Genomic DNA, 54,399 nt, shown 5'->3' with positions numbered 1-54,399 from the left:
TTATCCGCATCGGCCGGGTCGATCATCTGCACGCCGAGTTCGAACTCCGGATAGTCGCCGCGCTCGATCGCCGTCCACAGGTCGCGCCGGTTGAAATCCGGGTCGTGGCCGGCGATCCGCTGCGCCTCGTCCCACAGCAGCGAATACGCGCCGCTCACGGGCCGCCAGTGGAATTTCACGAAACGCTCTGCGCCGGCCGCGTTCACGAAGCGGAACGTGTGCACGCCGAAGCCGTCCATCGCGCGATAGCTCGCCGGCAGCGCGCGGTCCGACATCAGCCAGAGTACGGTGTGCGTGGTTTCGGGCACCAGCGACACGAAGTCCCAGAACGTGTCGTGCGCGGACGCGCCGGTCGGCATCTCGTTCGGCGCCTCGGGCTTCACCGCATGCACGAAGTCGGGAAACTTGATCGCGTCCTGGATGAAGAACACCGGCATGTTGTTGCCGACGAGGTCGTAGTTGCCTTCCTGCGTATAGAACTTCACCGCGAAGCCGCGTACGTCGCGCACGGTATCGGACGAGCCGCGCGGCCCCTGCACGGTCGAGAAGCGCACGTAGACCGGCGTTTCGGCGGCCGGGTCCTGCAGGAACGCGGCCTTCGTGTACTCGGCCATCGGTTCGTACACGCGGAACACGCCGTGCGCGGCCGAGCCGCGCGCATGCACCACCCGCTCCGGAATGCGCTCGTGATCGAAATGCGTGATCTTCTCGCGCATGATGAAGTCTTCGAGCAGCGACGGGCCGCGCGCGCCGCCGCGCAGCGTGTTCTGGTTGTCGGCGATCCGCACACCCTGGTTGGTCCGCAGCGCCTCGCCGTCGGGGCGCGCACGATGCTCGTCAAGCTGGCGCGACTTCGCGCTGTCGTGCGGGGGCGTCGGTTGCGTCGGGGGCGTCTTGCCGGCGGAGGGGGGAGTCGTCATCGTCAGGTGTCCTCGTGGGATTCGGTAGGAAGCCGCTGCCGCACGGCGACGCGCCGCGGCGCGCGCGTGCGGACGGCAGGAAAAGGCGGCCCGGCGCGCCGCGAACGGCCGCGGGCCGGTGGTGGCGTCAGGGCGCGCGCAGCGCCGCGTCGAATGCCACGGCCGTCACGTCGAGCGCGACGTTGCATTCGATCACCGTGTCCTCGACGCGCGGCTTGTGCTCGTCCACCGCGCGCCGCGCGCGGTCGCACAGCTGCGTGCGCACGCGCAGCCGGTCTGCCGTATCGAGCGTCGCGTAGCGTTCGATCACGTCCGCGTCGAACCGCATGTCGACCGTGCAGCGCCATTCGCGCGCGTCCTCGTCGGACGGCACGCGCACCCACGACACGTGGATCGTCAGCCGCCCGGACGCGTCGTCCGCGTGCACGACGACCGTCGACTGCGACGGAAAACCGATCGCGAGCGCATGCTCGAGTTCCGCGATGCGCTGCGACCGGTCGGGCGTGACCGTCATCGGCGCACGACCCCGAGCAGCAGCGTGACCAGGAAGATCACGACGAAGATGTAGAACAGGATCTTCGCGATCTCGGCCGCACCGGCCGCGATGCCGCCGAAGCCGAACACGGCGGCGATGATCGCGATGACGAAGAAGATGATGGCGTATCGAAGCATGGAACCCTCCTGGATGACAGCGGTCGTCACTAAACGTCGGCGCCGATCACGCATCGTGCTTGTGTTTCGGTTTGCCGTGCGTGGGCGTGGAAGCCATTTTCTCGAGCTCTTTCTCGCTCATCGACTTGGCCATCGATTTCGACGGCGGCTTCAAGTCCTTCATCTTCGTGTCGCCGCGCTTGGCCGACAGCGCGGCCCCGGCGGCACGCTGCTGGGCCTGGGATTTGGCTGGCATGGTTGCGCTCCTCTCGTTGGCGCGCGAGCCGACGCAACGCGCGGCACGCGCGGGTTGGAACAATGAGGCCGTCACGCGGCGTCGCGGCGCCGCAGGTCGGCCGGCGGAATCTTCATCGCCTGGCGATACTTGGTCACCGTCCGACGCGCAAGAAGAATGCCGCGGCCCGCGAGGTTCTCCGCGAGCGCGACGTCGGACAGCGGGTCGGTCTGCCGCTCGGCCGCGATCATGTCGCGGATCAGCACCTTCGCGGCCGACGCCGAACACACGCCCTTGCCGGCGGCCTCGAGCTTGCGCGGGAAGAAATGCTTGAACTCGAACGTGCCGTGCGGCGTGGCCATGTACTTGTTGCCGGTCGCGCGCGAGACGGTCGATTCGTGCAGGTCGAGCTCTTCCGCGATGTCGCGCAGCACGAGCGGCTTCATCGCGATCTCGCCGTAGCGGAAGAAATCGCGCTGCCGCGCGACGATGCATTCGCCCACGCGCTGGATCGTGTCGAAGCGCTTTTGCACGTTGCGGATCAGCCAGCGCGCTTCCTGCAACTGCTGGCCGAGCGGCGAATCGCGCTCGCCGCTCGACTGCGCGAACAGCGTCGCATAGCGTTCGTGCAAGCGGGCGCGCGGCAGCACCGCCGGATTGATCGTGACGATCCATTCGTCGCGCACCTGGCGCACGATCACGTCGGGCACCACGTAGTCGCCGCGCGTGCTGCCGTAGTGATTGCCGGGGCGCGGATCGAGCCCGCGCACGAGCGCGCAGGCCGCCTGCAGCGTGTGCGGGCTGCAGCCGAGGCGCCGCTGGATTTCGGCCGTCTCGCGGCGCGCGAGCCGCTCCAGATGCTCGCGTGCGATCGTCTTCGCTTCCGCGAGCGCCGGCGTGCCGGCGGGAATCGCGTCGAGTTGCAGCACCAGGCACTCGGACAACGAGCGCGCCGCGATGCCGGGGCGGTCGAGCATCTGCACGAGCCGCAGCGCGACCGCCAGATCCTGTTCCGACAGCAGCAAGGCCGGATCGGCGGCAACCAGCAGTTCGGACAGCTCCTGGCGCAGATAACCGTCGTCGTCCAGCGCATCGATCACGAGGCGCGCGGCTTCGCGGTCACGCCTGTTCAGCGGATAGAGTCGCAGCGCATCGTGCAGCTGCTGATGCAGCGACGGTTCGGCGGCCATCCATTCGCCCGGCGACAAGCCGTCGGCGTCGTCGCCCTGACGGCTCATGCCGCGCGGTGCGGGCGCGGCCGTAAACGGCACCTCGCCGTCCGGCGCACGGATGTCGTCGCGCTCAGGCGCCGCGTCGGGCGCGGCCGCTTCGCTCGGCGCCTCGGCGGGCGCCGCAGCGGTTTCCTCGTCGCCCTGGCCGTCTTCCAGAAACGGGTTCATGTCGAGCGCCTGGCGCAATTCCTGTTGAAACTCGAGCGAGGACAACTGAAGCAGTCGCAGCGACTGCTGGAGCCTCGGCGTAAGTGCCAGATGCTGTCGCATCTGCAGCGCAAGCGAGACGGGCATCGAAAGCCTCCTGACGTTGGGTTCGCGGTTCGCGGTATAGCTTCTGCCCAACGTCATGCAGCTTCCGTGCCAGTCGCGTGAGGCATGCTGCGAAGCGGTTCTCGGGGGTTCGCACCCCGTTTCGTCACGCGCGAGAGCCGCTTTTTTACAAGCCGGGGGCAAGTTAGGGGGCACGTATTTCGCTCACGAGAAGCGGCACGTTCCGCAAGCGCCCCACGGGCCGCGCGGCTACCGCTTCGCGTCGATGCGGTCCACCGCCGACCGGTCGAGAAACGCGATGGTCAACTCGGGCAGATGGCGCAGCAGCCACGCGGCCATGTCGCGCTCCTGCTGCAAAATCCCCTCGCAACACGCGCGAATTTCGTCTTCGCCGGCCGCCTGCGCAGCCGCGACGAGCGCCGTGTAGGCGGCGATCTCGAGCTGCGCGAACGCATAAGCGGCGAGCGCCGTCTTCACGATTTCGTCGTCCGCGAGCATGCCGCTCGCGATCTGCCCGTACGCGGCCACGCGCGCGGCGAGGTCCTTGGTCGCCGACGGCGACGTGCCGAGCCGCATCAGGCACGCCTCGACGAGCGCCTGCTGGCCGAGCGTGGCGTCGAGATGCAGCCGAAGCCGGTCCTGCAACGCCGGATAGTGACCGACCCGCCTCATCTGCGCGTCGATCATCGTCTCGGCCTGGCGCTCCATCGCGTACGCATCGCGCAGCCAGTCCTCCAGGTGCTCGTGCTGATTCGCCATCGCGTTCCTCCGGCCGCATCGCGGTGCGGCATGCCGTGACGCGGCGTCGCGTCGTGCCTCCGCGGCGCGTCGCCGCGGGGCGTCCTGTCAGTACTGCATCGGCGGCGGCGTGCCCGGCAGCGGCTGGTCGCCCTGCGTGCCGTTCGGGCCCGGCGGCGGCACGTCGGCCGGTTCGCCGACGGTCGTGCCGCGCGGCATCGTGTTGCCCGGCGACGGACGCGTGTCGTAGCGCGTGTTCGCGTCCGGCATCGTCGTGGTCGACTGCGCGCCGCGCCCGTCGGGCGGCGCGGGCGGCGCCGCATGCGTGCCGTACGGGCCGCTGGCCGGTTGCGTGCATGCGCCCAGCGCGCATGCCGCGGCGAATGCACAGGCGCCCGCGCGTATCGTCTGGATCGTGTTCATCGAATCCTCCCTGGAATGGACGGCTCCGGGCTGGCCGTTACGGCACGGCTCAGAGCCGGTTGAAATGGAAATCGCCCGCGTACGCGGTCGGTGCGCGGCGCGCCATCATCGTGTCGAATTCGGCCGCGACGCGCGTGAGCGTGCCGCGTTGCCGGTCGACGTCGGCCTGTTGGAGCGCGGCGAACGCGTCGGCGTCGAACGTCACGGTCAACGACGCCGGATGGCCGTCGACGCGAAAGCCGATATGCAGCGCGCCGGCCGGGTGCTCCTCGACGTGGAACGGCAGCGCGCGCCTCGAAATGGCGGCCGAGCGTTTCGGCGATGTCGCGCAGCATGCCGGGTTTCATGCGGATGCTCATTGCAGGCCCTCCTTTCGTCTCGGCGGCATCGCACCCGTCGCCCGTGCACGCACCGGCGGCTCGGGCGACGGCGGATCGCGTTCCGGCGGCGCATGCCCGGGCGGATCGCCCTCCGGCTCCCGGTACGGTTCGGGCATGTCCGGCGGCACGTCGTCGGGATCGGGCGGCGCGGGGTCCGGCTCGATGTCGGGCAACGGCGGCTCGGGCCGTTGCAGCCACTGCGCGGGTTCGGGTGTCATCGGCATTCCCTCGTTGCGAAGTTCGGGTCGGGATCGGCGCGACGGCCGCGTATCGCGGATTCGCAAGCCGCGTGCCGTCCGTTCGGGTTGGCGCACGCCGCACCCCACGGGGATCGATACGCATGCGTGCGGTCCGGCGCGGCGCGCCGTGCCTTCGCTACACCGGTCGCTGCAAATCTTGCAAGCACGCGGCTACGCGTCGTACGCGGCCATCACGAGCCACAATTCGCGGCCGTCGTCGCGCACGCGCGCGGCGAGCGCATACGGATCCGACGGCTCGCACGCACACTGCAGCGCGAAGCGCGCGGGTTCGGTCGCGCCGAACGTCTCGTCGCCGAGCCGCCGCACGTCGGCCTTGCCTTCGAACATCCGGCGCTCGGGCCGGTAGATCAGCGGTTCGTGCTTCCACGTATCGAAATGGCTTTTCACCGAATCGAATCCGCCGCCGCATACATTGATTTCGTAGCGCACGCCTGGTCGTCGTTTCGGAATCATCGTCATGCCTCCCGCTCGATGTGCGCGCAGCAGGCACCCTGTTGCGCCGGGTCGTGATGGTCGTCGTCGTGGTCGTGGTCGTCGCAGTGGCAAGTCGCGTGCCGTGCGCACGGAGCAGGCACGCCGGTTGCGCCACACAGGCTCCTCGTCACGATACGGAGCACCGCCATGAAGGATTCGACCCGGCCGGGCCACGACGCACCGGCGCACGAGCGGCAGCCCGACCCGCAACCGCCGCTGAAGGATCAGGACCGCACGCGCACGCGCCATTCGGAGCGCCATATCGACAAGCAGCTGGAGGACACGTTTCCTGCAAGCGACCCGCCCTCGACCGGCGGCGTCACGCGCATCGAAACCGACAAGCCGGCCGGCACGCACGACGGCGGCCCGCGGGACGACAAGCGCGACCGCGACGATGCGTGACGAGACGGCCCGCGCGCGGCATGCGGTTTGCTGAAGTTTGCTGAATCGCACCGGCCGCATCGGCACCTTGCTACCCCTACCGGAAGGAGAACTTCATGCATCGCGTCAACGAAATCATGTCGCAGGACGTCGTGCGGATCGCCCCGACCGACTCGATCCGTCACGCCGCCCAATTGATGGAGCGCTACGACATCGGCGCGCTGCCCGTGTGCGACAACAACCGGCTGATCGGGATGGTGACGGACCGCGACCTCGCGGTGCGCGCGATCTCGGCCGGCAAGCCGCCGGAGACGCGAATCCAGGAGGTCGCGTCCGGCCCGATCGAATGGTGCTTCGACGACGATCCGCTGGACGAGATCCAGCACTACATGGCCGATGCGCAACTGCGCCGGCTGCCCGTCGTCGATCACGACAAGCGACTGGTCGGCATGCTGTCGCTCGCCGACATCGCGACGCGCACGGCCAGCCCCGAGCGCGACGACGTCGCGAACACGCTGGAAGGCGTGTCGCAACCGAAGCAGACGTGACGGGGCGATTCCCGCTCCGCCTCGACAACCCGCGCGACCCGCAGGGCCCGCCCCCGGGCACGGTCGCGCCCCACGCAGCCAGGAGGACACCATGCAGACTCCCAATCAAGGGCAGACCCGCATCATCGGCAAGGGCGCCGCGACGGCGGCCGGCCCCGGCCCCGACGTGATGGCGGCCGATACGCTGGAAGGCGACAAGGTCTATACGACCGACGGCGACGACGTCGGCAAGATCAAGGACATCATGCTCGACGTGCGCTCGGGCCGCATCGCGTATGCGGTGCTGTCGAGCGGCGGCATCCTCGGCATCGGCGACAAGCTGCACGCCATTCCGTGGAGCGCGCTGACGCTCGACACCGAACGCAAGTGCTTCCTGCTGTCGGTGTCGTCCGAGCGGATTCGCAACGCGCCGGGGTTCGACAAGGACCATTGGCCGGCGATGGCCGATCCGCAATGGGCCGAACCGCTGCACGAGTTCTACGGCAGCACGCCGTACTGGAGCGCGGGCGACGAGCTCGGGCTGACCGATCCGACCGAAGACCTCGACGACCCGCGCACGCGCGGCCGTCACTGACCGCACCCGGACGCGGCGCCGCTTCGCCGGCGCGTGCGTTCGGCATGCGTTCGATACGCCCCGCCTGCGCGGGGCGTTTTTTTGTCCTCGGGCCGCGGCGCGAAAATGCCGCATCCGCCGCCCGCCAGCCTTTTTACAAGGGTCGTGTAACGTCCTCGTCGGCCCTCACGGCGCCGCCGCTCGCCGATTCGAGGTAGCCCAGCAGCCGGTGCGGCGTCAGCGGCTTCGCACAGTGCGCGTCGAAGCCGGCTTCCTTCGCCCGTTCGCAATCGAGTCGCGACACGAGCCCGCTGCACGCGACGAGCAGCATGTCGGCGGTTTGCGGATCGCCGCGCAGCCGCGCGGCAAGCTGCAGCCCGTCGAGGCCTGGCATCGCGATGTCGAGCACGACCGCGAACGGCTGCCACGCGCGCGCGACGTCGCACACGGCGAACGGATCGTCGGCAACCCGGCACTCGAAGCCGCGCGCCTCCAGCAGCAGGCGCAGCGCATCGGCCGCATCGCGATAGTCGTCGACGACCAGCACGCGGCGCGGGCGGCGCGGCACGCTGTCGGGTGCGCGCCACAACAGCACGTCGTCGGCGGCCGGATCGTCGCCGGGTTCGGGTTGCATCGTGCTTCTCCTGTCGTTGGACGGGGTGGCCCCGCAAGGCGCGCGCCCATGCCGACTGCATCCGGCATGCCGGTTGCTGTCTCGTTCGCATCGTCGACCCAGGAGTCCTTCATGCGCGCGATGCGGCTTCGATCCTCCGGTTTGCTTCCCTCAGCACGTGCGACAACACGGGCGCCGGCATGTTCCGCGGGCGCGCGGCACGCCGCCCGTCGGGCCTGCGCCGGAGAAGCCGCATGACACGCAAAACGCCCGATCGCGAAAAAACGACGACGACGCCGGCCGACGGCGACGCACCCGCCACGCTCGACGCGTGCCGCCGCTGCGCGCTGTGGGAACACGCGACGCAGCCGGTGCCCGGCGCCGGGCCCGTCGACGCGCCGATCATGCTGGTCGGCGAGCAGCCGGGCGACCAGGAGGACCGCGCGGGCGTGCCGTTCGTCGGCGCGGCCGGCCGCATGCTCGATCGCGCGCTCGACGAGGCCGGGATCGAACGCTCGGACGTCTACCTGACGAACGCGGTCAAGCACTTCAAGTGGGAGCCGCGCGGCAAGCGGCGGCTGCACAAGACGCCCGCGCAGCGCGAAGTGGCCGCATGCCATTACTGGCTCGAGCGCGAGCTCGACGCCGTCCAGCCGCGCGTGGTGGTCGCGCTCGGCGCGACGGCGCTGCGCGCGGTGCTGCAGGACAACGACGCGACACTGGAGCGCACGCGCGCACCGGTGCGCACCGAGGACGGCCGGCTCGTCGTCGCGACCTATCACCCGTCGTACGTGCTGCGCACACGCGGCGCCGATTCCCGCGAACGCGCGTACCGCACGCTGGTCGACGCGCTGCGCACCGCATCGCGCCTCGCACGCGAGCGGCGCCACGGCGGCGCTCGGGCGTCGCACGGGGACGCGGGATGAGCGGCCCGGACGAAGACGTCCGGCCGGCCGCCGACGCGCCGCCGGCCGCGAAACCGTGGTATCGGCGGCTCGGCCCCGGCCTGCTCGCGGGCGCGTCCGACGCCGATCCGAGCAACGTCGCCGTCTATGCGCAGGCGGGCAGCCAGTTCGGTTTCAACATGCTGTGGATGATCGTCGTCACGCTGCCGATGATGGTCGCCGTGCAGCTCGCGGCGGCGTTCATCGGGCGACGCAATCGCGAAGGGCTCGTGGCCGGCATCCGCGCCCACTTTTCCGATCGCATCGCGAAGACGCTGATCGTGATGGTCGTGATCGTCAACGTCGTGAACGTCGGCGCCGACCTCGCGGCGATGGGCGATGCGACGGCGCTCGTCGCCGGCGGCCGCAGCTACTGGTATGCGCCGGTATACGGCCTGGCGTCGCTCGGGCTGCAGGTGCTGCTGTCCTACGAGCGCTACGCGCGCTGGCTCAAATGGATGACGCTCGGCCTGCTCGCGTACGTGATCGAACTCGGCTTCGTGCACGTCGACTGGGGCAATCTGCTGCGTGCCATCGCGCTGCCGCAGATTTCGTTCACGCACGACTATGCGACGACCGCGGTCGCGGTGCTCGGCACGACGCTGAGCCCCTACCTGTTCGTATGGCAGGCCGCGCTCGAGGTCGAGGAGACCCAGGCGGAGCGCCGCAACGGCGACCAGTCATGCGCGCCGGCCGCGCGCCGCGAGACCGAACGGCGCATCACGTTCGACACGTGGACCGGCATGATCGTGACCAACGCGGTGTCGTTCTGCATCATGGTGATCGGCGCGGCCGTGTTTTTCGCGCGCGGGCGGCACGACATCGGCAGCACCGCGCAGGCCGCCGAGGCGTTGCGGCCGATCGCCGGCGAAGCCGCGTTCCTGGTGTTCGCGTTCGGTATCGTCGGCTGCGGGCTGCTCGCGATTCCCGCGTTCGCGGGCAGCGCGGCCTACGGTTGCGCGGAAGCGTGGCGGTTCCGCGAAGGGCTGAACGAGCCCGTGCGGCGCGCGCCCGCGTTCTACACGGTGCTCGCGCTGTGCGTGATCGTCGGCATCGCGATCTGCTTCAGCCCGATCGACCCGATCCGCGCGCTGTACTGGAGCGCCGTGCTCAACGGCATCGCGGCGGTGCCGATGCTCGTGTTCGTGATGCTGCTGGCGCGCCGGCGCGATGCGGCCGGCCAGCCCGGCAGCGGCCCGGTATCGAAACTGTTCGGCTGGCTGGCGGTCGCGCTAATGGCGGCGTCGGTGGCGACGATGATCGTCGATCTGCTTTCGTGAGGGATCGAACCTCACTGGGTCGCTGCGTGGACGGTTGCGTACGCAACCGGATGGAACACGGGCGGCGCCGCATGCGACGCCGCCCGCTTGCCCGCGTACTACAACCGCGTATTACATCATCTTGCCGCGCGAGCGCTCGGCACGCGCCGCATCGGCGGCGGACTCCACCTTCTTCACTTCTTCCGGCGGCGGCAGCACCGCCTTGAAGCCCATCGACTCGATCCACATCTCGCGCGCCCAGCCACGCGTGTGATACAGGTGATGATCCTCGTCGGCCTCGACCTCGTCGTGCGCGGCCTTCAACACCTTCGCCGCGTCGCTGTCGGGCAACTGGTCCGCCGCGTAGCCGATCAGCTCCCAGTTCAGGTGATCCTTGGTTTCGGCCAGCACCACGCACTCGGCCGCGACGACCTGCGCGACGGCCGGGTCGGCCTGCTGCTTCGCCTGCTCGATCACCCGCACCAGCGATTCGCCGGTCGCCGCCACCGCGGCGCGCCCCGGCGATTGCGCATCGGGATCGAGGCCAAGCGTGTCGAACACCTTGCGCAGCACCTCCTGGTGATGCAGCGTCTCGCGATGGTACTTCTCCCATTCCTTGTGCAGGTCCTCGTCGGTCGCGCACTGGAGCGCGGCCTCGTAGATCTTCGCGCCGCCAAGCTCGGTTTCGTATGCCTGGCAGAGCAGTTCGAGGATACCTTCGTGCTTCGATTGCCGTTGGGCCATGACTGCTTCTCCGAAAAAGCGGGCCGCACGTGCGGCCCTGGGGTGGAACCGGGCGCGCGTTACTGCGCGCCCACCTTGCGTGCCAGCGTTTCCGCCATGCTCAAGTGATGCTTGAGCGTCGGCAGCGTGGATCGGGCGAACGCGCGCAGCTGCGCGTCCTTGCCGTCGCGTGCTTCGTCTTCGAACAACGCAACCGCCTTCTTGTGCGCATCCGGGCCGGCCGCCGCGAGATACGCGGTGTCGAAGTCGCGCCCGCGCTTGCCGCGCAGCGCCTCGACGTCTGGATCGGAAATCTGCTCGACCTGCGGCTTCATGCCCTTTCGCGCGGCGATTTCGGTGAGCTTCGCGTTCGCCTTGCCGTGATCGGCGACCATCCGTTTCGCGAACGCGCGCACGTCCGCCGACTGCGCCTGCTTCAGCGCGAGCTGGCTCGCCTGTACCTCCGCCTTGCCGGCCATCGCGGCCTTGTCGACGAACTCCGCGTCGGTGCCCTTCGGCGCTTTCGCGATGCCGGAATCGCCTGCACCGGCCGCGCCCGACGACGGATTGATCATGCCGCCCGGCACATGCGCATTCGACGCGGGCGGCTCGCTCGGCATCTGCGCGCGGGCGAGCCCCGATACGGCGAGCACGCCGGCGGCGAGCGCGGCGATCGTCCAGTGGGGTTGTCTCATCTGCTTTCTCCTTGTGCTTGCGTGGAAACGGCCATCAGCCGCCGACGATCGAGCCGCCGTTCGGATGCAGCGTCTGCCCGGTCATGTAGCTCGCGCCTTCGGAGGCGAGCAGCACGTAGCAGCCGATCAGTTCGTCCGGCTGGCCCGGCCGCTTGAGCGGCACGTTCGAGCCGAATTTCGCGACCTGCTCGGGCGTGAACGTCGACGGGATCAGCGGCGTCCAGATCGGCCCCGGCGCGACTGCGTTCACGCGGATATCGCGCTCGGCCAGCTCGATCGACAGCGAGCGCGTGAAGGCGACGATCGCGCCCTTGGTCGCCGAGTAGTCGGGCAGTTTCGGGCTGCCGTGATACGCGGTGACCGACGCGGTATTGACGATGCGGCCGCCCTGCTTCATGTGCGGCAGCGCGGCTTGCGTGCAGAAGAACATCCCGTACACGTTCGTGCGGAACGTGCGTTCCAGCTGCTCCTCGGACACGTCCTCGATGCCCGGCTGCGGATGCTGCTCGCCCGCATTGTTGACGAGCACGTCGAGCCGGCCGAGCCGCTCGACCGTGCGCGCCACCGCGTCGTGCGCCTGCCGGCGATCGCCCACGTCGCAGGCGATCGCCTCGCAGCGCCGGCCGGCCTGCTCGATCAACTGCTTCGTATGCGCGGCGTCGTCGGATTCCTCCAGATAGACGATCGCGACGTCCGCGCCTTCCTTCGCGAAGCCGATCGCCACGGCGCGGCCGATCCCGCTGTCGCCGCCCGTCACCAGCGCGACCTTGCCGGCGAGCTTGCCGCTGCCGACGTAGTCCGCCGCTTCGTCGCGCGGCTTCGGCTGCATGCCGCGCTCGGTGCCCGGCTGCTGCGTCTGTTTCTGCGGGGGTGGAGTCTGTGCGGTGCTCATGGGTTCCTCCTTGAACGGGTGCCGCGGATGCTGCGCAAGCGGCGTGCCACGTGCGGCGCACGCCCGCCCGCACGCGGCGGCCATGCGCGCGCGGGTGGCATTGCAAGCGTTTGGAAAAAGGGCGTAGTCAGCGCGGGCCGCGGGACGCGGCTTCGTCGGGCCGGCGCACCGGGTCGAAATCGCGCCATTCGCCGTCCTGCCAGTCGCCTTCGACGCGCTCGATCGACTTCGCGCCGGTCGCGCGCAGCACGTCTTCCGCGGCCGTCGCGGTGTCGGGCGTCACGCGCGCGGCGAGGATCACGCCGGTTTCGCTGCGCGCGAGCGTGCCCTTGCCTTCGGCCTGCTCGCCGCGCATCCGGCCGAGCGCGCCGCCGAATGCGCCGAGATACGCGCCGGCCAGCGCGCCGGCGGCCGGCACGAACCAGTAGCGCAGGCCGAGCGCATATACGATCAATCCGATCACGACGCCGATCAGCAGCCCACGCATCGCGCCGACCATCGCGCCGCGCCCGCCCGGCTTCGCCGCCGTGTCGGCGTACACGTCGCCGCCGATCGGAAAGCGCGCGTGCTGGCCGCCGGGGTTCAGGAAGAAGATCGACACGTCGTCGGGCCCGAACGCGCGCTCGTAGAGGTGACGCGCCCCACCTTCCGCTTCGTCGAACGTCGTGAAACGGCCTGCGACGATCATCGCCATGGTCGTGCTCCTCGTGAGGGATTGGGATGCGCCGCGCGCACAGGCACGCGGCGCGACGGGGCGGCCCTTACATCAGCCGCCCGAGTTCCTTCGATACCGATGCCGGCGTGTCGTACTCGCGCTCCGGAATCTTGCGCAGCATGTCGAGCACCTCGCGGCTCGCATGCGAGCGTTCCGCGCACTGCACGACGTCCGACTTGCTCGCCGGATAATCCATCCCCTTCAGCGCCTTCTGCACGTCGACCGGGCTCGGCGGCTTGCCGTGGCCCGTCTGGTGCCCGCCCTTGTCGTGATCCTGCTGCGTGCGCTCGCCTTCGTGCGCGCGCGAGTGGCTGTATTCGTGGCCCGTATGTTGTCGGGATGTCATGAAAGCCTCCTTGGAAAATGATCGAAATCACGCGGACGAACGGCGCGTCCGCGCGAATGCGGCAAACACCAGCGCCGCCGCGCCGAGCGCGACCGCGCCGGCGACCTTCGGACGCTGCACCACCGTGTTGTACGCACAGCTGCGCAGCACCGTCCCTTCCATGCCTTCGCGCTCGTGCAGCGCGTGGCGCGAGTCGTACAGCGCGTTGTCGTCGCGCGGCCGCGCGGGCCGCGCCGTGCGCTGGCCGCGCGAGAACAGCGTGGCCGCGACGCGATCGAACAGCCGCGGCGCGTGATACGCGCTCGCCGACGCGAACTTCGCGGCGCCGCCGACGAACAGCGTGCGGCGCGGATGCGCGGCCGCGAACAGAACGGCGTCGGCCACCAGCTCGGGGTCGTAGATCGGCGGCGGCAGCTTCGCCTCGACGTTCATGTAGTTCTTCGCGTGCATCACGAACATCGTGTCCATCGCCGCCGGCTTGATCAGCGTGACGGACACCGGCAGATGATCGGCTTCCATCTCGAGCCGCAGCGAATCGGTGAAGCCCTTCACCGCATGCTTTGACGCGACGTACGCGCTTTGCAGCGGCAACGGCGCGTCGGACGCCTCGCTGCCCATGTTGATGATCGCGCCGCCGTGGAAGTCGTCCTTGCGCCGGAAATGGTCGGCCGCGACGAGCGAGCCGTGCACGACGCCCCAGTAGTTGGTGTCGAACAGCCGGCGTTGATCCTCGAGCGGCACCTGGGCCGCCGTGCCGAAGATCGACACGCCCGCGTTGTTCACCCAGGTGTCGAAGCCTCCGTACGTGTCGGCCGCGGTCGCGGCCGCGCGCTGCAGATCCTCGATGTTGCCCACGTCGCCGGCGACCGGCACCGCGAGCCCGCCGTGCTGGCGGATTTCCTCGCACAGCGTGTTCAGCGCGTCCTCGTTGCGCGCGAACAGCACGAGTTTCGCGCCGCGCCGTGCCGCCTTGCGCGCGGTGACGAGGCCGATGCCGCTCGTCGCCCCGCTGATCACGATCGTCTGTTCGCCGACCGGTTTGAGCATGCAATTCATCAGTGGACTCCTGTTACGGTCGCATCGCGGTTATTTGGGCCGGATGGTCAACTGGTCGCGCACGCTCTGCACGCCGTCGATCTGCTTCACGACGCCGACGGCCTGCGTGCGCTGCTGCTCGTCGGGCACGCTGCCGGTGAGCGTCACGGTGCCGTGCCGCGTCTTCACGTGGATGTCGCCGGCCGACAGGCCGCTCGTGCCGGTCAGCTCGGCCTTCGCCTTGGTCGTGATCGTCGCGTCGCGGATCTTCGTGCGGGTGCTCGAGTGCGACGACGACGTCGACGACGCCCCGTCGTCGCCGGCGGCGAGCGCGTTCGGCGCGACCACCATGCATGCGGTGGCCGCGGCGATCGCGACCGCCATGCCGGTGCGCAGCGCGCGCTGACGGCGGATGCGCGGGGAGCGGGCTTGCAGCGGGGATACCTTCATCGTGACCTCCTTTTCATCGGGCCGGGCGAACCGGCGGGTGAGCAGAAGTCGCGCAAATCGCGTGCCGCGCCGCGCGCGCCGCATGCCTGCGCGCCCTCGCGATCGGACGCCCTTTCATCCAACGCGTTGTAATTTTTGCGGCACAGGGGGAAGCGGTTTTCCCCGCCATGCGGCAGGCATGCCGATTGCCGAGGGGCGATAACGGCGGCCCGTGTGCGCGGCCCCGATATCGGGAGCACTACCATGCAGAGAATTGCGTTGATCAGTGAACATGCATCGCCGCTGGGCGTGATCGGCGGCGTCGATGCCGGCGGCCAGAACATCTATGTCGCCAACGTCGCGAAGCAGCTCGCGGAGCGTGGCCTCGACGTGGACGTCTACACGCGCTGCGACAATCCCCACTTGCCGGAGGTGGTGCCGATCGGCCCGCGCATGCGCGTGATCCACGTGCCGGCCGGGCCGCCGACCGACGTGCCGAAGGAGCAATTGCTGCCGTACATGGGCGCATTCGCGCAATACATGATCGCGCGCATGCGGCGCGAGCCCGACCCGGTCGACGTGATGCACGCGAACTTCTTCATGTCCGGCGATGCCGCGCTGCGCGTGAAAAAAACGCTCGGCATCCCGCTCGTCACGACCTTCCATGCGCTCGGTCGCGTGCGTCGGCTGCATCAGGGCACGGCCGACGGCTTCCCCGACGCGCGCTTCGCGATCGAGGACACGCTCGCGCGCCGCTCGGACCGCCTGATCGCCGAATGCCCGCAGGATGCGCTGGATCTGACGACACACTATCGCGCCGATACCGCGCGGATCGAGATCGTGCCGTGCGGCTTCGACGCACAGGAATTCCGGCCGGTACCGCGCGTCGATGCACGCGCGCGGCTGGGCTGGCCGCAGGACGCATTCGTCATACTTCAACTGGGCCGCCTCGTGCCGCGCAAGGGCATCGACACCGTGATCGACGCGCTCGCGCGCATGCCGCGCGATCCGCAACGGCCGACGCACCTGTACGTCGTCGGCGGCAGCCAGGCGACGCCCGACCCCGCGCGCGACCCCGAACTCGCGCGGCTCGCCGCCTTCGCGCATGAACTCGGCATCGCGAACCGCGTGACGTTCGTGGGCCGACGCGATCGCGACGCGCTGCACCTGTACTACAGCGCGGCCGACGTGTTCGTGACGACGCCGTGGTACGAGCCGTTCGGCATCACGCCGGTCGAGGCGATGGCGTGCGCGGCGCCGGTGATCGGCAGCGACGTCGGCGGCATTCGCACGACGGTCGACCACGGCGCCACCGGTTATCTCGTGCCGCCGCGCGACCCGGCCGCGCTCGCCACGCGCCTCGTGCAACTGCGGGCGCAACCCGACCTGTGCGCGGCGCTCGGCCGCGCCGGCTACCTGCGCGCGCATCGCTTCTACACGTGGCAAGGCGTAGCCGGCCGGCTCGTCGACATCTACCGCGACGTCGCCCACGCGCAGCGCGCCGGCACGTCGGCCGGCACCGGCCGGCGCACGCCGGTCGCCACCACGCGAGGCGTGCTCGCAAACCGCAAGGAGAATACGTAATGAAGGGCTACGATCGAAAACGCGTGCTCGTCACCGGCGGCGCCGGCTTTCTCGGGTCGCATCTGTGCGAACGCCTGGTGACGGCCGGGCACGACGTGCTGTGCGTCGACAATTTCTACACGGGCGCGAAGGACAACATCGCGCACCTGCTCGATGCACCGAACTTCGAGCTGATGCGGCACGACGTGACGTTTCCGCTCTACGTCGAAGTCGACGAAATCTACAACCTCGCGTGTCCGGCGTCGCCCGTCCACTACCAGCGCGACCCCGTGCAGACGACGAAGACCAGCGTGCACGGCGCGATCAACCTGCTCGGCCTCGCGAAACGCGTGAAGGCGCGCATCCTGCAGGCGTCGACGAGCGAAGTGTACGGCGACCCCGACGTCCACCCGCAGGACGAGCACTATTGCGGCCGCGTCAATCCGACCGGCATCCGCGCGTGCTACGACGAAGGCAAGCGCTGCGCGGAAACGCTGTTCGCCGACTACCATCGCCAGTACGGCGTCGACGTACGGATCGCACGGATCTTCAATACCTACGGGCCGCGCATGCATCCGGCCGACGGGCGCGTGGTGTCGAACTTCGTCACGCAGGCGCTCGCCGAACAGCCGCTGACCGTCTACGGCGACGGCAAGCAGACGCGCTCGTTCTGCTACGTGGACGACATGATCGACGCGCTGATCCGGCTGATGGAGGAACCGGGCGACGCGAGCGAGCCGGTCAATCTCGGCAGCGACGTCGAGATCGCGATGATCGACGTCGCGCGCGAAGTGGTGCGGGTCGTCGGCGCGAACGTGCCGATTGAGTTCCGGCCGCTGCCGTCCGACGATCCGCGTCAGCGGCGGCCGAATCTGGCCGCCGCGCAGAAGCGGCTCGGCTGGCGCGCGACGACGACGTTCGCGAACGGGCTCGCGCATACCGCGCGCTACTTCATTCAACGTCAGGTCACGCACCACGCGCCCGGCGACCTCGTGCGCAGCACGCGCATCGCGTCGCATCTACTCGCGCAAGTCCACACGCAGAACCGGCCGGCGCCCACCACCTGACGCGGCGGACGCGCCCCGTTCGCCCGATACGCGACCCGCGTCAGCCGTCGCCCTTCGTCACGTGCGCGATCTTGTGCGCCAGTTCGCGCACGTCGACGGGCTTGCACAGGTAGCCGTCGAAGCCGGCCTCCAGCGCACGGCGTTCGTCGGCGAGGCCCGCATGCGCGGTGACGGCCAGCACGCGCACGTCGAACGGGCCGCCGTCGCCGTTCGTCGCGCCGCGCCGCAATGCGTCCAGCAGCCAGAAGCCGTCGCCGTCGGGCATCGCGAGATCGGACAGCACGACCGTCGGGCGGATGTCGGCCACCATCGCGAGCGCCTCGCGGCCGGACGACGCGATCGCGACGGCCGCGCCGAACGTGGTGAGCGCCGCCGTGAGGCTCGCACGCGTGGTCGCGTCGTCGTCGACGATCAGGATGCGGTGCATGTCGAGCACGAGCGCGTCGCGGCGGCTGCCCTGCACGATGCTCCACGCCATCGCGCCGGCCGGCTGCCAGCCGGCCGGCAGCGTCACCGTGAACGTCGTGCCGAGATCGCGGCCCGCGCTCGCGACGCTCACGCGGCCGCCGTGCAGCTCCGCGATGTGCCGCACGATCGACAGGCCGAGCCCGAGCCCGCGCCGCGGCGACGCGGGCGAATCGTCCGCGCGGCGGAACATGTCGAACACGTACGGCGCGAACTCCGTCGCGATGCCCTGCCCGGTATCGACCACGGTCAACACCGCCTGCTTGTCGTCGCGCACGAGGCCGACCGTCACGCTGCCGCCGGTCGGCGTGAATTTCAGTGCGTTCGAGATCAGGTTCGACAGCATCTGGCGCAACCGCTCGGCGTCGCCGGACACGATGCACGCGGGCGCGGCGCAGTCGAATTCGAGCAGGATGCCGGCCGACGACGCGGCGGTCTGGAACGTGCCGACCTGGTCGGAGAACAGCCGCACGACGTCGACCGGCGTCGCATCGAGCCGCAGCTTGCCGGTCGCGAGCGACGACGCGTCGAGGATGTCGCCGACCATCCGCGTGAGCGAGCGCGCGCTGCGGTCGATCGCGTCGACCGCCTGATGCTGCAACGCGGGGTCGCTCGTATTGCGCAGGACCTCGATCCATCCGTAGATCACGTTCAGCGGCGTGCGCAATTCGTGCGATACCGTGGCCAGCAGCTCGTCCTTCAGCCGGTTCGACGTGTCGGCCTGATCGAGCGCATCGCGCGCACCCTGCAGCGAGCGCTGCGCCCGCAGGTCGCGGCGGCGCTGCGCGCCGGTTTCGCGCAACGTCAGCGACAGCGCGACCCACGCTCGTGCCTCGCCGAGCACCGGGCATGCCGATACCCTCGCCCGAAAACGCCGGCCGTCGCGTCGCACGCACAACAGTTCGAGCGGCCCGATGGGTTCCTGCATCGTGTCGAACGATTCGGCGAGCGGGTTGAGCCGCAGCCAGCGCCGCGCGATCAACGTGTCGAACCGGCGGCCGCGCGCATCGGCCTCGTCGTATCCGAAGATCCGTTGCGCCGCGGCGTTCCAGCTCGCGATGCGGCCGCTCGCGTCGATTCCGACGATTGCGTCCGGCGACGCATCGACGACCGCATGCTGAAGCCGCGACGCGTCGACGCGCGCCCGCTCCGCCCCGGCATCGCGCAGTAGCAGCACCGCGCCGTCGAGGTTGCCGTGGCCGTCGCCGATCGGCGACGCGACCGCGACGATCGGCACCGGCTCGCCGCTGCCGGCCTGCAGCCAGTGGCGGTCGGACGTCGCCTCGGCGCCGCCGAGCGCGTGGTCGAGCGGCGTGGTCGGCACGCGATGGCCTTCGCGATCGACGAGCCGCAGCACGTCGCGCACGGGCCGGCCGATCGCATCGTCCGGCCGGCAGCCGACGAGTTCGGCCGCGGCCGCGTTGAGATAGGTGAGCCGCCCGTTCGGATCGGTCGCGACCACGCCGTGCGGCAGCGCGCGCAGCACGGCTTCGAGTTGCCGGCGCGCGGCCGCCTCGCGCCGGCGCGCGCGATCGTTCGTGAGCCGCGTGTGATGCAGCAGCGACGCGACCGCGCATACCAGCGCACCGATCAGCATGAACGCGCCGAGCTGCACGAGCCGCTCGGGCAGCGGCGCCGTATAGGCGGCGGGGTCGGACAGGAACAGCGTCCAGACCAGGAGCCCGCTGACGACCGTCGACACGATGCCGAACAGGAACGACGTCGCCCACGCGGCGCCGGCGAGCAGCGGGTAATACAGCACGAACGGCAGATTCACGCCGCCGAACCGGATCGCGAGTGTCTGCAGCACGGTCGCGATCGCGACCAGCATCACGGCCGTTGCGTAATTTCCGGCCTGCGGCCGTGCAATTTCGCTCATTGGACACGCTCCTGCGGGGACAGTCGACGGCGGCCGGCGGCGGGCACGACACGTGCTGGCCCGCATGCTGGCCGATTCGCACCGGCGGCCCGGCCGCTCACGATGGAGATCTTTACGCCATGCCCGACCCGACACGCTGGCTCGTCGTCTCGCCGCATCTCGACGATGCCGTCTTCAGTTGCGGGCAACTGCTCGCGCAGGCGCCCGGCTCGATCGTCGTCACCGTCTTCGCGGGGATTCCGCCGCGCGGCACGCCCGCGCCGCCGTGGGATCGCCGCGCGGGGTTCCGCCACGCCGACGAAGCGGTGCGCGCGCGCCGCGACGAAGACCGCCGCGCGCTCGCGCTGCTGGACGCACGCCCCCTGTGGCTCGATTTCCTCGACGATCAGTACGGTGTGCCGGCCACGTCGACCGCAATCGCGGCGTGCGTGGCCGACGTGATCGACGCGCACCCCGGCTTCGGCGTGCTCGCGCCGGCCGGCCTGTTCCACCACGATCATCTGCAGGTGCAAGAGGCCATGCTCCGGCTGCTGCGTGACGACGATCCGCCGGACGACGCGTCGCGCCTCTGGCGCTTCTACGAGGACGTGCCCTATCGTCGCATCGACGGATTGATGGCCAAGCGCGTGATCGGCTGGCGCGAACGCGGCTGGATCGCGCATCCGGTCGCCGCGCCGGCCGGCAGCGAGACGGACGGCGTCGCCGCGAAAGCCGCCGCCGTCGACGCGTATGCCAGCCAGGTGACGCTGCTCGAGCCTCATATGCGCGCCGCTCTCCGCGAACCCGAAACGATCTGGCGACTCGAATGCGACGTCACGTCCGTGTAACGCCCCCGCGCGCCGCGCTGCCGCCGGCCGAACCGCGCGTGACGGCCGTCGTGCTGACCTGCCGGCGCCCGGCCGAACTCGCTCGCACGCTCGAACACCTGTGCGCGCTGCCCGACCGGCCGGCGATCGTCGTCGTCGACAACGGCGCCGACGCCGAGACGGCCGCGTTGATCCACGCGCGCTTTGCGCACGTCGCGCTCGTGCATGCGCCGGGCAACCTCGGCGCGGCCGGCCGCAATCTCGGTGTCGACGTCGCGCGCACGCGCTACGTCGCGTTCTGCGACGACGACACGTGGTGGGCGCCCGGCTCGATCGCCGAAGCCGCGAACCTGCTCGATGCGTATCCGCACGTCGCGGCCGTCACCGCGCGCGTGCTGGTCGGCCCCGACGAGCGCGAGGACCCGACCTGCCGGCTGATGGCCGACAGCCCGCTCGACGCGCCCGTCGCGCTGCCGGGCAGGCCGATCCTCGGGCTGCTGGCCGGCGCGACCGCGTTCCGGCGCGACGCGTTCGTGCACGCGGGCGGCTATCATCCGCGCTACTTTCTGGGCGGCGAGGAAGCGCTGCTCGCGCTCGACCTGACTCGCGCGGGGCATTGGCTCGTGTATGCGCCGGGTCTCACCGTCCATCACCATCCGTCGACGCGGCGCGACCGGCCGACGCGCGAGCGCACCGCCGCCCGCAACGCCGTGTGGACCGCGTGGCTCAGATGGCCGGCCGCCGCCGCGTGGCTGCATACGGTGCGCATGCTGCCGCTGCTGCGCCGCGAACGCGCGATCGTGCGCACGTTCGCCGGGCTGCCGTGGATCGTGCGCGAACGACGCGCGATCCCGCCGCACGTCGAACGCATGCGCCGACGCCTCGCGCGCGATACGCGCCGCGAGGCCGGAACCGAAACATGAACGCGATCGTAGCGGCATCAGGAATCGGGCTTCTCCGCTTCGTCTTCCAGTTGTGCGAGCCGGTTGTAGATCGTCTTCAGGCTGACGTCGAGCACCTCGGCCGCCTGCGCCTTCACGCCGCCGCATTGGGCGATCGTGCCGAGGATCAGCTTGCGGTCGACTTCCTCGAGCGGCGTACCGAACGGCACCGTCACGCGATCCTCATGCGAATCGACCATGCTGGATAGTTCGTCCATGATCGGCGGCGGCAGCGTGTCGATCACGTCGGCATCGGTGAAGATGCTCGCGCGCTGCACGAAGTTGCGCAGCTCGCGCACGTTGCCGGGCCATTCGTAGGTTTTCAGCGCTTCGCGCGCGGCCGGCGAGAAGCGCAGGTTGCGGCCGCTCTCCTCGTTGTAGCGCTGCAGGAACGCATCGGCGAGCATCGGGATGTCGTCGCCGCGTTCGCGCAGCGACGGCAGCGGGATCGGGAACACGTTGATCCGCTGGAACAGGTCGGGCCGCAGCTTGCCGTCGGCCATCGCGGCTTCGGGGTCGCGGTTCGTCGCGGCGACGATGCGCACGTCGACGTCGATCTCGCGTGTCGAGCCGAGCCGCGTGACGCGCCCGGTTTCCAGCACGCGCAGCAGCTTGACCTGCGATTCGACCGGCATTTCGGTGATTTCGTCGAGAAACAGCGTGCCGCCGTCCGCGCGTTCGAAGAAGCCCTTGTGCTGGCGTTCCGCGCCGGTGAAGCTGCCGCGGTCGTGGCCGAACATCTCGCTCTCGACGAGATTCGCGGCGATCGCGCCGCAATTCACCGCGAGGAACGGCCCGCGGCGGCGCAGGCTCAGGTCGTGCACGGTTTGCGCGGCGAGCTCCTTGCCGGTCCCCGACTCGCCGGTGAGCAGCACGGACGCTTCGGTGCGCGCGACGCGGCCGATCGCATCGTAGACGGCCTGCATCGCGGGCGAACTGCCGAGCATGCGGCCGAAGCGGCCGAGGCGCTGCAGTTCCGAGCGCAGCTCCGCGATTTCCTCGTGCAGCGCGGTCGTGCGCGGCACGCGCGCGAAGATGCTGTTCAGCCGCTGCATGTTGAGCGGCTTCACGAGATAGTCGGTCGCGCCGCGCCGCAATGCATCGATCGCGGTTTCGAGGCTCGCGTGGCCGGTGGTCAGCACTATTTCGCAATGCGCGCGCTTGGGCAACGCATCGAACAGATCCATCCCGTTGCCGTCGGGCAGCACGAGATCGCACAGCACGAGATCGGGGGTATGCGTCGAGACGAGCGTGCGCGCTTCTTCAAGCGTCGCGGCGGTATCGCACGTGAGTTGCTGCGTGCGTGCGAGCGTGGCGAGCATCGTTCGCGTATCGGCATCGTCTTCGACGATCAGGACGTAAGGCATCGAGGCTCCTGGTAATGCGGCCCGACGCACACATCGGCCGGTACCGCGACACGTGCGGCGCCATGCACGTCGTCATGGCCTGTTCACGACGGCATCTTCAACGCCGCACACACGAATGGGCGGGACAAGCCGTCCTGCACTGAAAACGCGTGCTTAGCAGTATAGAAGAATGGTGTCTCGCATTCGTCGTTCATCGAATAAATCTATCTGTTCGCGCACACCGCATTGTCAGATTCAATGTCGTCGCACCGGTATAAAAGGTATTCTGAAGATACGTAAAAAACGGCGAATGCCACGCCATTTTTTACCGGTCATGACACATTCGGTCAAAACTTCCCAACCCGGTCATACTCCATGTCGAAATCCGACGATGACGGCACGCGACTGTTCGGCCGTTCGCGAACCATTCAGGATCTGCTGCTGAAAGTGTCGCGCGTCGCCGCCACCCGCGTGAGTGTGCTGGTGGTCGGCGAAAGCGGGGCGGGCAAGGATATCGTCGCCCGCCTCATTCACGACATGAGCCCGCGCCGGCGCGGTCCGTTCGTGCCCGTCAACTGCGGCGCGATTCCGAAAGACATCGCGGAATCGCACTTGTTCGGTCACGAAAAAGGCAGCTTCACGGGCGCCGTTGCACAACATGTGGGCATGTTCGAAGCCGCGCGAGGCGGCACGCTGTTTCTCGACGAAATCGCCGAAATGCCGCTCGAATTGCAGGTCAAGCTGCTGCGCACGCTCGAAACCAACACGATCGTGCGCGTGGGCGGCCACGAGGCGATCCCGCTCGACGTGCGGATCGTCGCGGCCACCCATCACGATCCCGTCGAGGCCTTGCGCAACGGCACGCTGCGCGAAGACCTGTTCTACCGGATCGCGCCGATCGCGCTGCACGTGCCCGCGCTCAGGCAGCGCGAGGACGACGTCGGCGACATCGCGCTGGAGATCGTCGAACGGCTGAACGCGCGGCACCGCACGAGAAAGCGCCTGTCGACGCAGGCGATGAAGGCGCTGCGCACGTACACGTGGCCCGGCAACGTGCGCGAGCTGCGCAATGCGCTGGAGCGCGCGTTCATCCTCGCCGACGAGCAGATCGAACTGCAATTGCCGCGCCGGCCGCCGCCGCGCGAGGAAGTGCGCCACAACGCGATGACGCTGCATATCGGCACGACGCTCGCGCATACGCAGCAGCGCTTCATCGTCGCGTCGCTGCGGCACTTCAACGGCGACAAGCCACGCACCGCGAAGGCGCTCGGCATCAGCCTGAAAACCCTGTACAACCGCCTCGCGCTGCTGCCCGAAAGCGAACGCAATGCGGTGAGCGGCAACACGCCGGCGGCGCCGAATGCCGCGAACACCGCGAATGCCGGCGCCGCATCCGCTTCGCCGCCCGCGACGCCGTAGTGAGCGCGGCGGCTCGCGCCGCGCTCACACCGCCCTACACCGTCACGCCGTCGCGTCCCGCAATGCAGCGTCCCAGTCGCGCGCGAAGCGCTCGATGCCGAATCGCTCGCAGGCGTCGCGTTTGGCCGCCGCGCCCCACTCGCGCGCGAGTTCCTGATCGCGGATCAGCATCCGCATCGCATCGATCAGCACGGCCGGCCGCGTGTCGGCCACGCCGTTGCTGCCCGTCTTCACGAGTTGCGCCATCTCGGTCGTCGCGAGCGCGACGATCGGCAGCCCGATCATCATCGCCTCGATCACCGCGAGCCCGAGGCTCGTGTAGCGGATCGGATTGAAGAAGAACCGGTAGTGCGACAGGAATTGCGGCAACGCCGGATTCGGCACCTCGCCGATCCCGCCGAGTTCGCACGAGCCCATCCCCACCAGGTCGATCGGCACGCTGTGCCGCACGACTTCGAACACATCCGCACCGAGGCGCCGGCCGCGGCGCGCGAGGTTGTTCACGACGGCCACACCCTTCGGCAGCGTGCCGCGATACTCGACGTCCTTCGGCACCAGCACGCCGTGCTCGATCACGCGCGTCGGCGTCACGCCGTTGTCCCACATCAGCGCATTGAACGGCGTCACGTGCACCAGCAATACGTTCGGATCCTGCACCGGATGCAGCGTGTCGGTCGGATGCTCGCGCGGCGGATCGTGCTCGACGAACAGCGTCGGCAGCGCGCGCTGCGCTTCGCTCAGCAGCCGCAGGCGGTCGTGCTCGTAGTGCTTCGCGTGCTGATACAGCACGCAGTCGAATGCGGTGTCGCGCACGCATTCGGCCGGCACCTCGTGCACGTTGTCGCCCCACGGCAGGTGCCCCACGCGGCCCGCATAGCCGGGCGGATGCTGCGGCTTCGTCACGATGTAGAAATCGTGCGGCGCCTGCGACAAGTAATACAGATAGTTGCCATGCACGTGCCAGGTGAGCACGCGCAACCGCTTACGTGACATGACGTCTCTCCTCCGCGAGCAGTTCGCCCGCCCGGTCCATCACATCGCCGACGCCGATCGCGGTCGCGCACTCGTGCCCGTACGGGCAGGTATCGAACATGCACGGCCGGCACGCCGGGTAGTTCGCGAGCACACGATGACGTTCGGCGTCGAGCGGCGCCCAGCGGGCCGTATCGCTGCCGCACGCGACGACGATGCTCGGCGTGCCGAGCGCCGCCGCCACGTGCGATACGCCCGTGTCGTTGCACAACAGCAGCCGCGCACGGGCGATCAGCGCGGCCAGCGCGCCGAGCGGCGTGCGGCCGCACAGGTTCACGCACGGCCGCCCGAGATGCTCGGCGAACGCGCTCGCCAGCCCCAGTTCCCCGCGCGTGCCGGTCAGCACGATCTGCCAGCCGTCGTCCGCGAGCTGCCGCGCGGCGAGCGCGAAGCGTTCGACCGGCCAGCGTCGCGACGCCATCCGCGCGCCGGGATGGACGATCACGTAGCGGCCGGGATCGAGCGCATGTTCGTCGCAGAGCACGTGCCACAGCGCAGAGTCGAGGCCGCCGAGCGGGAATTCGAGATAGTCGCCCCAGTCGGCGTAGCCGAGCTTGCGCGTGAGCGCCAGATAGCGCGCCACTTCCGGTTCGTCGTCGCGCCATGCGAGCGCGCAGTCGAGCGCGGTCGTGCCGCCGTCGGCCGGCACGAAACCGGCCGTGCGCGTCGCGCCGAGCGACGCGACGATCGCGTTCGTGTGCACGCCGCTGCCGTGCAGCTGGATCGCGAGATCGAAGTCGCGTGCGCGGCATTCGGCGATGAACGCCTCGCGCGCGGCCGCGTCGGGCTCGGGCTGCTCGGCGAGGCCGGGCGCGCCGGGGAACGCGATGAAGCTGTCGATGTAGTCGGAAAAACGCGATGCGAACTCGCGCGCCCACGGCAGGCCGATCAGCGTGATGCGCGCGTCCGGTTCGCCGCGCCGCAGCGCGCGCAGCGCGGGCACCGCGCACAGCATGTCGCCGAGCTGCAACGCACGGAACACCGCGATCCGCTTCGGGCCGCGCGGGCCGTCGGAATCGACGCTGGGATCGAGCTTCATCAGTTGCTCCGAAAAACCCTGTCCTTCAGGACCGGGAGAAAAGGAGCGCCGCTGTTCGACAGCGGCATTCCACCGTTTAAATGGCCGGCATGATCCTTGTCTATCGCTACCGGGTGAAATCGCTCGACGGACTGCTCAACAAGCAGAGCCGCGCGGTGAACTCCGTCTGGCACTTCTGCAACGACACGCGGAAACACGCGCTCAACCTTCAGGGAGAAGAGGACGTCAAAGGAAAATCACCCGGAAGTGAAGCGCGCCGCGCATGCGCCAGTACAACGACACGGGCGGAATCGCGATGGACGTGACGATCATCTCGGCCACGTGCGACGCCGTGAGCTGCGTGCCGCGCAATCGTTTCGCGCAGAACCCTGCAGTAATCGCGGCCCACACCGCCGCGCACACGATGGCCGGCGCCGGCCAGCCGGCGGCGAAACAGCCGATCGCGCCGAGCGCGGCGAGCACGGCCGCGTAGTAATGCCACGGCGGCACGGGCCGGATGTGACGCCGGTAGGTCGCGCGGTGCTTCTTGTACAGCAGCGCATCGAAATACACCTTCGACTGCGCGCCGATGCTCGATCCCCAGCGCGCGGGACGCACCGGATGCACGATGCGCGCGGCGTCGGCCTCGACGATCGGCCCCGCATGCTCGCGCAGCGCGAACATCAGGTCGGCGTCCTCGCGCCACGCGCGCGTGAAGCGTTCGTCGAAGCCGCCGATGCGTTCGAGCGCCGCGCGCCGCACGAAGCAGTTCGCGGTCGCGAATTCCGCATGCGCGAGCCCCGCCGCGTCGCGTTCGTAGTCGGTCGGGCACGGCCGCAACGGCACGTCGATCCGGCCGGCCGCGGCCGCCGCCGACGGCTCGGCCAGCAGCGCGGCCGCGCCGTGGCGCAGCCAGGTCGGATCGGGAATCGTGTCGTCGTCGGTAAATGCGATCAACGCGCCGCCCGCGCTGCGCCAGCCGACGTTGCGCGCGCCGGCCGGCCCTTGCGTGTCGGGCGCGGTCATGTAGCGGATCGCCGGCACGTCGGTCACGCGCGCGCGGCACGCATCGACGACGGCGCGCGCACTGCCGGCCGGATCGTCGTCCACGACGACGATCTCGTAGGTCGTCGGATCGAACACCTGCGCGCACAGCGCGTCGAGGCAGCGTTCGAGCAGATCGGGCCGCCGGTAGGTCGGCACGACGACCGATACGACCGGCGGCAGGTGCGTGTCGCGCATGTTCATCTCGGTTTCTCCAGCAGGAACGGGCCGATCACGAGCCCGTCGAGCGGCGATGTCCAGAAGCATTCGACCGCGTCGCGCGGCGAGCACACGATCGGCTCGCCGCGCGTGTTGAACGACGTGTTGACGAGCACCGGCACGCCGGTGAGCGCGTCGAACTCGGTCAACAGCGCATGCAGCAGCGGATGCTGCGTCTCGTCGACGGTCTGCACACGCGCGGTGCCGTCGATGTGGCGCACGGCCGGAACCCGGTCGGCGCGCTCGGGCACGACGTCGTAGACGAACAGCATGAACGGCGCGCGCAGCGGCGTGCGCCGGCCGCCGCTGAACCAGTGATGCGCGCGATCCTCGAGCACGACCGGCGCGACCGGCCGGAAATCCTCGCGATCCTTGATCCGGTTCAGCTTGTGCTGCATGTCCGGGTCGATCGGCGACGCGAGGATCGACCGCGCGCCGAGCGCGCGCGGGCCGAACTCCATGCGCCCCTGGAACCAGCCGATCACGCGGTTCGCGGCGAGCAGCGCGGCCGTCTGCGCGGCGACGTCGTCGAGCCGCCGGTACGGCAGCTGCGCTTCCTTCAGGAACGCCTCGATCGCGCCGTCGTCGTAGGCCGGCCCGAGGTACGCATGATCCATCCGCCAGCCGCCGCGCACGCCGCGCATCCGGAAGTCGGTCCACAGCGCGGCGCCGAGCGCGGTGCCCGCGTCGCCGGCGGCCGGCTGCACCCACACGTCGTCGAACGGGCCGCGATCGCGGATCTTCGCGTTCATCACGCAGTTCAGCGCGACGCCGCCCGCCATCGCGAGCTGCCGCTCGCCGGTCTCGCCGGCCAGCCAGTCGACCGCCTGCAGCGTCGTCTCCTCGAGCACGAGCTGCAACGCATGCGCGATGTCGTAATGATGCGGCTCGATCGGGCCGCCGCGTTCGCGCGGCGGGCCGAACCGTGCCGCGAGATCCTCGTCGCGCACGTCGTAGCGCCCTTCGCCGCGATACTGCACCAGCTTGCGCATCTCGTCGGCGAACACCGGCTTGCCGTACGACGCAAGCGCCATCACCTTGTATTCGTCCGACGAGTGCAGGAAGCCGAGATAGCGCGTCACGCGCTCGTACAGCAGCCCGAGCGAGTGCGGCAGGTTCACCTGCCCGAGCCGCCGGTACGAGCGGCCGTCGAACACGCCGTAGCTCGTCGTCGCGCGCTCGCCGCGCCCGTCCATCGTCATCACCGCGCAGCGCTCGAACGGCGCCGCGAGAAACGCGCTCGCCTCGTGCGCGAGGTGGTGCTCGACGAAATGCCAGCGGAACGGCCCGTCGTGCGTGACGCCGCGAAAGCGCCGCTGCAGATGATGCGGCACGCCGCCCGCGAGCTGGCGCGGCGCGTTGACGATCGACGACAGGAACAGCGGATGCCACGGCGACGCGCCGTCCTCGCGCGGCGCATGCGCGGACGGCGACAGCGGCAAGGTCAGCGCCGGCGCCGCGCCTTCGCGGTCGAGTTCGAACGAAGGGTCGTACGAATACGCGACGTGGTCCACGTCGGCGAGCGTGATGCCCGCTTCCGCGAGGCAATAGTCGATCGCGTGGAAAGGCAGCTCCCAGGTCGAGAACGGCACCGGGCGCTTCGCGTGCTTCACGTGCGTGAAGCGTTCGTCCTCGGCCGCCGCGATCACGACGCCGTCGCGCATGACGCAGGCGGCGCTGTCGTGGAAGGCGGCGTTGATGCCGAGCGTATGGATCGGATCAGGCATGCGTCAGTTCCTCGTGATGACGTGCGCGAACGGAATCACGTTCGATGCGTGCGCCGCGACCGGCTCGCGGACGTCCGCGGCAGCCCGCGCGGCCGTGCGTTGCGCATGGCGCGCGCTGCCACGCAGCAACGCTTGCACGGCGTCGACGACGTCGTCGACGCTCACGCCGCTCAAGCACGGATGGCCGGGCTGGTTGCACACGCTGCGGTAGCAGTTGCGGCACGGCACGTCGACGTTCAGCACACGGTGCGGCACACGCCACGGCGTGTGCTGCGGATTGGTCAATGCATACAGGTCGACCACCGGCGTGCCGAGCGCGGCCGCGAGATGCACGGGGCCGCTGTTGTTCGACAGCACCAGGTCGGCCGTCTCGATCAGCGCGCCGAGTTCGCCGAGCGGCAACACGCCCGCCAGCGGCACCGCGCGCGGCCCCGCCCGTTCGCACACCGCGTCGACCAGCGCGCGCTCGTCCGCGCCGCCCGTCACCGCGATGCCGTCGAACAGCGGCGCGACCGCGGCGGCCGCTTCGCCGAAACGCTCGGCCGGCCAGCGCCGCGACGCGGCGGTCGCGCCCGGATGGACCACGAGCCACCGCGGGCGCGCCGCCGCCGGCAGGCGCGCACCGCCGAAGCGCTGCAACGCGGCCTGCAGGCGCGCATGCACCGCATGCCGCGCCGCGTCGCCCGGCTCGAACGCCATCCGCCAGTCCGCCGTCTTCGCGCCGACGGCACGCACCAGCGCGAGCTGGCGCGCGACCTCGTGGCGCACGTGCGATTCCGGTTCCGTTTCCGGCACGCGATCGGTCAGCAGTTCATACGGGTTCTCGCGGCAATGCGCGAGCCGCAGCGGGATGCCGGCGAGCCAGCACATCATCGCGGCGGGCAGCGGATTCTGGCTGTAGACGGTGAAGATCACGGCCGCGTCGAAACGGCCGGCCAGCAGCCGGTCGATCATGTCGAGATCGGCCACCGGATCGCCGCGCACGTCGGAGTGCTTGACCCATGGCGCGTCGTAACTCCACACGTCGTCGACCATCGGCAGATGCTTCGCGAGCGCGGCGCCCGTGCGCGACGTCAGCAGCGTCAGGTGACGATCGGCGCCGCTCTCCTTCAGCGCGCGCAGCGCGGGCGTGGTCATCAGCACGTCGCCGATGCTGTCGAGCCGCACGCACAGGATGCGGCGCGCGCGGCTCCAGGCCGTGCTCATGGCCGCACCCACGAGCCGTGCCGAAGCGCGGCTTCGCGTACGACGATGTCGGCGGCCAGGTCGACGCGATCGACGACGTGATGCGGCGTGCGCGCGGCGTTGAGCCGCCACTCGGTCTCGTTGCCGCAGTCGACCAGGATCGTGCCGCAGCGCGCGGTGCGGCCGGCCTCGACGTCGTCGAGGATGTCGCCGATCATCCAGCTCCATTCGGGCGCGGCGCCGAGCGCGGCCAGCGCGCGGCGCAGCATGCCGGGGCGCGGCTTGCGGCAGAGGCAGTCGCAGGTGTAGCGCGGCACGCTGCCCCGCGGGTGATGCGGGCAGTAAAAAAAATCCGCCAGCGTCGCGCCGTTCGCTTCGAACAATTCGGCGAGACGCTGGCGGACCGCGCCAAGCTCCTGTTCGGTAAAGCGGCCGAGCGCGACGCCCGGCTGGTTCGACACGACCGCCAGCGGCATCCCGGTCGCGCCGAGCGTGCGCAGTGCGCGCGCCGCGCCCGGCGCGAGGCGCATGCGCGCGGGATCGACGTTGTACGGCACGTCGTCGAGCAGCGTGCCGTCCTTGTCGAGCAGCACCGCGCCGGGCAGCCGCCGTTCGCGCTTCAGGGCCATGACGTCTCCTTCATCGGCAGCACCATCAGCTCCGGCACCACGGTGCCCGGCGGCTGCATCAGCACGAAGCGCACGGCGGCCGCCACGTGCTCCGGCGGCTGCAGCGTGTCCTCGTCGATGTCCGGAAAACGGTCGAGCAGGAACGGCGTGCGCATCCCGCCCGCGACGATCGCCGACACGCGCACGCCGCTCGGCCGCAGCTCGGCATGCAGCGCGTGCGACAGGCCGAGCAGCCCCCACTTCGTCGCGTGATACGCGGACGCATTCGGCCACGCGCGCTTGGACGCGGTCGACGCGATGTTCACGATATGGCCGTTGCCGCGCGCCTTCATCATCGGCACGGCCGCGTGACACATCAGGTACGGGCCGAACAGGTTCGTCATCAGCACCTGCTGCCATGCGTCGACGCTCACGTCGTCGATCGGGGCGGTCACGTCGATCGCCGCGTTGTTGACGATCACGTCGAGGTCGCCGAGCGATTCGCGCGCGTCGTGCACGACCTGCAGCACCGATGCTTCGTCGCGCACGTCGAGCGGCCGGCCCACCGCCTGCCCGCCGTGGCGTTCGAGCCGCTGCGCGACGGCGGCCGCGCGGTCGCCGTCGAGATCGGCGACGACGACGTGCGCGCCGTGCCGCGCAAGCTCTTCGCAAATGGCTTCGCCGAGACCGCGGCCACCCCCGGTCACGAGTGCGGTCCGGCCGGCGAGCGGCGGTTTGGCTGGATCGTGAGTCACGTTCACCTGCACCTCCTGTCGATGTCGGAAAGCAAATCCGGATGACGGCGACGCTTGTCGCGACAACCGTCCGTGCAGGAGGTACAGCGAAAACCGTGCCGGCCTGCGCGCGCCCGCGCCGCATCGGGCCGGGGCTCGCGCTCGCTGGCTTTTTTATAACCGGCTGTAAAAACCGGCCCGGGCGGCCGCGCCCAGGCGGCCCCTCAGATCGCGAGCGCGTCGGGCGTGGCCTGCGCGCGGTGCTTCGCGAGCGCGCGCAGGCAGTGCGCGATGCAGCCCGCGAACGCCTCGTCGAACCACGGCTGCGCGCCCGACACGCCGACCACGATGCCGCCGAGCGCGACGCCGCCCCACAGGTTCGTGTCGCCCGCGCGCAGCCGGTACGGCTCCAGCGCCTGCACGACGTGGCCGTCGCGGCCCGTTTCCCACGACAGCCGCGCCTTGGCCCGCGCATAGGCGCGATAGTCGGCGTCCCAGTCCTTCGGGTCGGGCAGCGAAAACTCATACAGGATCGCGTCCTCGAACGCCGCGTCGCGCGGCCCGAGCGCCGGGTCCATGATCACGACGTGCAGGCAGCCGCTGTCGCCGACGAAATCGCTCTGCAGCGCGGCGGACAGCGTCGGCAACAGCAGCTCGACGGCCGCCACCGCGGCCTGGCGGTCCGCGAACGCGCTACCGCCGCGATGCGCGTTCAGGGCTTCGGGTGTCGTCGGATTCAGAAGGTTCGGCATGGATTTCTCCGGAGGAAAACGCGAGCGCACGCAACGCCGCGATCAGGTCGGCCGCTACCGCGGGCTTGGTCAGGTACGCATGGAAACCGGCTTCGACCGCGCGCGTGCGGTCGCGATCGCGCGCATGGCCGGACAACGCCAGCGCCTCGAGCGGCGCACGGCCGTCGCGATCGCGCGCGGCGTCGAGCTGACGCACGCGCGCCATCACCGTGTAACCGTCCTCCTCGTCGTCGCCGAGGTCGATGTCGCAGACGAGCAGCGCCGGCCAGTCGGCCCGGCGCGCACGCCATAGGTCGTCCAGCAACGCCTGGCCCGACGCATACGCATGCACGTCGGCGCCGGCCGTCTTCAAGAGCGCGGTGAGGGCCTCGCGCGCCTCGTCGTGGTCGTCCACGCACGCGATGCGCAGCCCGTCGAGCGGCTTCGCGGCGGCCGCCGCACCGGCATCCGGAGGCGGCACGGCGTCACCGGACGGCATCGACGCCGGCGCCACCGCGTACATCGGCAGCGACAGGTGCAGCGTCACGCCGATATCGTCGCGTTCGCGCACGACGTAGCCGCCGGCTTCCTCGATCGCGTCCTGCAGGCGCTCGAGATCGATCAGCGACAGCTCCGTGGCGTCGACACCCGTGCACGCGATCGTGATGCGTGCTTCCGGGTCGTGGCGCACCGTGCGCACCTCGAGCTGCCCGCCACTGCTCGCTTCGATCGCGCCGCGACACAGCTCCCACACGAAGCGCCGCAGCGCGGCCGGATCGGCGTTGACGACGAGATCCTCGTCCGACACATGGCGGAACACCGGCACGCCGCGCCGCGCGGCCGCCTCCGCCAGCGAATCGAGCACCTGCGACACGAGCGGGTTGATCCGTACCGGCTGCCGCGCGAACTTCGCCTCCGTGCGTTCCAGCTCGCGCTGCTTCGCCTGCAGCGACCACATCTGCGCATACACGCCGCCGCTTTCGAGCAACTCGTCGTGGGTGCCCTGCTCGACGAGCCGGCCGTACTCCATCACGAGGATGCGGTCGGCATCGACGATCGTCGACAGCCGGTGCGCGATGATGAGGCTCGTGCGATGCCGCGCGACGCGCATCAGTTCCTGCTGGATCGCGCGCTCCGAGCGCGTGTCGAGCGCCGACGTCGCCTCGTCGAACACGACGATCGGGGGCGCCTTCAGCAACGCGCGCGCGATCGCGACGCGCTGGCGCTCGCCGCCCGACAGCCGCACGCCGCGCTCGCCGACGCGCGTGTCGTACGCATCGGGCAGCCGCTCGATGAACGTGTCGAGCTGCGCGCCGCGCGCGGCCGCGATCACGTCGCCGCGGGTCGCGTCGCGCTTGCCGTAGGCGATGTTGTACGCGAGCGTGTCGTTGAACAGGATGGTGTCCTGCGGGACGATGCCGAGCGCGTCGCGCAGGCTGCGCTCGGTGACGAGCCGCAAGTCCTGGCCGTCGATCCGGATGGTGCCCGCATCGGGCTGGTACAGCCGGAACAGCAGTCGCGCGAGCGTCGACTTGCCCGAGCCGCTGCCGCCGACCACGGCGATCGTCTGCCCGGGCTCGATGCGGAACGACACGTCGAACAGGATCTGCCGGCTCGGCTCGTAGCCGAAGTCGACGTGCTCGAACTCGATCGCGCCGCCGCGCACGACGAGCGGCTGCGCGCCGGGCGCGTCGCCGTCCTCGCCCGGCTTGCCGCGCGCGTCGAGCAGCCCGAACAGCCGCTCGATGTTCGTCATCGCGTCGTTCGCCTCGCGGAACACGAAGCCGAGCGCATTCAGCGGCAGGCTGATCTGGATGACGTAGGCGTTGATCAGCACGAGATCGCCGATCGTCATCGCGCCGCGCGCGACCTGCTGCCCGGCGAGCAGCATCACCGCCGCGATCCCCGCGCCGATGCACGCGCTCTGCCCGATATGCAGCGTCGACAGCGCGTACTGGTTGTCGACGCCGGCCTCGCGCCATTCGTCGAGCACGCGCTCGAGCCGATCGCGCTCGACGTCCTCGCGCGCGAAATACTTGACCGTATCGACGTTCAGCAGGCTGTCGACCACGCGCGAATTCGACTCGGCCTCCAGTGCATTCACGCGGCGCTGGTAGCGCATGCGCCGGCGCGTGAACACCACCGTATACGCCGCGTAGACGGCGAACGTGACGAAAATGATCGCGGTGAACCCGCCGCCGTACTTGCTGATCACGATCACGAGCACCGAGCCGATCTCGATGGCCGTAGGCACGATCGTGAACACCGCGACGCCGAGCAGGTAGCCGATGCCGGCGGTGCCTTTCTCGAGGTCGCGCACAACCGCACCCGTCTCGCGCTGCGCATGAAAACGCGCGCCGAGGCGGTGCAGATGGCCGAACGTGCGCACGGTAAACGACGCGACCGTATGCTGCGTCACCTGCACGAAGGTCATGTCGCGTACTTCGTTCAGCGCGTTCGACGCGAAGCGCACGACCGCGTACGCGAACAGCAGCAGCACCGGCCACGCCATCGGCTGGCCGGCCGCGCGGCCGAAGCCGTCGACGATATCCTTGAGCAGCAGCGGCACCGATACGGCCGCCGCTTTCGCGAGCACCAGCAGCGCGATCGCCGCGAGCACGCGTGCGCGGTAATGCCAGATCGCGCGCCACAGTTCGACCGCGATCCGGGCTCGCAGGCCGCGCTTGTCGCGGCGATGGCGGAGGTCGCGGCCTACGGCCGCATCACGGTCCTTCGCGGGCGTTTCGTCGATTCCGGTCGTCATGCACGCATTACTCGCGGTCGGGGGCGCGACGTCTCACGCACGGGGTCAGTGGCGCGGTTCGCGCTCGCGGCCGCTCACCACGACGCCCGGTTCCGGGTCGCGCGCGGCAGGCTGGGTCGGTGTGACGGTCCGCTGGTCCGGATGCAGCACCATGCCCGCGTCGGGTTCGTCGGCGCGGCGCACGCGCACGCGGTTCTCGACGTCGCGCACACCCAGGCAACCGTCGGCCAGATCCTCGATGTCGTGCTTCATCCAGCGCGCCGGCACCGTGCCGTCCAGTTCGACGCGCCCCGCGTTCACCTGCACGCTGACGTCGCTCACGTCTATCTCGAGCGCATGCGCGAGCCGCTCGCATACGTCCTCGCGAATCCGCTCGTCCGAGCGCGTATAGCCTTTCGGCCCGCGGCGATGGCGCAGCGCGTCGCGTTCGGTATCCCGGCCGAAGCGCGACAGGTCGGGGGCACCGCCGTAGCGCGGATCGCCTACGTCGCGCTCGCCGCCGTACGAACCCATCCGGTGCGGGCTGCGGAATTCCGGCCGCTCGCCGCCGTACCGGCCTTCGTGGCCCGCCGCCGTGCGGCGGCCCGGTTCGCCGGAGCCGCGCTCGGGGCCGCGCGCCGGCTGGCGCGCGCCGCCCGGCCAGTCCGGGTCGGCCGCGCCGCGCCGCTGGTCGACCGGCCGCGCGGCGCGCTCGGTCCATTCGCTGCCCCAGTCTTCCGGGCCCACGTCCTCGCTCGCGAAGCGCCGGTCAGCCGATTCGTCGTCTTCTTCCGGCCAACGGGCCGGGTCGTCCGGGATGCCGCGCTCGCCGGCGCCCCGGTACGCGCGTTCGTTGCGCTCGTACCAGTCGGGCGGGCCGCCGCGCTCGCCGGACCGTCCGGGATATCGTCGTTGCATCGTGTCTCTCCTTGATCGCCCGCGCCGCGCACGACACCCTGCCGGGTCGCGGCGCGCGTCGGTCGGGTGAATGCAAATCGCGTGCCGGCGCCGTTGCCGTGCCGCGACGGTCGCGCGTCGCCGCGCCGGGAAGCCGTCAGGCGCCCCAATCTGCAACGCGATTGCAGTTTTTGCGTGTCGGGCGTCACGGGGCACCGCCGGGTTCGTCCGGGTCGTCGGTGCGACCGGGTTCGCTCAGCCGCTCCGTGCGGTCCGGCTCGATGTCGGCGCCGTCCTCCAGCGTCGAATCGCCGTCCGCCGACGCGCGCTCGCCCGTCCCCGCGCGATCCGTATCGGTGTCGAGTGCCGCATCGCCGCGCTCCAGCGCGTGGTCGTCCAGCGGCGAATCGACATCGAACGGATGGCGCCGCGCCCCCGCCGTATCGCTGCCGCTGTCGGACGAGTCGCTCGGGCCGAGCGCCCGGCCGTCGCGACCGCGGCTGGCGTTGTCGTCGTCCGGGCCGGCCGGTTCATTGTCGGGATTCAGCGTGCTGTTCATGTCGGCCTCCTTGCCTGGCTTGCCGCCGCGCGATCGGCCGGATGGCCGCCGCACCGCAGGCGGACCATCCTGGCGTGCAATCGGCATGCCGCGCCCGGCGCGGACGGCCGGCCCGACAGACGGCACGCCCCGTGCGCACCCATTGATAAGCTGAATCGAGTTCCTTTATGCTTTCGAACGTGCCAATTCGCTCCGTATGGCCGTCGCCGGCGCGTCCGGCGGCGGGCCGGCGACCTGCGGCCGCCCGCATTTTCAACTTGCCGCTCCGATGAAGAAAGACGACGCCGATCTCCAACCGCATCCGCCGCCGCCCGGCTCGTCCGACGCGCGCGACCTGCAGCACCGCTTCGCCGAATTCCGGTTCCAGACCGTGGTGGAGTCGATCACCGACTATGCGGTATTCATGCTCGACCCTTATGGCAACGTCGCGACGTGGAACGCCGGCGCCCAGCGCATCAAGGGTTACTCCGCCGCCGAGATCGTCGGCCACCATTTCTCGCTGTTCTATCCGATCGATGCGATCACGGCCGGCCGGCCGTCGCAAGGGCTCGCGCTGGCCGCCGCGCACGGCCACTTCCTGGACGAGGGCTGGCGCGTCCGCAAGGACGGCACGCAGTTCTGGGCAAACGTGACGATCACGCCGGTGTACGACGCGGCGCACGAGCTGTGCGGCTTCATCAAGATCACGCGCGACATGACCGAGCGCAAGCGGCTCGAGGAGCTCGAGGCGTCGACGCAGCGGCTCAGCGTGTTCATCGCGACGCTTGCGCACGAGCTGCGCAATCATCTCGCGCCGCTGCGCAATTCGGTCGGCGTGCTGCAGACCCTGCCCGATCCGCCGCCTGCGCTCGCGCAATGCCGCGACGCGGTGAACCGCCAGGTCGGTCAACTGACACGGCTGGTCGACGATCTGCTCGACGTCGGGCGCATCACCGCCGGCAAGGTCGAACTCGACGCACGCCCCGTCACCGTGCGCGACCTCGTGTGTCGCGGGGTCGAAAGCATCCAGCCGAAGCTGGCCGCGCGCGAGCAGTGGATCCGCGTCGACCTCCCGGCCGACGCGGTGGTGCTGCACGGCGACGACGCACGGCTCGTCCAGGTCCTGCATAACCTGCTCGACAACGCGTCGAAATTCTCGCCGCACGGCGGCCGGATCGACGTCGGCGCGCGGATCGAGGGGCAGTCGGTGGCGATCCACGTCGTCGACCGCGGCGTGGGTATCGCGCCCCGCGCGCTCGAGACGATTTTCGACCTGTTCGAACAGGAAGGGGGATCGGGCCAAGCCCCGTCCGGCGGTTTCGGGCTCGGTCTGGCCATCTGCCGGTCGTTCGTCGAACTGCACGGCGGGCGAATCGCCGCGGAAAGCGACGGGCCCGGCCACGGTGCGACGTTCACGGTATGGCTGCCAATCGCGCACGTGGCACGCGACGAGCCCGCCGCACCGCCTGCACCCGCCGCCTTCGCACAGCCGGCCGTCGAGCCGCTGCGCATCGTCGTCGTGGACGACAACCACGACTCGGCCGACACGCTCGCGGTGTTGCTGCAGATGAAGGGGCACGCGCCGCGCGTCGCGTACGACGCGGACGAAGCGCTCGCGCTCGCCCGCGACTACACGCCGCATCTGATGATCCTCGACCTGACGATGCCGGACGTCGACGGCTTCACGCTGCTGCAAGAATTGCGCACGATCGACGCGCTGCGCGACACGACCTGCGTCGCGCTGTCCGGTCATGCCCGCGCATCCGACCTCGCGCGCACCGAAAGCGCCGGCTTCGACGACCATCTCGTGAAACCCGTCGAGATGGCCGTCCTCGACGCGCTGCTGGAGCGCGTCGCGCGTCGGGTTCGGGATACGCCGTAAGCGCCCGTGCTCACGCCATCGCGCGGCACATCGCGGCACACGCCTCGCACGCGAGCGCGCAGCGGCGGCAATGCTCGTGCGCATGCCGCGAACACTCGGCCGCACACAAATCGCACGCATGTGCGCACAGCGCGCAAATGCGCGGTGCGAGCCCGCTGCGGCGCGCCATCGCGCCCGACGCGAAGCGGCACAGCTGCGCGCATTCGATGTCGAGCGCGATGCAGGTGGCCAATGCGTGCACGTCGCGCTCCGCGAGGCAGGCGGCCGCACAGGTGTCGCATGCGTGCGCGCAGGCGTCGCACGCGGCCATGCAGCTGTCGTATTGATCGCTCATCGTAGTGCTCCCGGTTTCGGTTGATCGTTTCGGTTCGCATCGTTTCGGTTCGTGTCGTCACGGCGTCAGCTTCACCTTCATCCAGCCCGGCTCGCGCACGTCGAACGCGCGATACGCATCGATCGCGTTCGTCAGCGGCTCGCTGCGCGTGAGCACCGACAGCGGGTCGAACGCGCCGCTGCGCACCAGTTCGACGAGCGGCGGCGTCACCGTCCGGTGATTGCAGTTGCCCATCTTGATCGTCAGGTTCCGGTTCATCGCCTCGCCGATCGGAAACACGCGCGCCGCCTGCGGATACACGCCGATCACCGAGATCGTGCCGGCCTTCGCGACCACGCGCACCGCCCATTGCAGCACCTGCGACGGCCCGTCGCCCGGCACCCAGTTGCGGCCGTCCGGCTTGCGGTGCGGCGCGACCGCCTCGACTTCCGCATCGAACGCACGCGCGGCGTCGCGATCGGCCGCGGCCGGCCCGTGCGTCGCGCGCATCGCGTCGACACCCACCGCGTCGATCACGCGGTCGACGCCGATTCCGCCCGTCAGCCGCAATATCGTGTCGACCGGGTCGTCCTCGGAAAAATCGACAATCTCGGCGCCCTGCGCGCACGCCATCTCGAGCCGCGACGCGATGCGGTCGACCGCGATCACGCGCCCGGCGCCCATCAGCTTCGCACTCGCGATCGCGAACTGGCCGACCGGCCCCGCGCCGAACACGGCGACCGTATCGCCCGGCTTCACTTCCGCAAGCTGCGCGCCGAAATAGCCGGTCGGGAAGATGTCCGACATCAGGATCGCGCGATCGTCGTCGATCTCGTCGGGCAGCCGGATCAGGCTCGCATGCGCAAGCGGCGTGCGTGCGTATTCGGCCTGCAGCCCATCGAACGGGCCCGTTTCCGCCGGCCCGCCGAAGAACGACGTGCCCGCGCGCGGCCCGCCGGGGTTCGCGACGTCGCATTGCGCGGTGTAGCCGGCGCGGCAGTAAGCGCAGCTACCGCATGCGATCGTCGACGGAATCAGCACGCGATCGCCGCGCCGCAGATTGCGTACGTCGCGCCCGACCGCCTCGACGATGCCGACGCCCTCGTGGCCGAGAATCGTGCCGGGCTTCATCCCGCCGAGCGTGCCGCGCACCATGTGCAGATCGGTGCCGCAGATCGCGCTGGCGGTCAGGCGCACGACCGCGTCGGTCGGCGCGGAGACTTCCGGATCGGGCACCGTGTCGATGCGAATATCGCCGATACCGTGAAATACGACTGCTTTCATGTCAGGCCCTCCTTGTCGAAAACGGAAACGGTGAATGTGACCGTCGAGCCGATCGAGCAAGGGGTGCGCCTGTGCAACGCACACTGCGCGTGGTGACACGCGGGCGGGAAGCGCTGCGATTTCGGGGAAAGACCGGGCCGGGGAATCAGTGGGTCGGCGCGACGTTGCCGCGGGTGCCGCCGTTGTCATTGCACGCGTTCGGCCACGGAGATCGCTTCGACGCGCTTCAGTTCGTCGTCGATCGACAGCGTCGTGCGGCCACCCGATACAGTCGAACGGACGCGCTCAGTGCGGCAGCCCGAACGCGGCCTTCAGGCTCGCGACGATCATCTGCATCGCGATCGCCGCGAGAATCATCCCCATCAGGCGCTGCGTGACGGCCGTCACGCGCGGCGACAGGAAATGGCCGATCAGCGGCGCCGACAGCAGCGACACGGCGAGCAGCACGAGAAACGCGCCAAGCCCGAGCGCGAACGCGAGCTCCTGCCCGCTCGCGACGGCGCCGTGTCCGAGCACGATCATCGTCGCGATCGTGCCGGGGCCAACGAGCAACGGGATCGTCAGCGGATAGATCGCGACGCTTTCGGCGGCCGTCGGATCGGCGCTTTCATCGCTGCCCGGCGCATGCTGGCGGCTCGGCGAACCATGCAGCATCGACAGCGCGATCAGCAGCACCAGCAGCCCGCCCGCGAGGCGGAAATCGTCGATCGTCAAGCCGAACACGCGCAGGATCGCGCCGCCCGCGACGGCCGACACGATGCAGCCGACCGTCACGCCGATCGCGGCCGTCAGCGCGACCTTGCGGCGCACGCCGTCCGCCGCGCCTTCGGTCAGCGACAGGAACACCGGGATGTTCGCGATCGGGTTCATGATCGCGAACAGCGCCGCGAACACCTTGATCGAAAAGGTCAGGTCGAAGGTCACCGGGTCGCTCCCGTCTCGCACGGCAAGTGACAGGCCGCCGCCGGTTCGTTTTCGATGCGCGGCGCACGCCAGGCTGATACGATCCACGCACCACGTTCATTCACGACGGAGGGCCCCGATCGATGCAAGCCACCGACACTTTCATGGGTCACGAGATTCGCGTCGACGCGACGCGCAACGCGAACGGCGCGTGGGTCGCGCAGGTGCGGATCTTCCGCGACGGCGCGCCGGTCGATCTGCCCGCGCCCGAACTCGTCACGCCCGAATGGCTGACGTGCGACGAAGCGCTGCGCGGCGGCATCGACCAGGGCCGCGTGATGATCCGGACGCGCGACCGGTAACGACGCCCGCATCGTCCGCGCACCGTCGGCCTGCCCTGCCCGTCGTGCGGCACGACGTCGACCTTCACCTCGCCGGGCTGATACAGGTCGCGCAGGCGCGTTGCGATACGCGGCGCGAACCCGGTTTCGAAACGTGCACGGACGTCGGGGTTCATCTCGTCTCCCTTCAAGGTTCGGCGGGTGTCGTCATGCTGCGTTCAGGCGGGCGCGATCTGCCGCTCGAGCGCCGCTTCGGCCTTCAGGCTGTCGAGATCGCGAGCGATCGTCACGACCGCGAGCCGCGTGTTGCCGCGCCAGTACGCGATCGAGCAGTCGTGCGCGCCGAGGTCGCCGTCGATCTCGACGCGATCCCATTGCTCCGCATGCCCGACATAGCGGAGCGTCAGGTCGTAATGCTGACTCCAGAAAAACGGCACCGCGTCGAACGGCCGCTGCTGGCCGAGCAGGTTGCGCGCGGCGACGATGCCCTGCCGCTCGGCGACGACCCAGTGCTCGACGCGAATCCGCTCGCCCGTCAGCGGATCGGGCCAGCGCGCGATGTCGCCGGCCGCGTAGATGCCGGGCGCGCTCGTCTGCAGGAAGCGGTCGACCGTCACGCCGCGTTCGACCGCGAGCCCGGCCTCCTGCGCGAGTTCGACGTTCGGATGCACGCCGATGCCGACCAGCACGACGTCGGCCGGCAACACGTCGCCGTTCGACAGCGTCACGCTGTCCGGCCCGATCCGCGCGGGCGTCGCGCCGAGATGGAACACGACGCCGTGCGCTTCGTGCAGCGCCTTGATCGTGTCGCCGAGCGCATCGCCGAGCACGCGGCCCATCGGATGCGGATCCGGTGCGACCACCTGCACGTCGAGCCCGCGCGTGCGCAACGCGGCGGCCGCTTCGAGCCCGATGAAGCTCGCGCCGACCACCACGCAGCGGCGCGCGGTTTTCAGCTTCGCGATCAGCGCATCGCAATCGGCGCGCGAGCGCAACGTACAAACGTGCGGTAAATCGGCACCGGGCACGTTCAAACGGTTCGGCTCGGCGCCCGTGGCGAGCAGCAGCGCGCCGTATTCGATACGGCTGCCGTCGGCGAGCTCGACCGCCCGCTGCGCGGGATCGATGCGCGCGACTCGCGTGTTGCAGCGCACGTCGATCCGCTGCCCGCTATAGAACGACGGTGCGCGCAGCGGCAGCCAGTCGGCCTGAGCCGTGCCCGCGAGGTAATCCTTCGACAGGTTCGGCCGGTCGTACGGCGGATCGGCATCGGCGCTCAGCAGCGTGATCGCGTGCGGGTAGCCTTCCTGCCGCAGTGTCACGGCCGCCGCGATCGCAGCGGCCCCGCCGCCGACGATCACGACCGATGCGGGCAGCCCGGCCGCCTTCGGCGCGGGCGGTGCGGCGGCCGGCCGCGCATCGATCACGACCGCGCGGCCGTCGCGCCGCTCGACGCGCCAGCACGGCAACCCGTCGAGCGCCGGTGCACGCTCCATCTCGCCGGTGCGCAGGCAGAACGCCGCGTGATGCCACGGGCAGCGAATCGTGTCGCCGACCAGCAGGCCCTTCGCCAGCGGGCCGCCGTAGTGCGGGCATTGCGCGCCCACCGCGAACAGTTCGTCGCCGCGGCGCACGAGCAGCACCGCCGCATCGCCGACATGGCCTTCGATCATCGCGCCGTCGGCGAGATCGTCGAGCGCGATCCCTTGCGTGAGATCGGGTGAGGACGCATCGCTTCCAGTCATGACGTGGCTCCCGAAAAGTCAGGTAACGATCCCATTATCGACATCCTCCTGAAAAGAACAGGTACAGACGCCTCGCAGCGCACGCAAACGCGGACGGTAGCTCGTACACGATCCGCGACCGGCGTAGAACCTGATCGACGTTGCGGCGCAACACGCCGGCCGCGCGGCGAGGGGCCGCGCGAGCCGCGCAATCCGCGTGCCGCCTTCACCTGCCAAAGGAGCACTACCCGATGGCCACCGTCCTGTGCGTGCTCTACCCCGATCCTGCCGATGGCTATCCGCCACGCTATGTGCGGGATTGATCGACGCGCATGCAATGCTCCCGAATCGGTTCGAAAGGGGCGCTCAGTCGAGCGCGTGGCGAAAGACCTTGCCGCCAAATCCCGTCACGACGTTGTCGACCGAGAACGGCGTGTCCTCCTCGGCTTCGAGAATGACCGCGACGCTGCCGGGCACGAGCCGTGCCGCGACCGTCTCGACGAACGTGCCGTCGAGCAGCGCATTGCCGGCCGCTTGCGCGAGAATGCCGGCGCCCGCGCCGGCCGCCATGCCGGTCACCATGCCGATCGGCCCGGCGAGCAGGCCGAGCAAGCCGCCCGCGATCGCGCCGATCACGCCACCCTTGAACGGCCGCGATTCGGCGTCGAGCACCGCGAGCTTGCCGTTCGCGTCCTTCTCGACGACGACGCCATTCTCGATGTGGAATCCTTCGTTCTTCTCCGACAACGCCTCGAAATCGTTCGCGGCCTGGCGGGCCGTCTCGACGCTGCCGAACACGGCGACGATCAATTGTCTGGTCATGCGACACCTCGCTTGATGGAATGATGGGGGGCCGCCGCACCGCGCACGGCGCACCGGGGTTCGCTTCGCATGCCGCCCGGGCCACGTTACCTGCGGGCATGCACGTCGTCCTCGACATCGTCGACATCCGCCGGAAAGCGATGCTGGCCGAAGCTCAGGATCAGCACGCCGACAGCGAGCAGCACGATCCCGAAAGTCGTCATCAGCATCCGCTCGGGGCTGTCCGTCGCGCAGCGCAGGATCAGGTCGCGCGCGAGCGACGTCATCGCAATGAACAGCGGAAACCGCACCGGCAGCCGGCCGAGCCGCAGGTAGCGCAGGTTCATCGCGAGCACTTCCAGATACAGGAACATCAGCAGCAAGTCGGTCAGCGACACTTCGCCCGCGAGCACGACCTTCCACGCCTCCTGCGTCATCGCGAACGCGGTCGCCAGCCCGATCACGACCAGCCCGGCCAGCTCGGCCGCGTGAAGGAAATGGCCGAAGCGGCGACGAATGCGCTCGGCGGCCGTATCGGCGGAGGCAGTGGAGATATTCAACGCGTCGTCCGGTGCAGTGTCGTCGGTGCCGCGATCGATGCGCCATCGCCGCGGCGGCGGGTGTCGGGAAACGGAAAGCCTGAGACGGGCGGGCGGAAAACCGTTGCGCACGCACCGGTTCCGACCGCGCCGGTCGCCTGCGCGACCGCGGACAGCGTGCGCCGGCAACACGCATGAAACGCGACGCCGGCCTCGGTGCACACGACGTCGCCCGAGCGGTCCAGCAGCAGCCGGCAGCCGAGATAGCGTTCGAGCCCATCGAGCCGCGCGCCGACCTGCGCGACGTCGAGCTTCAGTTCGGACGCCGCGCCGGACAGCCCGCCATGCTCGACGATTGCACCGAAAATACGCATCACTTCCAAAAGGTTCATCATGATGACCGTCGCCGGGCGGAGCGGAACCTAATCTACTGCACGCGACACGCACGCTCAAGAGCACAGCGCCGCGCGCGCCAGGAGTACAGCTGCGCGGGCGCCGCACAAAACCGAGCCCTGTTTGACCCATTCGAATGACAGATCATCGATACGTGTTCCAAAGCCCCGTCGAAGCTGCTAGATTGCAGGCTCGACGACGTTACGCGGTGCGGACAGTTCACGCGCCGGGCGAACGCGCGGCCGATACGTCCGCCCCCCCCATCGCGCCGGGAGCCGGCCGCCGCCGCTGCGGCCCGTTGCGCGATGCCCGCGCAACGTCCTTCATCCGCATGTCACAAAGCACAGAGAACAGTCGCATGACACAGCTCAACCGTTCGCCTTCGCGCGCCGCGGCTGCCGCGGCCCGTCCGTCCCGACATGACTGACCGGCAAGCCGCGATGCAGACTCCCCCTCCCCCGCTCTCCCAGGCCGTCCACAGCACGATCACGCGCAGCGCGATCTTTCTCGTGGCGACGATCAATCCCGGCGCCGATCACGCCGACACGATCCGTTCGTGGTGCGGCGACATCGCCGCACTGGTGCGCTCGGTCGGCAAGCGCGTGCCGGGCGGCAACCTCACGTGCGTGTGCGGCTTCGGCTCCGACGCGTGGGATACGCTGTTCGGCGAGCCGCGCCCCGCGTCGCTGCATCCGTTCCGCGAATTCGGCGCCGGCCAGCGCGTCGCGGTCGCGACGCCCGGCGACATCCTGCTGCACATCCGAGCCGAAGCGATGGACCTGTGCTTCGAACTGGCGACGCAATTGCTCAATGCGCTCGGCGACGCAGTCACGGTCGTCGACGAGGTCCACGGCTTCCGCAATTTCGACCAGCGCGCGATGATCGGCTTCGTCGACGGCACCGAGAACCCGGAAGGCCGCGAAGCGGTCGACTTCACGGTGATCGGCGACGAAGACGCCGAATTCGCGGGCGGCAGCTACGTGCTCGTGCAGAAGTACCTGCACGACATGGCCGGCTGGAACGCGCTCGCGGTCGAAACGCAGGAGCGCATCATCGGCCGCACCAAGCTGTCCGACATCGAGCTCGCGCCGGACGTGAAGCCGTCGTGCTCGCACAGCTCGCTGACCACGCTCGACGAGGGCGGCCAGGAAGTGAAGATCCTGCGCGACAACATGCCGTTCGGGCGCCCGGGCGCCGGCGAATTCGGCACCTATTTCATCGGCTACGCGCGCTCGCCGGCCCCGATCGAGCAGATGCTCGAGAACATGTTCGTCGGCCGTCCACCGGGCAACTACGACCGCCTGCTCGACTACAGCCGCGCGGTCACCGGCTCGCTGTTCTTCGTGCCGTCGGCCGACCTGCTCGAGGCGCTCGCCGACCGCCCGGCGCCGCCCGCCGAAGCCACCCAACCGGAATCCACACCGTCCGCGCCTGCCGCACCGCATCGCGACGGCTCGCTGAACATTGGCTCGCTGAAAGGAACCCCGACCTATGAATAACCTGCATCGCGAACTCGCGCCGATCTCGTCGGCCGCCTGGGAACAAATCGAGGAGGAAGTGGCGCGCACCTTCAAGCGATCGGTGGCTGGCCGCCGCGTCGTCGACGTCGACGGCCCTGCCGGCCCCGAGCTGTCGGCCGTCGGCACCGGGCACCTGCTCGACGTCGACGCGCCGCGCGAGCTCGTGAACGCGCGGCTGCGCGAAGCGCGCACGATCGTCGAGCTGACGGTGCCGTTCGAGCTGAGCCGCGACGCGATCGACAGCGTCGAGCGCGGTGCGCGCGACGCCGACTGGCAGCCGGCGAAGGAAGCCGCGCAACGGCTCGCGTTCGCCGAAGACGGCGCGATCTTCGACGGCTACCGCGCGGCCGGCATCGTCGGCATTCGCGAAGGCACGTCGAACCGCCGGCTCACGCTGCCGGCGGACGTCGGCGCGTACCCGGACGCGATCAGCGACGCGCTGGAAGCGCTGCGCCTGGCCGGCGTCGACGGCCCGTACTCGGTCGTGCTCGGTTCGGACGCATACACCGCGCTCAGCGAAGCTCGCGACCAGGGCTATCCGGTCCTCGGCCATATCAAACGGATCGTCAGCGGCGAGATCATCTGGGCGCCGGCGATCAGCGGCGGCTGCGTGCTGTCCACGCGCGGCGGCGATTACGAGCTGCACCTCGGGGAAGACGTGTCGGTCGGCTACACGAGCCACACCGACAAGGGCGTTCGCCTGTACCTGCGCGAAACGTTCACGTTCCTGAGGCTGACGAGCGAGGCATCGGTGGCCGTGGCGCCGCAGGGCAACGCGGCCGCCTGAGCGCGGTTGCCGGCGCGCGCTGCCCGCCCGGGCGTCGCGCGCGACGGCCGCACCGCCGGCCGCGGGTTCGTCGCCGATCCAGCCCATCTTGCATGGAGGATGTCATGAGCGAATCGAATGACGCATTACAGGCGCTGCAGGCGTCCGTCGCTGCCCTGAAGCAGACGGTGGACGCGCACGCGAGCAGCCAGGCCGGCGACACCGCCGTGCTGTTTACCGTCGTGTCGCTGATGCTGGCCGAGCTGCCGCCCGACACGCGCAACCTGGTCGAGGATTCGTTCTCCGTGTGGGCCAATGGTCTGCAGAATGCGGCGCTGTCGGCCGACGTCAAACAGATCGCGCGGCAACGGCTCGCGATGACACTCTCCGACTGATCGTGGTGCACCGCGGTTGCGCGATGTCCGGCGCGTGCGGTGTCGCCCGCCTTCGCCTTCTCCGGCCGTACGGCGCATCGCGCCTGCGGTGCGCGCATGGCCAAACGCCACCGGTTCGCGCCCGCGCGTCGCGCGCCGTCTCGCGTGTCACCTCGCGTCCCGTTCGGCCGCTGCCGGCGCACGGCGCGCCGATGTCGCACCGCGCGCCGTTCGGGCGTCGCCCTGTGCCGCTTCCTGCGCCGCAAGCCGTACGCGCCGCACACGCCCGCGCCTCCGCCCGCTTGCGCGTCTGTACTCCTTGCCGCCCCGTCCCGCGTCGATGCGAGGGTGCAATTCACGACCAGTCCGGCATGGAACTGTGTCTTGGACGGACCGCGTCGATTCGTTATTTTGAACGCAGTCGAAGCGATGCCGTGGGCTCCTTGCCGCACTCGCGCGTCCCGCCGCGACCGCGATCGTGCGCCACGCCGGCGCGCACCGCGCGATCGCGCGGGTGCGACACGCGCCGCCGCGGTGTGCGTCGTGCGGACGCGCTCGGGACGTGCGAGCGCCGCACCGCATCGGGCGTCACGCTTCGACCCACCTTCACCGACAGGAGCCTGACCACCATGCCCGCACTTTGCGATATCTGCCACGCGCGGCCGGCCGTTGCGCGCGCCACCGTGATGCAGGACGGCGAGCGCAAGACGATCTCGATCTGCGATTACCACTTCCGTCAATTGATGCGGCATCAGAGCATGCTGAATCCGTTCGATTCGCTGCTCGGCGGTGGCGGACCGTCGTCGCTGTTCGGCGGACTCGGCGACGAATCGCCGCTCGCCGCCGAGATTCCGCGCGAATCGGTCGACCCGACCGACGCGTTCAGCGAGCAGACGCTCGAACTGCTGCAGCGCGCGGCCGAGAAGGCGCACGCGCTGCGCCGCAGCGAGCTCGATTCCGAACACCTGCTGTACGCGCTCGCGGACACCGACGTGTGCGCCGCGCTGCTGAAGGAACTGAAGCTGTCGCCGGAGGACATCAAGTCGTACATCGACGCGCATGCGCACACCGGCACGGCCGCCCCCGATGCGCCGCTCGACAAGCTGTCGATCTCGCCGCGCGTGAAGAAGGCGGTGCAGTACGCGTTCCAGGCGTCGCGCGATCTCGGCCACTCGTACATCGGCCCCGAGCATCTGCTGATCGGGCTCGCATCGGTGCCGGACAGTGTCGCCGGCACGCTGCTGAAGAAATACGGCGTGACGCCCGAGGCGCTGCGCCAGAAGGTCGTGAAGGTGGTCGGCAAGGGCGCGGAGGACGGCCGCGTCGATGCGCCGACCGGCACGCCGAATCTCGACAAGTTCGGCCGCGACCTCACCGCGATCGCGCGCCAGGGCAAGCTCGATCCGGTGCTCGGCCGCGCGCAGGAAATCGAGAGCACGATCGAGGTGCTCGCGCGCCGCAAGAAGAACAACCCGGTGCTGATCGGCGAGCCGGGCGTCGGCAAGACGGCGATCGTCGAGGGGCTCGCGCAGCGGATCGTGAACGGCGACGTGCCCGAAGTGCTGCGCGACAAGCGGCTCGTCGAAGTCAACATCAACTCGATGGTGGCCGGCGCGAAGTATCGCGGCGAATTCGAGGAACGCGCCAAGCAGCTGATCGACGAAGTGACCGCGAAGCAGGACGAACTGATCCTGTTCATCGACGAGCTGCATACGATCGTCGGCGCGGGCCAGGGCGGCGGCGAAGGCGGCCTCGACATCGCGAACGTGCTGAAGCCCGCGCTCGCGCGCGGCGAGCTGAGCCTGATCGGCGCGACGACGCTCAATGAATATCAGAAGTACATCGAGAAGGACGCCGCGCTCGAACGCCGCTTCCAGCCCGTGTTCGTGCCGGAGCCGAGCGTCGAGCAGACGATCGTGATCCTGCGCGGGCTGCGCGACAGCCTCGAGGCGCACCATCAGGTGACGTTCGCCGACGACGCGTTCGTCGCGGCCGCCGAGTTCGCCGACCGCTACATCACGTCGCGCTTCCTGCCCGACAAGGCGATCGACCTGATCGACCAGGCCGCCGCGCGCGTGCGGATCGGCGCGACCTCGCGCCCCGTCGACATTCAGGAAGGCGAAGCGCAGATCGCGCAATTGAAGCGCGAGCAGGATTACGCGACGTCGCGCAAGCGCTTCGACGAAGCGAAGCAGTTCGAAGAGCAGATCAACGCGAAGCAGAAGGCCGTCGACGAGATGATGGAGGCGTGGCAGCGCAAGACCGGCTCGGAGACGCTCGAAGTGACCGTCGAATCGGTGGCCGAGGTCGTGTCGCGGCTCACCGGCATTCCCGTGTCCGAACTCACGCAGGAAGAACGCCAGAAGCTGCTGAAGATGGAAGAGCAACTGCGCGAGCGCGTGGTCGGCCAGAGCGATGCGGTGGTCGCCGTCAGCGATGCGGTGCGGCTGTCGCGCGCCGGGCTCGGCCAGACGCACCGGCCGATCGCGACGTTCCTGTTCCTCGGGCCGACGGGCGTCGGCAAGACCGAGCTCGCGAAGGCGCTGGCCGAGACCGTGTTCGGCGACGAGCAGGCGATCATCCGCATCGACATGTCCGAATACATGGAGCGCCACGCGGTCGCGCGGCTGATCGGCGCGCCGCCCGGCTACGTCGGCTACGACGAAGGCGGCCAGCTCACCGAGCGCGTGCGGCGCCGCCCGTACAGCGTGATCCTGCTCGACGAGATCGAGAAGGCGCATCCGGACGTCTATAACGTGCTGCTGCAGGTGTTCGACGACGGGCGTCTCACCGACGGCAAGGGCCGCGTGGTCGATTTCAGCAACACGATCATCATCGCGACCAGCAATCTCGGCGCGGCGATCATCATGGACAACCTCACGCAGCCGGAGGCCGCGCGCAAGACCGACAAGGCGATCCGCGAGGAACTGATGCAGGTGTTGAAGGGGCATTTCCGGCCCGAGTTCCTGAACCGGATCGACGAGGTGATCGTCTTCCACGCGCTGTCGAAGGACAACATCCGCGCGATCGTGCAGATCCAGCTCGACCGCGTGGTGCGCACGGCCGCCGCGCAGGACATCACGCTCGTGATGGGCGACTCGCTCGTCGCGCACCTGACCGAAGCAGGCTACCAGCCGGAGTTCGGCGCGCGCGAGCTGAAGCGCCAGATCCGCCAGACCATCGAGACGCGGCTCGCGAAGGAGATCCTCGCCGATCGGCTGAAGTCGGGCGACACGTGCGAGCTCGACTACGACAAGGACAGCGACGAAGTGAAGTTCAACAAGCTCGCCGCGCCTGAAGCGAAGGACGCGAAGGACGCCGACGGCAAGACCAAACCGAACGGCAAGGCAGCCGCAGACGCGAAGGCGGACGACACGCCTGCCGACGCCCCGCCGCGCGCCGCGAAGCCGTCGGGCAAGAAGTCGTCCGGCGCGAAGAAGGACGCGCACTAAAACAACGCATGCCCCGCACACCGGGGCGCGCATGATCGGCTCCGTCCGCGGACGGAGCCGCCCCACGCCGCGACACGGCGCAACCGAGCCACCCGCATCGGGCCCGGCTATTGGAGATTCACATGACAAATCGACGCGAAGTGCCTGGCATCAGGAAATACGACGGGCCCGCCGGCGGTTGGGGCGCGCTTCGCGCGACCGCCGATGCGGTGCGCTCGCAGATGGAAACCATCGAGGCGCCGATCGTGCTGATGCGGACCAACCAGCCCGACGGCTTCGACTGCCCCGGCTGCGCGTGGCCGGACAAGGAACACAAGTCGACGTTCCAGTTCTGCGAGAACGGCGCAAAGGCCGTCACGTGGGAAGCGACGACCAAGCGCGTGACACCCGAGTTCTTCGCGGCGAACACCGTGTCGTCGCTGCTGCGCATGTCGGACTACGAGCTGGAGAACATGGGCCGGCTCACGCATCCGCTCGTCTACGACCGCACGACCGACACGTTCCGCGCGATCGAATGGGACGACGCGTTCGCGCGCATCGGCGAAGTGCTGCGCGCGCTGCCGCCCGAGCAGGTCGAGTTCTACACGTCGGGCCGCGCGTCGAACGAAGCCGCGTACCTGTATCAGCTGTTCGCGCGCGAGCTCGGCACCAACAACTTCCCCGACTGCTCGAACATGTGCCACGAGCCGACCAGCGTCGGCCTGCCGCAATCGATCGGCATCGGCAAGGGCACCGTGTCGCTCGAGGATTTCGACCACTGCGAGCTGATCATCTCGATCGGCCACAACCCCGGCACGAACCATCCGCGGATGATGGGCACGCTGCACGAGTGTTCGCGCCGCAACGTGCCGATCATCGTGTTCAACCCGCTGCGCGAACGCGCGCTCGAACGCTTCGCCGATCCGCAAGACATGATCGAGATGGCGTCGTTCGGCTCGACGCGCATTGCGTCGACGTACTACCAGGTCGACGCGGGCGGCGACGCGGCCGCGCTGAAGGGCATCATGAAGGCGCTGCTCAAGCTCGAAGCCGAGCGCGGCGACGTGCTCGACCGCGATTTCATCGCGCAGCACACCGACGGCTTCGACGCGTTCTCGGCCGATCTCGAAGCCACCTCGTGGGACGACATCGAGCGCGCGAGCGGCCTCAGCCAGGCGCAGCTCGAAGAGGTCGCGCTCGCGTACGCGAAGTCGAACGCGACGATCGTCACGTACGGGATGGGCGTCACGCAGCACAACAAGGGCACGGCCACCGTGCGGCTGATCGCCGACCTGCTGCTGATGCGCGGCAACATCGGCAAGCCCGGCGCCGGCGTATGCCCGCTGCGCGGCCATTCGAACGTGCAGGGCAACCGCACGGTCGGCATCACCGAGAAGCCGTCGGCCGAATTCCTGAAGAAGATCGAGGACGTGTGCGGCTTCACGCCGCCTTCGAAGCATGGGCACGACGCGGTGCAGGCGATGCAGGCGATGATCGACGGCACCGCGAAGGCGCTGCTGTGCCTCGGCGGCAACTTCGCGGTCGCGCTGCCCGATCCCGAGCTGTCGTTCCCGGCGATGGCCAAGCTCGACCTGAGCGTGCATCTCGGCACGAAGCTGAACCGTTCGCACCTGCTGGTCGGCAAGGAAACCTTCATCCTGCCGGTGCTCGGCCGCACCGAGCTCGACATGCAGGCCACCGGCCGGCAATCGATCACCGTCGAGGATTCGATGTCGATGGTCCATGCGTCGGCCGGCAAGCTCAAGCCGGCGTCGGACCAGTTGCGTTCGGAGCCCGCGATCGTCGCCGGCATCGCGCATGCGACGCTGCCGCACAGCAAGGTCGCGTGGCTCGATCTGATTGCGGACTACGACCGCATCCGCGACCTGATCGACAAGACGGTGGCCGGCTTCGACGCGTTCAACGAGCGGATTCGCACGCCGGGCGGCTTCCGCCTGCCGCTGCCGCCCACCGAGCGCGTATGGCCGACGCCGACCGGCAAGGCGATGTTCTCGGTCTACAAGGGTGTGAAGGAGGACGCGGACGTGCTCGGCGCGGAACAGGTGCTGCGGCTGATCACGCTGCGCAGCCACGATCAGTACAACACGACGATCTACGGGCTCGACGATCGCTATCGCGGCGTGTTCGGCCGGCGCGACGTGCTGTTCATGAACGCGGCCGATCTCGAGAAGTACGGGCTCGAACACGGCGACCTCGTCGACATCGAGACGGTCACCGCGTCGGGCCGCACGCTGCGCCTCGAGAAGATCACCGCGATCGAGTACGACATCGCGCCGGGCTCGGTCGGTGCGTACTATCCGGAAGCAAACGTGCTCGTGCCGCTCGACTACATCGACAAGGAAAGCGGCACGCCGTCGTACAAGTCGGTGCCGGTGCGCGTCGCCCGCTCGGCGGTCGTCTGATGCCGCGGCACGCGCAGCCTCTGCCCGGCGGCTCGCTCATCGTCACGCCGGCCTGCCCGGCGCCGACGGCGAGCGGATCGATCGAGGGCGTTGCGACTGCCGCGGCTGTCTCCTTCTGAAATGCCGCTCACGCAGCGTTCGTGTCGTCGCGTGAGCGGCAAGGGAGACAGTCGGCTGACAGGCTGAGCGGCGCGAAATGCGGTTGTTGGCTGGTGTTGACGCGCCAAAGCCGGGACGGCGCCGTCACCGGCGCCCGCGCGCATCGCGGGCACCGGTTTCGACGAATCGTGCCGGCTACACGTCGGCCCACGCGTCGGTGCCCTTCTGATACTGCATCACGCCGCCGTGGAGCCGCACCCGCAGGTTGCCGTCCGGCACCTGCACCCAGTTGGTCATGTCGAGGCTCATCATCAGCGCGGCGAAGAAATCCTGCACCTCTTGCGACACGTTGGCCTGCCAGACGTCGATGCGCCCGAGGCACGCACGCATGTCGCCGCTTTGCTGCATGATCGTCTCGACCTGCCCGGCGACATCCGCCGCCGTATCGTAGACCTTCGTGCCGCCGTCGCCGACGATCGACAGATGGATGCCGCGCACCAACGTCGGCTGGCCCGGCGTCTGCTCGACGAGCGCGATGCAGCTCGTCATCGCGCCGAAATCGATTTCCGTCGCATCGCCCCATTTGCGCTCGCCAACCCCCAGCGGCGCGACACCGTGTACGTTCTGAATGATGTAGGACATGGGTTCCTCACATGATTGGACAGCACTGCCGGTAGCAGGCCGCGACACGTTCAACCCGGAACGTGCGTCGCGCCCGCCGCTCACATCCCGCATCGGGCCTGCCGGCCCGGCGGGTCGTGTCGATTGAGACTGCTTCGCCTGCCGCACGCGTGGCACGCGCATGCCCCGCTGGTTCTCGAGGCCTGATTGCCCGCGACGTTCGTATCGACGCCGCGCGCCGCGTGCGCTACGTGCCCTACGTACCCTTCTTGTCCAGCAGCGCCTGATACTTCTGCAGGCTCTC

Annotated in this window: 56 protein-coding genes and 2 pseudogenes (2 of these 58 running past the window's edge); 18 read left to right on the top strand and 40 right to left on the bottom strand. The window is 69.5% G+C overall.

The genetic code is table 11. The features are described 5' to 3' along the window. The 10 genes and pseudogenes from katE to CFB89_RS30525 form a co-directional block, all read right to left on the bottom strand. A protein-coding gene (katE, locus tag CFB89_RS30570) for a catalase HPII (RefSeq protein WP_089471215.1) crosses the window boundary here: on the bottom strand, positions 1-920 show its 5' end (the start). The gene continues 1,195 nt to the left of window position 1, outside the view; the window shows 920 of its 2,115 coding nt (coding positions 1-920); the start codon lies at positions 918-920; its stop codon lies beyond the left edge, outside the window. Positions 921-1,047: 127 nt separating this feature from the next. Continuing rightward, positions 1,048-1,434, bottom strand: a complete 387-nt coding sequence (locus CFB89_RS30565) for a DUF3022 domain-containing protein (RefSeq protein ID WP_089471214.1) — start codon at positions 1,432-1,434, stop codon at positions 1,048-1,050. Next, positions 1,431-1,592: a DUF1328 family protein gene (locus CFB89_RS30560; protein WP_006498332.1), complete on the bottom strand. Its 162-nt coding sequence runs from the start codon at positions 1,590-1,592 to the stop codon at positions 1,431-1,433. The genes CFB89_RS30565 and CFB89_RS30560 overlap by 4 nt, the downstream gene beginning before the upstream one ends. A gap of 46 nt (positions 1,593-1,638) precedes the next feature. Continuing rightward, positions 1,639-1,827, bottom strand: coding sequence for a DUF3008 family protein (locus CFB89_RS30555; RefSeq protein ID WP_006498333.1), 189 nt, complete (start codon positions 1,825-1,827; stop codon positions 1,639-1,641). Between the two features lie 71 nt (positions 1,828-1,898). Next, complete coding sequence (locus tag CFB89_RS30550) at positions 1,899-3,332, bottom strand: RNA polymerase factor sigma-54 (protein WP_089471213.1); 1,434 nt, start codon at positions 3,330-3,332, stop codon at positions 1,899-1,901. 228 nt (positions 3,333-3,560) lie between these two features. After that, the gene (locus CFB89_RS30545) at positions 3,561-4,070 is read right to left on the bottom strand and encodes a DUF892 family protein (protein ID WP_089471212.1); all 510 of its coding nucleotides are present in this window, start codon (positions 4,068-4,070) and stop codon (positions 3,561-3,563) included. Positions 4,071-4,157: 87 nt separating this feature from the next. Continuing rightward, positions 4,158-4,472 (bottom strand): hypothetical protein, encoded by a 315-nt coding sequence (locus CFB89_RS30540; RefSeq protein WP_089471211.1) that lies wholly within the window; start codon positions 4,470-4,472, stop codon positions 4,158-4,160. Between the two features lie 49 nt (positions 4,473-4,521). Continuing rightward, positions 4,522-4,831: pseudogene (locus CFB89_RS30535) on the bottom strand (hypothetical protein). Next, positions 4,828-5,070: a hypothetical protein gene (locus CFB89_RS30530; RefSeq protein WP_373559882.1), complete on the bottom strand. Its 243-nt coding sequence runs from the start codon at positions 5,068-5,070 to the stop codon at positions 4,828-4,830. The pseudogene CFB89_RS30535 and the gene CFB89_RS30530 overlap by 4 nt, the downstream one beginning before the upstream one ends. A gap of 192 nt (positions 5,071-5,262) precedes the next feature. Next, a complete protein-coding gene (locus CFB89_RS30525) occupies positions 5,263-5,565 on the bottom strand; it encodes a hypothetical protein (protein WP_027786009.1) in 303 nt (100 codons plus the stop codon). Positions 5,566-5,733: 168 nt separating this feature from the next. On the opposite strand from CFB89_RS30525, the gene CFB89_RS30520 reads away from it, so the two are divergent. The 3 genes from CFB89_RS30520 (at position 5,734) to CFB89_RS30510 (ending at position 7,089) form a co-directional block, all read left to right on the top strand. Beyond that, positions 5,734-5,988: a hypothetical protein gene (locus CFB89_RS30520; protein WP_089471208.1), complete on the top strand. Its 255-nt coding sequence runs from the start codon at positions 5,734-5,736 to the stop codon at positions 5,986-5,988. 95 nt (positions 5,989-6,083) lie between these two features. Next, positions 6,084-6,515 (top strand): CBS domain-containing protein, encoded by a 432-nt coding sequence (locus tag CFB89_RS30515; RefSeq protein ID WP_089471207.1) that lies wholly within the window; start codon positions 6,084-6,086, stop codon positions 6,513-6,515. 91 nt (positions 6,516-6,606) lie between these two features. Beyond that, positions 6,607-7,089 (top strand): PRC-barrel domain-containing protein, encoded by a 483-nt coding sequence (locus tag CFB89_RS30510; protein WP_089471206.1) that lies wholly within the window; start codon positions 6,607-6,609, stop codon positions 7,087-7,089. A 133-nt stretch (positions 7,090-7,222) separates the two neighbouring features. Here CFB89_RS30510 and CFB89_RS30505 read toward each other — a convergent pair whose 3' ends face one another. Further along, entirely contained in the window at positions 7,223-7,702 is a 480-nt protein-coding gene (locus CFB89_RS30505) for a response regulator (RefSeq protein WP_089471205.1), read from the bottom strand. 233 nt (positions 7,703-7,935) lie between these two features. Here CFB89_RS30505 and CFB89_RS30500 point away from each other — a divergent pair, with 233 nt between their 5' ends. Both CFB89_RS30500 and CFB89_RS30495 read left to right on the top strand, forming a co-directional pair. After that, positions 7,936-8,607 carry a UdgX family uracil-DNA binding protein gene (locus tag CFB89_RS30500; RefSeq protein ID WP_089471693.1) on the top strand — a complete coding sequence of 224 codons (672 nt, stop codon included), beginning with the start codon at positions 7,936-7,938 and terminating at the stop codon, positions 8,605-8,607. Continuing rightward, a complete protein-coding gene (locus CFB89_RS30495; protein WP_089471204.1) occupies positions 8,604-9,905 on the top strand; it encodes an NRAMP family divalent metal transporter in 1,302 nt (433 codons plus the stop codon). The genes CFB89_RS30500 and CFB89_RS30495 overlap by 4 nt, the downstream gene beginning before the upstream one ends. Before the next feature lie 111 nt (positions 9,906-10,016). On the opposite strand, the gene CFB89_RS30490 is transcribed toward CFB89_RS30495, so the two are convergent. The 7 genes from CFB89_RS30490 to CFB89_RS30460 all read right to left on the bottom strand — a co-directional run bounded on the left by CFB89_RS30490 (position 10,017) and on the right by CFB89_RS30460 (position 14,740). Further along, on the bottom strand, positions 10,017-10,628 hold the full coding sequence (locus tag CFB89_RS30490; protein ID WP_089471203.1) for a DUF892 family protein: 612 nt from the start codon (positions 10,626-10,628) through the stop codon (positions 10,017-10,019). A 59-nt stretch (positions 10,629-10,687) separates the two neighbouring features. Continuing rightward, positions 10,688-11,302: a DUF4142 domain-containing protein gene (locus CFB89_RS30485; protein ID WP_089471202.1), complete on the bottom strand. Its 615-nt coding sequence runs from the start codon at positions 11,300-11,302 to the stop codon at positions 10,688-10,690. A 34-nt stretch (positions 11,303-11,336) separates the two neighbouring features. Beyond that, entirely contained in the window at positions 11,337-12,194 is an 858-nt protein-coding gene (locus CFB89_RS30480) for an SDR family oxidoreductase (protein ID WP_089471692.1), read from the bottom strand. A gap of 127 nt (positions 12,195-12,321) precedes the next feature. Continuing rightward, a complete protein-coding gene (locus tag CFB89_RS30475) occupies positions 12,322-12,888 on the bottom strand; it encodes a hypothetical protein (RefSeq protein WP_089471201.1) in 567 nt (188 codons plus the stop codon). A 67-nt stretch (positions 12,889-12,955) separates the two neighbouring features. After that, positions 12,956-13,255, bottom strand: coding sequence for a DUF2795 domain-containing protein (locus CFB89_RS30470; RefSeq protein WP_089471200.1), 300 nt, complete (start codon positions 13,253-13,255; stop codon positions 12,956-12,958). 27 nt (positions 13,256-13,282) lie between these two features. Continuing rightward, positions 13,283-14,311: an SDR family oxidoreductase gene (locus tag CFB89_RS30465; RefSeq protein ID WP_089471199.1), complete on the bottom strand. Its 1,029-nt coding sequence runs from the start codon at positions 14,309-14,311 to the stop codon at positions 13,283-13,285. 30 nt (positions 14,312-14,341) lie between these two features. Continuing rightward, positions 14,342-14,740 carry a BON domain-containing protein gene (locus CFB89_RS30460; RefSeq protein ID WP_089471691.1) on the bottom strand — a complete coding sequence of 133 codons (399 nt, stop codon included), beginning with the start codon at positions 14,738-14,740 and terminating at the stop codon, positions 14,342-14,344. Between the two features lie 243 nt (positions 14,741-14,983). Between CFB89_RS30460 and CFB89_RS30450 the strand changes: the two genes are divergently transcribed. Next, positions 14,984-16,303: a glycosyltransferase family 1 protein gene (locus CFB89_RS30450; RefSeq protein WP_089471198.1), complete on the top strand. Its 1,320-nt coding sequence runs from the start codon at positions 14,984-14,986 to the stop codon at positions 16,301-16,303. Beyond that, on the top strand, positions 16,303-17,349 hold the full coding sequence (locus tag CFB89_RS30445; protein WP_089471197.1) for a UDP-glucuronic acid decarboxylase family protein: 1,047 nt from the start codon (positions 16,303-16,305) through the stop codon (positions 17,347-17,349). The genes CFB89_RS30450 and CFB89_RS30445 overlap by 1 nt, the downstream gene beginning before the upstream one ends. Before the next feature lie 40 nt (positions 17,350-17,389). Here the strand turns inward: CFB89_RS30445 and CFB89_RS30440 are convergent, their stop codons facing one another. Next, positions 17,390-19,693: a PAS domain-containing protein gene (locus tag CFB89_RS30440; RefSeq protein ID WP_089471196.1), complete on the bottom strand. Its 2,304-nt coding sequence runs from the start codon at positions 19,691-19,693 to the stop codon at positions 17,390-17,392. A gap of 119 nt (positions 19,694-19,812) precedes the next feature. Between CFB89_RS30440 and CFB89_RS30435 the strand changes: the two genes are divergently transcribed. Continuing rightward, a complete protein-coding gene (locus CFB89_RS30435) occupies positions 19,813-20,520 on the top strand; it encodes a PIG-L family deacetylase (protein ID WP_089471690.1) in 708 nt (235 codons plus the stop codon). Next, entirely contained in the window at positions 20,499-21,422 is a 924-nt protein-coding gene (locus CFB89_RS30430) for a glycosyltransferase family 2 protein (protein WP_089471195.1), read from the top strand. The genes CFB89_RS30435 and CFB89_RS30430 overlap by 22 nt, the downstream gene beginning before the upstream one ends. Before the next feature lie 17 nt (positions 21,423-21,439). Here the strand turns inward: CFB89_RS30430 and CFB89_RS30425 are convergent, their stop codons facing one another. Next, a complete protein-coding gene (locus tag CFB89_RS30425) occupies positions 21,440-22,807 on the bottom strand; it encodes a sigma-54 dependent transcriptional regulator (protein ID WP_089471194.1) in 1,368 nt (455 codons plus the stop codon). A 354-nt stretch (positions 22,808-23,161) separates the two neighbouring features. Between CFB89_RS30425 and CFB89_RS30420 the strand changes: the two genes are divergently transcribed. Continuing rightward, a complete protein-coding gene (locus CFB89_RS30420) occupies positions 23,162-24,205 on the top strand; it encodes a sigma-54-dependent Fis family transcriptional regulator (protein ID WP_089471193.1) in 1,044 nt (347 codons plus the stop codon). Positions 24,206-24,247: 42 nt separating this feature from the next. Here CFB89_RS30420 and CFB89_RS30415 read toward each other — a convergent pair whose 3' ends face one another. Together CFB89_RS30415 and CFB89_RS30410 are read right to left on the bottom strand one after the other, a co-directional pair. Further along, positions 24,248-25,198 carry a glycosyltransferase family 4 protein gene (locus CFB89_RS30415; RefSeq protein WP_089471192.1) on the bottom strand — a complete coding sequence of 317 codons (951 nt, stop codon included), beginning with the start codon at positions 25,196-25,198 and terminating at the stop codon, positions 24,248-24,250. Beyond that, positions 25,188-26,276, bottom strand: coding sequence for a glycosyltransferase family 9 protein (locus CFB89_RS30410; protein ID WP_089471191.1), 1,089 nt, complete (start codon positions 26,274-26,276; stop codon positions 25,188-25,190). Before CFB89_RS30410 ends, CFB89_RS30415 begins: the two co-directional genes overlap by 11 nt. Positions 26,277-26,365: 89 nt before the next feature. Here CFB89_RS30410 and CFB89_RS30405 point away from each other — a divergent pair. Continuing rightward, positions 26,366-26,479: pseudogene (locus CFB89_RS30405) on the top strand (RNA-guided endonuclease TnpB family protein); the annotation flags it as partial. Positions 26,480-26,501: 22 nt separating this feature from the next. Here CFB89_RS30405 and CFB89_RS30400 read toward each other — a convergent pair. The 9 genes from CFB89_RS30400 to CFB89_RS30360 form a co-directional block, all read right to left on the bottom strand. Continuing rightward, positions 26,502-27,503, bottom strand: a complete 1,002-nt coding sequence (locus tag CFB89_RS30400; protein WP_089471190.1) for a glycosyltransferase family 2 protein — start codon at positions 27,501-27,503, stop codon at positions 26,502-26,504. Beyond that, positions 27,500-29,245 (bottom strand): carbamoyltransferase C-terminal domain-containing protein, encoded by a 1,746-nt coding sequence (locus tag CFB89_RS30395; RefSeq protein ID WP_089471189.1) that lies wholly within the window; start codon positions 29,243-29,245, stop codon positions 27,500-27,502. Before CFB89_RS30395 ends, CFB89_RS30400 begins: the two co-directional genes overlap by 4 nt. Positions 29,246-29,248: 3 nt before the next feature. Next, complete coding sequence (locus tag CFB89_RS30390) at positions 29,249-30,451, bottom strand: glycosyltransferase family 9 protein (RefSeq protein ID WP_089471188.1); 1,203 nt, start codon at positions 30,449-30,451, stop codon at positions 29,249-29,251. Then, positions 30,448-31,059: an HAD-IIIA family hydrolase gene (locus tag CFB89_RS30385; RefSeq protein WP_089471187.1), complete on the bottom strand. Its 612-nt coding sequence runs from the start codon at positions 31,057-31,059 to the stop codon at positions 30,448-30,450. Before CFB89_RS30385 ends, CFB89_RS30390 begins: the two co-directional genes overlap by 4 nt. Beyond that, positions 31,050-31,799 carry an SDR family oxidoreductase gene (locus CFB89_RS30380; protein WP_089471689.1) on the bottom strand — a complete coding sequence of 250 codons (750 nt, stop codon included), beginning with the start codon at positions 31,797-31,799 and terminating at the stop codon, positions 31,050-31,052. The genes CFB89_RS30385 and CFB89_RS30380 overlap by 10 nt, the downstream gene beginning before the upstream one ends. 197 nt (positions 31,800-31,996) lie before the next feature. Then, complete coding sequence (locus tag CFB89_RS30375) at positions 31,997-32,524, bottom strand: hypothetical protein (protein WP_089471186.1); 528 nt, start codon at positions 32,522-32,524, stop codon at positions 31,997-31,999. Next, positions 32,466-35,267 (bottom strand): ABC transporter transmembrane domain-containing protein, encoded by a 2,802-nt coding sequence (locus CFB89_RS30370; protein WP_256979808.1) that lies wholly within the window; start codon positions 35,265-35,267, stop codon positions 32,466-32,468. The genes CFB89_RS30375 and CFB89_RS30370 overlap by 59 nt, the downstream gene beginning before the upstream one ends. A gap of 45 nt (positions 35,268-35,312) precedes the next feature. Next, on the bottom strand, positions 35,313-36,164 hold the full coding sequence (locus tag CFB89_RS30365; RefSeq protein WP_089471185.1) for a BON domain-containing protein: 852 nt from the start codon (positions 36,162-36,164) through the stop codon (positions 35,313-35,315). 184 nt (positions 36,165-36,348) lie between these two features. Next, positions 36,349-36,702: a chemotaxis protein gene (locus tag CFB89_RS30360; protein ID WP_089471184.1), complete on the bottom strand. Its 354-nt coding sequence runs from the start codon at positions 36,700-36,702 to the stop codon at positions 36,349-36,351. Positions 36,703-36,970: 268 nt separating this feature from the next. Between CFB89_RS30360 and CFB89_RS30355 the strand changes: the two genes are divergently transcribed. Further along, positions 36,971-38,563 (top strand): ATP-binding protein, encoded by a 1,593-nt coding sequence (locus tag CFB89_RS30355; RefSeq protein WP_089471688.1) that lies wholly within the window; start codon positions 36,971-36,973, stop codon positions 38,561-38,563. Between the two features lie 10 nt (positions 38,564-38,573). On the opposite strand, the gene CFB89_RS30350 is transcribed toward CFB89_RS30355, so the two are convergent. From CFB89_RS30350 to CFB89_RS30340, 3 genes are all read right to left on the bottom strand, one after another. After that, positions 38,574-38,897, bottom strand: coding sequence for a four-helix bundle copper-binding protein (locus CFB89_RS30350; protein ID WP_089471183.1), 324 nt, complete (start codon positions 38,895-38,897; stop codon positions 38,574-38,576). Positions 38,898-38,954: 57 nt separating this feature from the next. Continuing rightward, complete coding sequence (locus CFB89_RS30345; protein ID WP_089471182.1) at positions 38,955-40,160, bottom strand: zinc-dependent alcohol dehydrogenase; 1,206 nt, start codon at positions 40,158-40,160, stop codon at positions 38,955-38,957. 285 nt (positions 40,161-40,445) lie between these two features. Next, positions 40,446-41,084 (bottom strand): MarC family protein, encoded by a 639-nt coding sequence (locus tag CFB89_RS30340; RefSeq protein WP_089471687.1) that lies wholly within the window; start codon positions 41,082-41,084, stop codon positions 40,446-40,448. A gap of 122 nt (positions 41,085-41,206) precedes the next feature. Here CFB89_RS30340 and CFB89_RS30335 point away from each other — a divergent pair, with 122 nt between their 5' ends. Then, positions 41,207-41,425 carry a DUF6566 family protein gene (locus tag CFB89_RS30335; RefSeq protein ID WP_059574987.1) on the top strand — a complete coding sequence of 73 codons (219 nt, stop codon included), beginning with the start codon at positions 41,207-41,209 and terminating at the stop codon, positions 41,423-41,425. 197 nt (positions 41,426-41,622) lie between these two features. Here the strand turns inward: CFB89_RS30335 and CFB89_RS30330 are convergent, their stop codons facing one another. The 4 genes from CFB89_RS30330 to CFB89_RS30315 form a co-directional block, all read right to left on the bottom strand. Beyond that, positions 41,623-43,149, bottom strand: a complete 1,527-nt coding sequence (locus CFB89_RS30330; protein ID WP_089471181.1) for an FAD-dependent oxidoreductase — start codon at positions 43,147-43,149, stop codon at positions 41,623-41,625. A 345-nt stretch (positions 43,150-43,494) separates the two neighbouring features. Next, positions 43,495-43,950: a DUF1269 domain-containing protein gene (locus CFB89_RS30325; protein WP_089471180.1), complete on the bottom strand. Its 456-nt coding sequence runs from the start codon at positions 43,948-43,950 to the stop codon at positions 43,495-43,497. A gap of 86 nt (positions 43,951-44,036) precedes the next feature. Further along, positions 44,037-44,489, bottom strand: a complete 453-nt coding sequence (locus CFB89_RS30320) for a phosphate-starvation-inducible protein PsiE (protein ID WP_089471179.1) — start codon at positions 44,487-44,489, stop codon at positions 44,037-44,039. Next, complete coding sequence (locus CFB89_RS30315; RefSeq protein WP_089471178.1) at positions 44,486-44,860, bottom strand: LysR family transcriptional regulator; 375 nt, start codon at positions 44,858-44,860, stop codon at positions 44,486-44,488. Before CFB89_RS30315 ends, CFB89_RS30320 begins: the two co-directional genes overlap by 4 nt. 420 nt (positions 44,861-45,280) lie before the next feature. Between CFB89_RS30315 and CFB89_RS30310 the strand changes: the two genes are divergently transcribed. The 5 genes from CFB89_RS30310 to CFB89_RS30285 all read left to right on the top strand — a co-directional run bounded on the left by CFB89_RS30310 (position 45,281) and on the right by CFB89_RS30285 (position 53,375). Then, entirely contained in the window at positions 45,281-46,360 is a 1,080-nt protein-coding gene (locus CFB89_RS30310; RefSeq protein ID WP_089471177.1) for a Dyp-type peroxidase, read from the top strand. Beyond that, positions 46,353-47,168, top strand: coding sequence for a family 1 encapsulin nanocompartment shell protein (locus CFB89_RS30305; RefSeq protein WP_089471176.1), 816 nt, complete (start codon positions 46,353-46,355; stop codon positions 47,166-47,168). The genes CFB89_RS30310 and CFB89_RS30305 overlap by 8 nt, the downstream gene beginning before the upstream one ends. A gap of 104 nt (positions 47,169-47,272) precedes the next feature. Next, a complete protein-coding gene (locus tag CFB89_RS30300) occupies positions 47,273-47,542 on the top strand; it encodes a hypothetical protein (RefSeq protein ID WP_089471686.1) in 270 nt (89 codons plus the stop codon). A gap of 608 nt (positions 47,543-48,150) precedes the next feature. Then, positions 48,151-50,973, top strand: a complete 2,823-nt coding sequence (locus CFB89_RS30290; RefSeq protein WP_089471174.1) for an ATP-dependent Clp protease ATP-binding subunit — start codon at positions 48,151-48,153, stop codon at positions 50,971-50,973. 122 nt (positions 50,974-51,095) lie between these two features. Next, entirely contained in the window at positions 51,096-53,375 is a 2,280-nt protein-coding gene (locus CFB89_RS30285) for an FdhF/YdeP family oxidoreductase (RefSeq protein ID WP_089471173.1), read from the top strand. A gap of 294 nt (positions 53,376-53,669) precedes the next feature. Here CFB89_RS30285 and CFB89_RS30280 read toward each other — a convergent pair whose 3' ends face one another. Further along, positions 53,670-54,116 carry a hypothetical protein gene (locus CFB89_RS30280; protein WP_089471172.1) on the bottom strand — a complete coding sequence of 149 codons (447 nt, stop codon included), beginning with the start codon at positions 54,114-54,116 and terminating at the stop codon, positions 53,670-53,672. A 235-nt stretch (positions 54,117-54,351) separates the two neighbouring features. Continuing rightward, positions 54,352-54,399 carry the final stretch of a hypothetical protein gene (locus CFB89_RS30275; protein ID WP_089471171.1) on the bottom strand. 564 nt of this gene lie beyond the right edge of the window, so only the last 48 of its 612 coding nucleotides appear in the window; its start codon lies off the right edge, out of view; it ends in the stop codon at positions 54,352-54,354.

It is taken from the genome of Burkholderia sp. AU16741 (assembly GCF_002223345.1).
GTDB classification, from domain to species: Bacteria; Pseudomonadota; Gammaproteobacteria; order Burkholderiales; family Burkholderiaceae; genus Burkholderia; species Burkholderia sola.
This window is presented reverse-complemented; position numbering and strand designations above follow the sequence as displayed.

What these genes read in the sequence shown, in the direction of transcription:
- CFB89_RS30395 (WP_089471189.1), bottom strand. Translation starts at nt 29,245, where the DNA reads ATGCCTGATCCGATCCATACGCTCGGCATCAACGCCGCCTTCCACGAC.
- CFB89_RS30360 (WP_089471184.1), bottom strand. Translation starts at nt 36,702, where the DNA reads ATGAACAGCACGCTGAATCCCGACAATGAACCGGCCGGCCCGGACGAC.
- CFB89_RS30370 (WP_256979808.1), bottom strand. Translation starts at nt 35,267, where the DNA reads ATGACGACCGGAATCGACGAAACGCCCGCGAAGGACCGTGATGCGGCC.
- CFB89_RS30565 (WP_089471214.1), bottom strand. Translation starts at nt 1,434, where the DNA reads ATGACGGTCACGCCCGACCGGTCGCAGCGCATCGCGGAACTCGAGCAT.
- CFB89_RS30285 (WP_089471173.1), top strand. Translation starts at nt 51,096, where the DNA reads ATGACAAATCGACGCGAAGTGCCTGGCATCAGGAAATACGACGGGCCC.
- CFB89_RS30480 (WP_089471692.1), bottom strand. Translation starts at nt 12,194, where the DNA reads ATGAGCACCGCACAGACTCCACCCCCGCAGAAACAGACGCAGCAGCCG.
- CFB89_RS30525 (WP_027786009.1), bottom strand. Translation starts at nt 5,565, where the DNA reads ATGATTCCGAAACGACGACCAGGCGTGCGCTACGAAATCAATGTATGC.
- CFB89_RS30510 (WP_089471206.1), top strand. Translation starts at nt 6,607, where the DNA reads ATGCAGACTCCCAATCAAGGGCAGACCCGCATCATCGGCAAGGGCGCC.
- CFB89_RS30400 (WP_089471190.1), bottom strand. Translation starts at nt 27,503, where the DNA reads ATGAACATGCGCGACACGCACCTGCCGCCGGTCGTATCGGTCGTCGTG.
- CFB89_RS30440 (WP_089471196.1), bottom strand. Translation starts at nt 19,693, where the DNA reads ATGAGCGAAATTGCACGGCCGCAGGCCGGAAATTACGCAACGGCCGTG.
- CFB89_RS30300 (WP_089471686.1), top strand. Translation starts at nt 47,273, where the DNA reads ATGAGCGAATCGAATGACGCATTACAGGCGCTGCAGGCGTCCGTCGCT.
- CFB89_RS30515 (WP_089471207.1), top strand. Translation starts at nt 6,084, where the DNA reads ATGCATCGCGTCAACGAAATCATGTCGCAGGACGTCGTGCGGATCGCC.
- CFB89_RS30495 (WP_089471204.1), top strand. Translation starts at nt 8,604, where the DNA reads ATGAGCGGCCCGGACGAAGACGTCCGGCCGGCCGCCGACGCGCCGCCG.
- CFB89_RS30505 (WP_089471205.1), bottom strand. Translation starts at nt 7,702, where the DNA reads ATGCAACCCGAACCCGGCGACGATCCGGCCGCCGACGACGTGCTGTTG.
- CFB89_RS30365 (WP_089471185.1), bottom strand. Translation starts at nt 36,164, where the DNA reads ATGCAACGACGATATCCCGGACGGTCCGGCGAGCGCGGCGGCCCGCCC.
- CFB89_RS30430 (WP_089471195.1), top strand. Translation starts at nt 20,499, where the DNA reads ATGCGACGTCACGTCCGTGTAACGCCCCCGCGCGCCGCGCTGCCGCCG.
- CFB89_RS30445 (WP_089471197.1), top strand. Translation starts at nt 16,303, where the DNA reads ATGAAGGGCTACGATCGAAAACGCGTGCTCGTCACCGGCGGCGCCGGC.
- CFB89_RS30415 (WP_089471192.1), bottom strand. Translation starts at nt 25,198, where the DNA reads ATGTCACGTAAGCGGTTGCGCGTGCTCACCTGGCACGTGCATGGCAAC.
- CFB89_RS30520 (WP_089471208.1), top strand. Translation starts at nt 5,734, where the DNA reads ATGAAGGATTCGACCCGGCCGGGCCACGACGCACCGGCGCACGAGCGG.
- CFB89_RS30470 (WP_089471200.1), bottom strand. Translation starts at nt 13,255, where the DNA reads ATGACATCCCGACAACATACGGGCCACGAATACAGCCACTCGCGCGCG.
- CFB89_RS30475 (WP_089471201.1), bottom strand. Translation starts at nt 12,888, where the DNA reads ATGGCGATGATCGTCGCAGGCCGTTTCACGACGTTCGACGAAGCGGAA.
- CFB89_RS30540 (WP_089471211.1), bottom strand. Translation starts at nt 4,472, where the DNA reads ATGAACACGATCCAGACGATACGCGCGGGCGCCTGTGCATTCGCCGCG.
- CFB89_RS30375 (WP_089471186.1), bottom strand. Translation starts at nt 32,524, where the DNA reads ATGCCGAACCTTCTGAATCCGACGACACCCGAAGCCCTGAACGCGCAT.
- CFB89_RS30425 (WP_089471194.1), bottom strand. Translation starts at nt 22,807, where the DNA reads ATGCCTTACGTCCTGATCGTCGAAGACGATGCCGATACGCGAACGATG.
- CFB89_RS30490 (WP_089471203.1), bottom strand. Translation starts at nt 10,628, where the DNA reads ATGGCCCAACGGCAATCGAAGCACGAAGGTATCCTCGAACTGCTCTGC.
- CFB89_RS30420 (WP_089471193.1), top strand. Translation starts at nt 23,162, where the DNA reads ATGTCGAAATCCGACGATGACGGCACGCGACTGTTCGGCCGTTCGCGA.
- CFB89_RS30555 (WP_006498333.1), bottom strand. Translation starts at nt 1,827, where the DNA reads ATGCCAGCCAAATCCCAGGCCCAGCAGCGTGCCGCCGGGGCCGCGCTG.
- CFB89_RS30310 (WP_089471177.1), top strand. Translation starts at nt 45,281, where the DNA reads ATGACTGACCGGCAAGCCGCGATGCAGACTCCCCCTCCCCCGCTCTCC.
- CFB89_RS30545 (WP_089471212.1), bottom strand. Translation starts at nt 4,070, where the DNA reads ATGGCGAATCAGCACGAGCACCTGGAGGACTGGCTGCGCGATGCGTAC.
- CFB89_RS30410 (WP_089471191.1), bottom strand. Translation starts at nt 26,276, where the DNA reads ATGAAGCTCGATCCCAGCGTCGATTCCGACGGCCCGCGCGGCCCGAAG.
- CFB89_RS30385 (WP_089471187.1), bottom strand. Translation starts at nt 31,059, where the DNA reads ATGGCCCTGAAGCGCGAACGGCGGCTGCCCGGCGCGGTGCTGCTCGAC.
- CFB89_RS30560 (WP_006498332.1), bottom strand. Translation starts at nt 1,592, where the DNA reads ATGCTTCGATACGCCATCATCTTCTTCGTCATCGCGATCATCGCCGCC.
- CFB89_RS30350 (WP_089471183.1), bottom strand. Translation starts at nt 38,897, where the DNA reads ATGAGCGATCAATACGACAGCTGCATGGCCGCGTGCGACGCCTGCGCG.
- CFB89_RS30355 (WP_089471688.1), top strand. Translation starts at nt 36,971, where the DNA reads ATGAAGAAAGACGACGCCGATCTCCAACCGCATCCGCCGCCGCCCGGC.
- CFB89_RS30290 (WP_089471174.1), top strand. Translation starts at nt 48,151, where the DNA reads ATGCCCGCACTTTGCGATATCTGCCACGCGCGGCCGGCCGTTGCGCGC.
- CFB89_RS30325 (WP_089471180.1), bottom strand. Translation starts at nt 43,950, where the DNA reads ATGACCAGACAATTGATCGTCGCCGTGTTCGGCAGCGTCGAGACGGCC.
- CFB89_RS30335 (WP_059574987.1), top strand. Translation starts at nt 41,207, where the DNA reads ATGCAAGCCACCGACACTTTCATGGGTCACGAGATTCGCGTCGACGCG.
- CFB89_RS30450 (WP_089471198.1), top strand. Translation starts at nt 14,984, where the DNA reads ATGCAGAGAATTGCGTTGATCAGTGAACATGCATCGCCGCTGGGCGTG.
- CFB89_RS30465 (WP_089471199.1), bottom strand. Translation starts at nt 14,311, where the DNA reads ATGAATTGCATGCTCAAACCGGTCGGCGAACAGACGATCGTGATCAGC.
- CFB89_RS30485 (WP_089471202.1), bottom strand. Translation starts at nt 11,302, where the DNA reads ATGAGACAACCCCACTGGACGATCGCCGCGCTCGCCGCCGGCGTGCTC.
- CFB89_RS30530 (WP_373559882.1), bottom strand. Translation starts at nt 5,070, where the DNA reads ATGACACCCGAACCCGCGCAGTGGCTGCAACGGCCCGAGCCGCCGTTG.
- CFB89_RS30330 (WP_089471181.1), bottom strand. Translation starts at nt 43,149, where the DNA reads ATGACTGGAAGCGATGCGTCCTCACCCGATCTCACGCAAGGGATCGCG.
- CFB89_RS30550 (WP_089471213.1), bottom strand. Translation starts at nt 3,332, where the DNA reads ATGCCCGTCTCGCTTGCGCTGCAGATGCGACAGCATCTGGCACTTACG.
- CFB89_RS30315 (WP_089471178.1), bottom strand. Translation starts at nt 44,860, where the DNA reads ATGAACCTTTTGGAAGTGATGCGTATTTTCGGTGCAATCGTCGAGCAT.
- CFB89_RS30435 (WP_089471690.1), top strand. Translation starts at nt 19,813, where the DNA reads ATGCCCGACCCGACACGCTGGCTCGTCGTCTCGCCGCATCTCGACGAT.
- CFB89_RS30305 (WP_089471176.1), top strand. Translation starts at nt 46,353, where the DNA reads ATGAATAACCTGCATCGCGAACTCGCGCCGATCTCGTCGGCCGCCTGG.
- CFB89_RS30460 (WP_089471691.1), bottom strand. Translation starts at nt 14,740, where the DNA reads ATGAAGGTATCCCCGCTGCAAGCCCGCTCCCCGCGCATCCGCCGTCAG.
- CFB89_RS30500 (WP_089471693.1), top strand. Translation starts at nt 7,936, where the DNA reads ATGACACGCAAAACGCCCGATCGCGAAAAAACGACGACGACGCCGGCC.
- CFB89_RS30280 (WP_089471172.1), bottom strand. Translation starts at nt 54,116, where the DNA reads ATGTCCTACATCATTCAGAACGTACACGGTGTCGCGCCGCTGGGGGTT.
- CFB89_RS30390 (WP_089471188.1), bottom strand. Translation starts at nt 30,451, where the DNA reads ATGAGCACGGCCTGGAGCCGCGCGCGCCGCATCCTGTGCGTGCGGCTC.
- CFB89_RS30345 (WP_089471182.1), bottom strand. Translation starts at nt 40,160, where the DNA reads ATGAAAGCAGTCGTATTTCACGGTATCGGCGATATTCGCATCGACACG.